Here is a 57,671-nt window from a genome sequence, read left to right on the forward strand (position 1 = left end):
GCCTTATTTATTGGAGGAACAGACAATGTTACTCCAAATCACTATACTGGGCAGGGGTATAGTAATTTAACCGCTGATTGGGGTGCAGTTAATAACCCTCACCTTCAGGATTACGCTTCTGGTTGGGCTTGGCTTTATAGTATTGTAAATGCAGCTAATACTATTATCAATAGAGCTGAATCAGATAACAACATTGACTGGAACGGTGGAGATGCCCTACCCGATGAAAACAAAAATAGGGTAATTGCTGAAGCCAAGCTTTTTCGTGCTTGGGCATATCGTCATTTAGTTTATGGTTGGGGAGATGTTCCTATTTCCCTAATAGAATCTGGCGAAATAATTAAAACCGATTGGGAAAGAGCACCTAGTATTGAAGTGAGAAAACAAATTATTTCTGACTTATTATTTGCTGAAGAATATATCCCCGTACGTCCTAATAAAAGAGGGAAAATAACCAAAGGTGTTGCTCAACATTATTTAGCTGAAATGTACTTGGTTTTAAACATGCCAGATAGCGCATTGATTTGGGCTGATAAAGCCATCAATACGCCAGAATACGCACTTATTTCAGATCGATATGGAGTGAATAAAGACTTACCTGGAGTCACTATTATGGATATGTTTACGGAAGGAAATGAGAATTATGATCAAGGAAATACCGAAGCACTTTGGGTAATTCAATTTGCAAAAGAGACTGTTGGAGGATCTGGTAGCAGATTAATTAGGTGGGCAGGTTCTAGATTTGATGCTTGGGTAATAAATGGTGTAAGACCTTGGACAATGACCTATGAAAGAGGTGGTAGAGGACAAAGTAGGCAATCCCTAACCAAATGGGCTCTCGAATCTTATGAACCACAGGATGAAAGAGCTTCGATACATGCTATCAGGTGGTATTTTATCCTCAATGATGCTGAAGCTAATGCACCCTATGCTGCTGATAATTTACCTCCAGGATATAATTATGGGGATACGATCTATCTCGATTCGTCGGGAGATATAACAAGAGAGAATTACAGCCGGAATAATTGGCCTTTTTCAAGAAAACTTGAAGGAAGTGACCCTGATAATCCTTCAAGTGGCTATCAATTTAATGATCACATATATTTAAGATTGGCTGATACCTATCTTTTGAAAGCAGAGGCCGAATTTAAATTGGGACTAATTACCGAAGCTACAAATACTATTAATACTATTAGAAGTAGATCAAACGCTAGTATTATATCTCCAAGTCAGCTTGATATGGATTTTATCCTTGATGAAAGATCAAGGGAATTAGTCTTAGAGGAAGATAGAAGATGGCATTTACTCAGGACAGGGAAATGGCTTGAACGCATGCGTAAATACAATAAAAATGGAGGCCAGAATGCAGCAGCAAGAGATACCATCTGGCCTATTCCTCAAATTGTAATTGACGCCAACCTCACGAAGCCTATGGCACAGAATCCTGGCTTTTAGTCTTAATGGCATAGTCATTTTTAATTTTGGATCTACTTCCCATAAAGAATATTAGTATGGGGAGTAGACCAATTTTATTTACTTTTTAAGAATTTCCGATTAAATATAGCTTTCACCAAAATATCTAGACCGATGCACAATTATCCTTCTCTTTCTATTTTTTATCTTTTTTCTGTGTTGCTAATAAATGCCTGTAGTAGCTCTACCAATATTGATTTCAAGAAGTCAAGAGAATTAAAAGAGGCACCCGAAGGTGTTTTTAGCATGATTGTCATTCCAGATACCCAACAATATTTTGGAAAAAGCACTAAACTTGAGCCCGATAGTGAAAATGAATTAACTAATCCAGTTTTTAAAACTCAAATAAAATGGATTAATGATAATATCGATAGGCAAAAGGTTGTTTTTGTTAGTCATGTTGGTGACATCGTTGATATAAACAACCATAGCCAATGGTCATTGGCACGTAATTTCATGAATTCGTTACATGGTAAAATTCCATATGGCATTTCAGTTGGCAATCATGACATGACTTCAGATGGAAACTCATCGCTTTTTCAACAGTATTTCCCTGTATCTAGGTTCTCTGAATTTGATTGGTATGGCGGATATTTTAATGAAACCAGTTCAATTACTCACTCTAGTAATAATTCAAATAGCTATCAGTTATTTACTGCTGAAGGAATTGATTTTGTAATCCTGCATTTGGAATGCAATGCCCCAGATAATGTCCTTATGTGGGCAGATAAAATTTTAAGTAAGCATAAAAACCGTTTTGCTATCATCTCTACTCATATGTTTTTGGGGCCCATAGAAAAACCAAGAACACCAGAAGGATTTTTTAATGATCCTAAAGGAATTATGCGATGGATAAAGAACCATGGAGAAAATGGTAATTCTCCTCAACAAATGTGGGATAAATTATTCTCTAAACATAAAAATATACACCTCATCCTCTCTGGAGACCAAAGCCGATCTAATGCACTAAATCACAAGCTAATTGGAGATTCTGGCAATACAGTTTATGCCATTTTAAGTGATTATATGCTTAGCCCTGGCCCGTTGCGGATTATGCGTTTCAAGAAACACAAAAATGAAATTGAAATAATAAGTTATAATGTAAATGACAATAATATTGTAAGTGGAACCAAAACTATTCCTGAGAAAAGCAGTCATAACTTTACAATTGATATTGATTTTTCAGCTTACCTCAAAATTGAAAGTAGGAGATAAAGTAATCAATATTTTATATTTAATTATGAAAAAATAATAGGAGTAATTATTTAATAATCTTCCTCTATAGGCATCTTACAACTCAAAACAAGAGAAAGCTATGTGGTTTAAACTGGAATAGTTAAGCCGTTATCGAAATAAAACTCAAATCATATCTCGATTAAATACACCAAAAAATTAAGCTTAAGGAGCATTAACATTAATAAATTTTTCTGATCAAGAGAAGTTTCTTAATACTAGTATTTTTTATTTCATCCCAAATTTGTTTCACCGATAAACCAAAACGGAGGCAACGAACTGGAAGGTTTTGTGCAATGGGATGGCACTATCGGATCAATGGCCTCCTTATTATATTGAACCTAATGAGCCGAAGGAAGGGCCTGTCCCCTATCTTGAGAACAAACCAAAAGTCATCCCAATTAATATAGGGAGGCGGTTATTTGTGGATGATTTTTTGATTGCGAAGACTAAATTAATTCTTGTTTCTCATTCACCAGTTCTCTGTAAAAACAATTCTGGTATTAACACCTGACAAAGAATGAGAAGCCAAATGAGTAAGACAATTTTATACTGCTCCTTAAGAAAGTATTATCCCCTAATTTGCTCTATCAATCTGCATTGAACTTTAAAACGCAGTATCTTTTGAGCCATTTGTAATGGCTTTACCAACATCTTAATTTGGCAAAATCCACATGAACTGTTCTCCTGCTTATCCTGCATTTTCAAAATGGAAAATGGATATAAATAGCAGTAGGAAAAGTGCAAATACATGGCCTACAGATGCGAAAACCCATTCCCTGCCCAAGAAGAGTTAACATTTTTAGTTTAAAATATAAAATTTAACAAACTGAATGTCAATAACATATAAAAATAAGTGAAAAAATTTAAATTAAAAGGTTACGTTTACGAATTATTCTGCTTTATACTACAAAATCAATATAGTATATTGTTATTAAGTACATCTATATAGTTTTTCATAAGAATTAGGTTTTCATACCTTATAATGAAGATTTAATAAAAGTAAAACCCAAAATGCCAGCAAAGAGAATTTCTCCGGTCTATTTGACCAAGGAAGAGCCAAATTCTTCCCTCACCTATTCATCTTTTTCTTCGGACACTGCTGCCTGGCAGGCGTTCAGGCAGGGAAATGAATCCGCTTTCATCTTTATCTACGAAAAGTATTTTGAGTTACTATATGCCTATGGGTTCAGCATTGTTGCAGATCCAAATTTGGTAAAAGATGTCTTACAGGACTTATTTATCGAGCTTAGGGAAAGAAGAAGACACCTTGGCCAAACGGATGCAGTAAAGTTTTACCTCTTTAAATGTATAAAAAATAGACTTCTTAGAGAATTGGCCAAATGGCCAGGTAAAAGGGAATCGCTCGAAACCTTGCCTTTGGGTTTCCATTTTACCCTTTCTTATGAAGCTCAATTGATAGACCGTCAATTGAGTGAGGAAAAAATTACGAAGTTGAACGTTGCAGTTGCCGGACTGAGTCCCAGGCAAAGGGAAATTATCTACTACAGTTTCTATGAGGGATTCACTTATAGACAGATTCAGGAAATGATGGGGCTCGAAAGTCAGCAGACCACCAGAAACCTGATGTATAAGGCCATTCAATGCCTTAGGAAATGTATTTAGTCAACTTCTGTTCAACCATAATTATCTACAAAAAATACAAAGCACCTATATTCATTTATCTGTGAAAACACTGAACAATATTGAAGACTTTTTAACCCACCCAGAGTTTGTGCGATGGGTAAAGCAGCCTGACAAGGAGCTGGATTCCTATTGGGATCAATGGCGCAAGGCGAACCCGGAACAATTGCCCAACATGAGGTTGGCAAGGGAAATGCTGCTGAGAACCTCATTTAAACCTCCCCTTTCACCGACGGGACTGAAGCAGGAAGTACTTCAGGAAGTGCTTAGGCAACGGAAAAAAAAGGGTAACCGACCAATCGCTGATGAAAAAGAGGAAAAAAAACCCGGGTTCCGGTATTTTTGGAATGGCTTGGGACAAATGAACAGAGTGGCTGCAATACTTCTATTGACTTTGGTTATGGCAGGGTTATTTGAACCCATTATCAACCTCAAAGTAAATTCTTTAGCTAAAGAGGAGCTGGAAGAGGCTTCCACTGTGCTGAAATGCACAGGTCCTGGTGAGAAATTGCAATTGACCTTAGGGGATGGGACTAAGATATGGCTAAACTCTTCCAGCCAGGTGGAATTTCCGCGAAAATTCTCAAATGTTGAACGGTCGATTCATCTGATTGGAGAGGCTTATTTTGAAGTGAAAAGGGATAGTTTACGGCCTTTTAAAGTGAATACAGATGGACTGACAACAACCGTTTTAGGCACAAGTTTTAACATCAACACCAAAGCCCCTGGAAAAATCAAGGTGTCACTTGTGAGTGGAAAAGTTGAAGTATCCTCCTCTAAAACCCAAACTCCCTTATTGCCGGGTGAAATGCTGGATTATGATGGTTCCAATGGAACCCATACTATTCAGGTATTCGACCCTGCTAAAGTGCTGGCTTGGAAAGAGGGAATTTTGCAATTCCATAAAGCCACTTTGCCTCAAGTAAAGGCAAGCCTGGAAGAATGGTATGGGGCTAACATCAAGTTACAAAACGCAAATGGGGTTGCCTGGGAGTTTTCAGGAACATACCCACAACAAACGCTTGAGGAGGTACTGGAAAGTATGTCCTATATAAAGGGCTTTGATTACCGGATTAAGGGCAAGGAAGCAATCATTAAATTCTAATCATATGAAACACCACGACACTTCATAAAAAAGCAGTAGAGGAGCGAGCTCCTCTACTGCAAGAAAAGCAACCTGTCCACGGCAATCATTGGGGAATGCACCGTGGCAGGCTGGGCTTATCAAAATCGATTATTCAATAAACCAAGGTAAAATTATGAAAAATAAATTACTAAAGACAATCATTATGTTGTCCAAATGCTTTCTTTATGGTTTCGTATTGCAGACCCTAATGCTAAATCTGGTCCTTGCCCTGAATGCCAACGGGCAATATAAAACCATAGAAGAAGTTAGGGTCACTTTAACGGCAGATCAATTGACTCTTGACCGTTTTTTCAAAGAGGTGCAGCGGCAGACCCCTTTCAAGTTTTCCTTTGAAAACAGGGATATGGAAAGGAGTTTAGATATTAGCTTTTCACAAAAGGAGGGGAAAGTGATTGACTTTTTAAGGGAAGTATCCTTTCAGACGGAGCTTTCTTTCCGGCAAGTAAACCATGGAATAGATGTATTGAAGAGAGAAGGCAAAGGGGGAGCAGTAATTTCCGCCCCCGATCCCATTACCATCAACGGTACAGTGACTGATAAAAATGGTGAACCTATACCAGGAGTTACCGTGTCTGTGCCAGGAACTTCAATAGGAACTGCTACAGACCTTGAGGGGGAGTATTCATTACCCGTTCCAGAAGGGTCAAAATTAGTATTTTCTTTTATAGGTTTTGAGAACCAAAGCGTTGTGGTCGGGACCCAGAGTGTCATCGATATTATCTTAAAAGAAGATATGGCTTCTTTGGACGAAGTAGTAGTTGTAGGGTATGGTTCAGTCAGAAAAAGTGATTTGACAGGATCGATTGCTTCAATTAGATCTGAAGAAATCAAAGGCCTGCCTGTAAGATCAATTGCTGAATCAATCCAGGGAAGGGTAGCAGGTGTTATGGTTAACAAAAGTAGCGGGAGGCCAGGTTCCGGATCTGAGATAATAATAAGAGGTGTTGGTTCTATAAATGGTTTAAGTCCTCTCTTTGTTGTAGATGGCGTTATTTCCGGAAACTCGCCAACCTTCAATCCTCGTGATGTTGAATCCATTGAAATTATTAAGGATGCAAGCGCAGCAGCAATATATGGTGCACAAGCTGCGGGTGGAGTAGTTCTGGTGACCACAAAAAGAGGGTCATTTGGTCAGAAGAATAAGATTGAATTCACATCAAACACTGGTGTAAGACAAATTTCCAATTCTTACAAAATGTTAGAAACTGATGACTACGTGAGGGCACGAAACGGAATTGGAGATGACTACGATCTATGGGATGATTCAAACCTACCTAATACCAATTGGTTTAACGAATTATTTGAAACAGGAATTGAGCAGTCCTACTTACTTTCATTTAGTGGCGGAAGTGAAAAGATAAAGTATTACCTGTCTAGCGGCTACGAAAAAGAAGAAGGTATACAAAAAGGCAACTATTGGGAGAGGTATTCAATCAGACTAAATGCGGATTATGCAGTTACCAAAAATGTAACTCTTGGACATCAACTGTATTTGGCTAAAATGCAACAGGATCCCTATACCATGGAGTTACCATGGAGAACTTTACCTTATATGGATGTATACAATGAGGATGGCACGTTCGCCGCTGTACCTCCTGTAGTTGAATTCTCAGGAGGAAATCCTATTGCTGAACTGGGATATCGACATTACAAAAGCCGGGATTTGTCCGTTAATAGCATTTTTTATGTGAATTGGGAAATTACTCCTGGCCTAAATTTTAGAACGACAGGTTCGGGTTCGTTTGGTTCAGGATATGACGATAATTTTAGTGAAGCAAACCTTCTGAGAAGAGCCCAAACAAATGAAAACTACAGTAAATCTTTGAATTATTCTGAGTCCTATATATTAAATTCCACCTTGACTTATGACCGTGTGTTTGGTGAAAAACACGACTTTAAAATAATGGGGGGATATGAAGTTAGAAACTCTCATGGTGCCAGCCTAAGTTCACAAGCAACAGGATTTCCAGTAAGGGTAGCAGAGTCATTTGCATTATCAACTAATAATAACAAGACAGCAAGTGGGGGACTCTCCTATGGCAGTTTTTTATCTCAATTTGGAAGGTTAAATTATATGTATGACAGTAAGTATATTTTAACTGCAAATATCAGGAGAGATGGGTCCCCAAAATTTGGACCACAAAACAGATGGGGTGTGTTCCCATCACTTTCAGCAGGATGGAAAATAAATGAAGAGAGGTTCTTCAATACAAGTTTCTTTGACCTATTAAAGCCACGAATCAGCTGGGGTATACTTGGAAATGACAGTGCCCTTGGGAATTTCCTGTATCAACCATCCTATCAGCAGGTTACCATGCATAGTTTTGATGAAGTAAGCAGTATTGGAGGGTTTAATTCCATAAGGGTTGTAAATGAAAATATTAAATGGGAAGAGATACATTCCACTGATATCGGTATTGACATTGCTATCCTCGATGGTAAGGTTACATTCAATGCTGATTACTACTGGAGAAATACTAAGGATATGATCTATAATTTATCCATTCCATTGTCTTCAGGAATTGGAGGAGTTAATAGCAACCCTAGCTTAATGCCAGTTAATATTGGAAGTATATTGAACAAAGGGTGGGAAATAAGTTCTCAATATCGAAATACCTTAGGTGATTTAAAGTTTTCAATAGGAGGAAATCTATCACATAATGAGAATAAAGTTCTAGATCTGGGTTTACCAACTGCCTACATATACAGCGGGGGGGCATGGCCCCTTAGTTCAAATTCAAGGCCTTTTATTACCGAAAATGGTCAACCGGTGGGACAATTATACGGCTTTATTGCAGATGGGATCATCCAGAGCCAGGAAGAGATTGACGGATTAAACCAGACTGCATCCGATTTTGCAGGTCAAACAGCATTCTATAACCATCAATATACAGGACCTGGAGATCTAAGGTTCCGTGATCTTGATGGTGATGGTCGGATTACCGCAGAAGACAGAACAGTGATTGGAAATCCGTGGCCTAAACTCCAATATGGTTTTAACTTATACTTGGAATGGAAAAATTTTGACTTGAATGCTACCATAATAGGTATTGCTGGAAGGGATGTAATGAATGATGTCAAGGCTTTTGAGCAAAATTTCCAGCAGGACTTTCAATCAACTTATGATATTTTTAATGCATCCTATTTCTTGGGAAATGGATTAACTGATCAACCAAGGTTAGGACTTTTCGACCCATCAGGATCAGGCGCCTTCATTGAAGATCCTAGTAAAAATTATCGGTATTACTCCACTTATTTAGTAGAGGATGGATCTTACATGAAGATCAAAAATATATCGATAGGTTATACTTTTCCAGAATCAATTCTAAATAGGGTTGGCATGGATCACCTGAGAATATATTTATCTGGTCAAAACCTATTTACCTTCACCAAATTTTCCGGACTGGACCCTGAATTTTCCAATGATGTAAAGAATCATGGACAGTATAATACATCTACATATCCTCAGACTCAGTTGATTTCATTTGGTTTAGAATTAGGTATATAAGAAAAAATTAGATTTTATAAATATTAAATCAATAAGAAATGAAATATTTTAATAAAAGATATTGGTTGCTGGTATTAGTAATTTCTTGCTCACTATTCGGATGTCAGGATTATCTGGAACTAGAAGACAATACATCAATTTCAGCAGGTTCTTTTCCAACTACGCTAGAGCATGTAGATCTATTAGTATCTTCCACATATGGCGTTCAGCATGATTGGGGATTTTTAGGTCACTATTGGCATGGATACGGTATATATTGTTTCGACCATACGGTAGATTTTCAATGGAAAGGAACCGAGAGCTGGATAGGAATGAGTATTGGAATGGCAGAGTTAGGTGATTCTAAACTGGTCAATGAATGGAGGGACTTATACAGAGGGATTTATTACTCTAACAGTGCTTTGGAAGGGATAAGAAGTTATCGCAGCATTGCTCCAGATTCAGAAATGAAACGATTAGACCAGTATGAAGGAGAAGCCTTATTTATGAGGGGCTTCTATTTGTGGCACCTTCAGGTCTTTTATGGACAACCTAATTTGGATGGAATGGGAGTTCCAGTGATAACAGAAATACCTGGTTCTTTAGAAAAAATGTCAGTTGGAAGGTCTTCGACTATGGAAACATATCAAGCCATGATCGAAGATTTCAAGAATGCCTCCGTTCTTCTAGAAGGTCAATTTGATAATCACAGGGCAACAGAATGGTCTGCAAAAGCTGCTTTGGCCAAGGTTTATTTATTTGCCGAACAGTATGATGATGCAAAGGTAATCCTGGAGGACTGTATCAACAACAGCGGTAAGTCTTTGGTCTCTTTCGATCATTACAAAAATATGTTTAACGGTGATACCCAGTATGAATATAATTCAGAATCGTTTTATGAAGTTGGAAACCGAGCTGAACCGGAAAAGACAAATAATAACGGTTCGAGACAACAAAATACAGGCTCATCAGCGACGATTCTCTATACTCCATTTTATATAGATAATAATAATGAGAGAAGTGCTATGGGATATAGCAATCAGTATACCCATGACATGAATCTTAAGCGATTTGGTTATAATGATCCAGCTCCATTGACGCAAATGGAAGAAGTTAATGGAGAATGGAAACTTCTAGATAGTTACGTCACCCAACAGATGGACCGAAGAGCAAATGCAGGGATGCAGACGGATGGACCTGATCCACGCCTTTACGTTTCCGCTTTGCAACCATTCTTTGATTCGGTTACGGTTGCAGGTGTTGAATACCCCGTAGCTCAAGCAGAGTTCGGGAAATGGTGGCAAATGTCCCCTACTACAGGGATTGACCCAAACACCTTCTACGGGTGGCCATTAAAGAAAAATCAATTTCTTGGAGGTACTATTTGGGAAACCAGGGCGGTTACCGGAGCTAACTTCTACTTTATCCGATTACCAGATATATATTTGATGTATGCTGAGGTGATTAAGGATTCAAACCCAACTCTTGCTCTGGAGTATGTTAATAAAGTTCATAGGAGAGCCTATGGATATGACCCGGACGCTCCTTCTCCTGTTGATTATATGAGTTTAACTGACGACACAAAGGCTCCAACAGGTGATCATTTGTCAAATGATCCACTATTATATGAAAGATGGGCTGAGTTTTTTGGAGAAGCAAAATGGTGGGAAGATATCCGTCGTTTGCGTCTTGGAGATGAGGAATCTGTTTATTATAAGTCAGTTGCCTCTGGACGGCAGATTGTGTGGCGAGATGAACATTATGCTATGCCTATTCCTCCTTTGGAATTTGAATCAAATACCAGTGATGAATTGATACAAAACCCTGGTTACTAAGGGTAGCAAATAGCCTCTATTAACCCTGTGTCTGTGCATTGTTCCTGAAGGCCAATGTACACGCACAGGGTACTTTAAAAAAGTAAAATTTTTTACCCCAATTACAACTAAAGAACAGCAAACTTTATTTGCTGAAAATTACCTTGATAGGTACTCTTGCTTATCCCTATTTTCTATTTCACAAAAAGGATATAATCAGCCTAAGTACCAATGAACATGCATAGGCCATAGCCTGTAGATTTCAAGCTATAAATCCATTTCCAAAAGCACTATTTTTTTTAAAATAAACTGCACATAACATACCTAATTTACATTTATACAAAAAAAGTAATAACATATTTGAATAGATGAAGAAAAATTTATACTTTATTCCGATTTACAACCATAAACCCAAATAGGATATTATCATTAAATGATCTGGCCATTTATTTGAATAAGATTATCCTATCTTTTAATGATGATCAACTTAAAAGTATAACCCTAAATGCCTGAAAAGAGAACCTTATCAATCTACATAGCCAAAGAAACACCAAATTCCCCGATAACCCATCAACTATTTTTTTCGATAACTGTCATATGGAACGTGATTATGCAGGGGGAAAAATCCGCATTCATTTTTATTTTTGAACCTTATGTGGAAATACAAAATGTCTTTGGATTCAGTATTGTTGCAGATCCAATTTTGAAAAAAGACAGCTTTTTTTTATCTATAATTATCTACGCAGAAAACAAATCACCTAATTTATTAAGTACCATACTTATCCCTCCATATTCAACTGTGGAATTAAAACAAGAGATCCTTCAGCAATGCTTAGGTAAAAAAATATGGGACTCGGTATTTTTGGAATGCGCTGGTTCAAATGAAAATAATGTCCTCGGTTTCCCTATTGACTTTGACTACATCAAAGAAGAAGTTTTACAAAAATCACCATAATGGAAGTTCATCGGAAAGAAATTGCAGAAAAGCATTTTTTATGGCCTATTCCAACTGCTGAGATTGATTTGAATGATGCAATTGATGAGAGAGTGAGCAGAACCCTGGATATTGAGTACTATTTCAGGTCGATTATACCTATAAAAAAATAGATTAATTAAATATAAAAAATGAAATATTCAAACGTTTTTTTGTGTCTAATTGCATTGGTTTTCTTTCAATGCAATTCACCACAAACCTATGAAGATCAAAAAAAACCAGAAATTAATAGGTTCGAGATTGAACTGGTAGCCGAAAATCTTAACCAACCAATGTCTATGGATATTTTAGATGATGGCAGGATTCTTATTGTTGAGAAAGATGGGGCTGTAAAAGTGTTTGATCCGAATACATTTCTGGTAAATACAATTGCACAGATACCTGTGAATAAAAGGTTTAATCAACCCTTTACCACTTCAGGTATGAAGTACGATGCCGATGACGGTATGCATGGTGTCGTTATGGACCCTGATTTTGACAACAACAAATTTGTATACATGTACTATTCACCTGAGAGTGAGATAGCTAAAAGTTTAGTGGTACGGTACAAATGGGAAGGTAACTCCCTGGATTTGGAATCAGAAAAAATCCTACTCGAATGGCCTACACAAAGAGAAAGGTGCTGTCATTGGGGAGGAGGAATGGTATTCGACAAAAAGGGTAACCTTTTAATTGCAATTGGTGATAACTCCGGATTTAATATTAATGCTGAAGATGGGGATTCCCGAAGAACCTCGGGAAACACAAACGATCTGAGAGGATCTATACTCCGTATCAAACCCCAACCGGATGGAACTTATTCCATTCCAGAGGGAAATTTATTCCCAAAAGGTATGGAAAAAACAAGACCTGAGATATATATAATGGGCGTCAGAAACCCTTGGAGGCTAAGCTTAGACAGCCAAACTGGTTGGTTATATTGGGGTGAAGTAGGGCCAAGTACAGATGAATTTAACCGTGCGCGAGAGGCTGGTAATTTTGGATGGCCTTACTTTATTGCCAACAATCAAAAAAATACTGCGATAAAAACTGAATATGACACCTTAAAAATAGTAAACAATTCTCAATACAACACAGGTTTGGTCGAATTGCCATCTAACCCAGTCCCATCCATAGCTTGGTATGACAGAAACCCTGCCGAAGCATTTCCTATACCGGGAAGTGGGAGTCTTAGTGCGGTTGGGGGTCCTTTTTATCGAAAAGCAGATTTTAAAGGTGCTGAAAGACCTTACCCAGCTTATTATGACGGAAAATGGTTTGTTACCGACTATGTTAGAGGATGGATAATGGCCATAGAAGTTGATGAAGATGGCAACTATAAATCTATGGAAGAATTTATGTCAGAAGGCACATTTACAGGGGTTAATGATATGGACTTCGCTCCCAATGGGGACATGTATGTATTACAATATGGCCATGATTCCTACGCTTCCTATGCTAAAGATGCAAAACTATATAGAATAAAATACAATAATGGTAATCGAAAACCTAAAGCAATCGCATCATCCGATAAGACCGCAGGATCTGTACCGATGAAAGGCAGGTTATTGACCGAAGGAACAATAGATTATGACAATAATATTAGCGATTACAAATGGGTGCTAACTGCAGAAAATGGAGAATCCATCGTATATAAAGAGCAAAATCCAGTTGTAAATATAGAGGTACCAGGGGTATATCAAGCCATTCTTACAGTCACTGATTCAGATGGCGCAACAGATACCGATACAATAAAACTTGTTGCTGGAAATGATCCGCCCGAGGTATTGTTTGAATTTCCCGAGTCTAATAGTAGTTTTTACTTCCCAGGAGATCAAGTCCAATACTCAGTTAATATAAGTGATGAGGAAGACATGGAAATCGATAATTCGCAAGTAAGTGTATGGGCTGATTACCTACCTGAAGGTTTTGATTTACAAGTCTTTATGGACACCCTTAAAAACTCACCTTTATATTTATCAGCAAACGCTATATTGGGCCAACAGCTTGTCAAGCAAAACAATTGTTTTCAATGTCATAATTTAGACCAAAAGGCAGTTGGTCCCTCATTTAATGAAATTGCAAATCATTATCGAGGAACTGACGGTGTTTATGATCAATTGTCAAAAAAGATAATAGGAGGAACTAAAGGTACATGGGGCCAAACAGAAATGCCAGCCAATCCCTCTGTTTCATTAAATGAAGCCAAAGCAATAGTAGATTTTATTTTAAATTCAACTTTGAAACCAGGGGATAAATCAAGCTTACCCATAAGTGGAAGCTTAAAGGTACCTGAAGACACAAATGCTGGATACCTTGTTTTAAAAGCAAGTTATAAAGATAAAGGATTTGAAAAAATCACTTCAATTGAGACAGTAGAAATAGTTGGGTTAAAAAACCCTAGAGTATATACGGCGGATTTTGACACATTATCAAATATGCGTTTATATACACCTCATTTCAAACAACCTAACAATTTAATTCCTAATGACAAAAAATCCTTTATTGGCTTAAAAAATATTGATTTAAATGGTATTTGTACGCTTGGTTTGGATATAATTGATTTCCCCAAGGTAAAGGACTCATTTTGGAAAATATCTATTCGAATCGACTCTTCAGATGGAGAAATTATTGGAACCTCTATGCTAAGTGAATTGACTGTAGCTGATGATGGTTTTATAACATTACCAATAAAATTAACTTCCGTTAAAAAGAACTTATTTATTGTTTTTGAAAATAGTAAATATGAAAAAGGCGTAGATGAATTTGAAATAAGAAGTATAAAATTTATCAAATAAATTTCATTAATAAAATCATAAAACATGTCATTAGATTTTGTATTAAAAGATTTATCCATTAAATATATAGGTATAATATATATTGGAATGCTATTTTTTATCGTGGACTTGAAAGCCCAAGAAGTAAAAGATACTGAAAAGGTTCACACTGTTACTAAGGTTCTTGATAATCAAAAGTTAGATGGTTATAAGGGAATTTGGTGGTTTCATCCTCCAATGAAAGATCGTCCCCAATCTCCAAGCTATGGTTCTACTGACTACAAATATTCTGGGCCACTTTCATTCGCTTGGCCTCATACGGTAGCACCCATGGCAGTATATGCCCCGGAAGTAAATAAGACTTTCTTTGTTTACGGTGGGGATTCCGGGCCAGAGAACAGGTATTTATTGGCCATGGTCTCCTATTATGATCATGATAAACATCTTGTGCCTAGACCTACTGTGGTAAGGGATCAACGGGGTGTTGATGATCCTCATGATAATCCAAGTATTACGATAGATGATGAAGGATACCTATGGATCTTTGTAGCTGGACGAGGTAGACATAGACCAGGTCAGATCTTCCGAAGCAATGCGCCCTATTCTATTGATTCTTTTGAACTAGTTATTGAAAGAGAACAAACTTATTCACAAATATGGAGAGTTCCTGAAAAAGGTTTCTTTCATCTTTTCACTTTATATACGGGTGGTAGAGAACTATATTTCGAGACAAACAAAACCGGTAAGGATTGGAAACCAGAACCTGCTAAACAACTTCAAAAGCTAGTTGGATTTGGGGGACATTATCAGGTCAGTAGGGTAAAAGGTGACACGATTGGTACGGCCTTTAATTACCACCCAGAAGGAAATGTTGATAGACGTACTAACTTATACTACCTTCAGACCACTGATTTTGGAAAAACATGGACTACTGCAGATGGCACTCCAGTTCAGATCCCTCTTGAAGACCGAAATAACCCTGCCTTAATTAATGATTACGAAGCGCAAGGTAAAAATGTCTATCCTAATCAACTATTGTTCGATAAAGAAGGAAGGCCTGTTATATTATACATAACCTCTTTTGGGGCTGCTCCTGTGCCTGAGAATGCACCACGAGCTTGGAAAATTAGAAGATGGACTGGAGATAAGTGGGTATCCCAATATGTAACAGTTTCAGATCACGCATATGACGAAGGCGCTTTTTATATTCATGATGATAGATGGACATTGATTGCTCCAGCAGTACCAGGTCCACAACCCGGTTATAATGGTGGAGAAATTGGGGTTTTTGAAACAACCGACCCAGGTAATCCGGACAATGATTTTTGGCAATTGAAAAGGCAAGTTACGCGTAACAGTCCTTTTAATCATGGATATGTACGTAGACCACATAATCCAAAAGATCCATTTTTTGCCATGTGGGCAGATTCAGACCCTAAAAAAAGCTCCATTTCACGTATCTTTTTCAGTAATTCCAGAGGTGATAGAGTTTACATGCTACCCTATGAAATGAAGGAAGATTTTGCTGAACCAATTTTGTTGAACCCTCCTACTCCACCTGAAGGAGAAGATACTTTTAAATACTAAGGACTGTTTAAACCTAAAGTAGATTTCTTACCGTAGACTCCTTATTTTACAGAATTGAGGGTCTACGGTTTTTTTTTGCAGTAAGTCAAATGATTAGCTCAACCGCTATACAGTAATTAAACGTTACAATTGCGTTCAATAAAACTTTATGCAGGGAAAATTTAAAATATCTTATGCAGAGAAGCAATATAGGGGAACAGAGTTAAGTTTTCGTTCAACCCGGATTATGTAATAGAATTCGTGATGAGTGTTGCAATCGCAAGAAAATCAGGCTGTTTTGATATTTTAGCATAGCACCGCTATGGTGAAATTGAAAACAGCAACGAAGTGGCTGATTTTGAAGCGATTTCAGCACGTAATAGATTGTCTATTGCATATTTCGGGTTCAAGTAGAAAGCCATATCAATAGGCATTACTGAGAAAACCCAAAGAACTCTAATGTATCACCGGTTTTTTTGAGCTCCGATGTCCCACTCTATTATTATTTTAATACTAGAAGGAAATAGTTCAAAAATTTGATTTAACAATAAGGACTCAATGGAATCTAATAATGAATTAAACTTCTAGCTTATTTATATTAATGTTCTAATAATCTATAAACAGAATAGAGACACCTGTGTATTTTTACTTGATTATTACATAAAACATTTACTTATTACTTTTATAAAACCCCCAATTACAATGACGCTTAATAACTATAAAGAAAATAAGGAACCAGCCAATCGAAGAAAATTCATCAAAAACTCTCTTATCGGTGGCATTACATTTTTAAGTTTACCCATCAATCTCATGGGTTTACGACTGTCAAATGACCCGGTAAAGTATAAACTAAACCTTCAAAGCCCAACAAGATATTTTGACGGTAAAAACTGCTTTGTTCACCCTAGAGCCGGTATAATACCTTTAGCGGGAAAGGGGGGAAACCCTAGGGTGGTTATGACTATGACTAGCCAAGATCTTTCCGGAAGTGATGTATTCAAAGCGGCATACGGCATGCAAACCGATGACTTAGGGAAAACATGGACCAACCCCACGGAGCTAAAGGCGCTTGAGCCACGTTATGAAATTATAGATGGGGTAAGGCGCCCCGTTGCAATAAGTGATTTTTGGCCGGCCTGGCATAAAAAGTCCAAAACATTATTGGGTACCGGACATACAGTAGTTTACACACCGGATTGGAAGGTCTCCAATCCCCGACCACGTGATACCTCCTATTCAATTTATGAGCCTGATTATGGCTGGTCAGACTGGAATAAGCTGGAAATGCCTGCACTTGAAAAGTTCGAAGATTGTGGTGCTGGAAGTGTACAACGTTACGACAAATCGGACGGAACTATCTTGCTACCTGTCTATTATCGTTCCCCTGGTAATGGAACAACCAGTTCAGTTACCGTAATCCGCTGTACTTTCTACAATAAAAAACTGCAATTCCTTGAACAAGGAAATGAATTACATATTGATGTGCCTAGGGGCTATGGAGAACCATCACTTACTCATTTTAAAGGTAATTACTATCTGACCTTACGAAACGATAAGCAAGGATATGTCACCAAAGGTGTGGACGGCCTTAATTTTGAAGAACCCAAACCATGGACCTTTGATGATGGAGAGGCATTGGGGAATTACAATACCCAGCAACATTGGGTGACTCATAGTGATGGGCTTTTTCTAGTTTATACCCGTAGAGGAGCAGATAATGACCATGTTTTCCGCCACCGTGCCCCTTTATTTATGGCTCAGGTGGATCCCAACAGTTTAAGGGTTATTCGTAAAACAGAAAAAATATTGGTACCTGAACGTGGTGCAAGACTGGGTAATTTTGGAATTACTGATATTAGTCCAAATGAAACATGGATCACCGTATCCGAATGGATGCAGCCGAGTGGTGTAGAAAAATATGGGAGTGATGGAAGTATATTTATTGCCCGTATTCATTGGGATCAGCCCAATAAATTGTTTGAAATATTGTAATCGATTGAATAAAGGTTCATGTGGTTAATATTAACTTTTTATTGATTTCCCTGAGAAAGCAAATCCAATTAAACCAAATTCTTTGCTATGGGAATTTAAAATAAAGAATTGCTACTAGCCATTATAAGCCTCTAAGAATAATCCTATGAAAAATTTTATATTGATATTATTGGGTTTACTTTTCCTATCATTTAGTTGCACCACCAATTCCTGGGGCCAAGCAGGGAAGGATGAATATACTTTTTACACCTCTCCTTCTAAGCAATTTTTAGCTGGTAATGATCATGTTAGCGAAGGTTTCCTTGCTCCATTAAATGATGGAAAAATACTTTTGTTATTTAGACTTGACCCCGGCATTGAAGGCGACCATGTGGGTACTAATGCATATATCGCAAAAATCACCTATGATCCGGAGAAAGACAGTTGGAGCAAGGTAGAAACAGTGTATAACAGTCACCAATACGATGATCGCAATATTCACGGTGGAGTTACTAAGGAAGGCAGAATCGTCGCCTTCTTTCGGAGGTTTGATGGAAACCAAACAGAAGGCCGATATTTTATTTACAGTGATGACAATGGTATTTCTTGGACTGAACCTCAGCAATCACAGGCTTGGACTGATCCTGAACTAAGCAATTTAGAAGGCATTTGGAGTACAGGCCAAATGTTTTACAATCCGGACATCAACCAATATGCGATGGTAGGTTGTAGAAGATTTATAACCTTTAGCCAGGACGGTTCATCTTGGGAATCCTACAATCAAATCACAGATAATGAAGACTTTAAATTAACGGAAGTTGCCGGCGCTTGGTGTGGAGATAATAGAATAGTAGCCTTAATCCGAGACGATAAGCGCTCGCACGGCCATCCTTTGGTGCAAGTAGAAAGTTATGACAATGGAAAAACCTGGAGTGAACCTGTTGCAACCAACATACCACCTAATTTACATTGGGGTGCTGCACCCCAATTGATATATGATCAGAACCGGGATATGCTAATAGCCCTTACCAGCGACCGTTATTCTAGGCCTGACGAACAAAACAGTCTGTTTATCTACTCCGCTAGCCCAAATGATATAATGGGTAGCCCTGAAGGATGGAAACTACAGCATGAACTACGGCGCCCTTGGGCCGGATTAAAGCAGGAAGGTCCCTTAAACCAAAATTTTTATGGTTACCCCACAATTGCTCAAATTAGCGAACAAGAATATTTGGTTGTTTTCACAGAAAGAGCGGTTTTGGAAGGAACAGAGCATGCTAATTTATACTACTTTAGGTTTATTATTCAATGAGTCAAAAAATTCCAGAAGTTAATCCACCCATGAAAAGTGAAAAGCAAATTCAATTGTTTGAAGGGAAACCTATCCAAGAAAAGTGGTTGGTTTAGGTGGCTAAGTGTAACCTGCGTAAAAGCTACAGAAATGAAAATAACTTGCCTTTCCTTCAAATACATTTATTTTAATTTATTAATTCAGATCAAATAATTAACCTTAACTAAGTAGACACAAATAGACCCTCTACTTTGCTAGTAAAGGGTCTATTAATAATGCAATACAAGATAATTAAGTTTTCTTGATCTCAGTTTATTTTAACTGGCTTCCGGGAATTGGTTCCGGAAAACCTCTCATAGGACTGTATCGGATATAGGAATCGAAAACTTCCTTATCGGGCCCTACAACCCTTGGGTCTTTTGAGGACCTTAATTCATTCAATAAGGCAGTTTGCATTTCTTCCTTTACAGAGGCATATTGAGCATCATTTACCAGATTGTTTAAACAATAGGGGTCTTTATTGATGTCAAAGAACTGAACTTCAGGAATTTTTTCGAAGGCAGCATCAAAAAACGGTTTTACAGCCGGATCTTGGTAATTTTCAATGATAAATGATTTGGTAGGAGATTCATCAACATCTGTAAATGCCCAATCTGAATGACTGATTCCATCCTCATCAATTCCATACATGGGCAACAAATCATTTTCATCCTCTGGATTAATCCTTTGAGGAGCACCTGCTGGCCAGCGATCTGGTTTCATGTTCCATACCAATAAATAATCTTCACTCCTAATAGAGCGCTGCGGATAACCCCAGTTTTGATACCTGGAAGCTGAATGCCTTTCTCTTCCTGAAAAGGCATACTTTTTAGTAGGGTCAATTGTCCCTTGCTTGTCAGACTCCAATAATGCCCTCATGCTTTTTCCTGTAATAGGCATCATCCCATCTTCACTGGTGTGAGTCAAATCCAGAATTGTAGGAGCAAGATCTACAAAGCCTACAGGATCATCCACTATTCTACCTCCTGGGAAATCTTTGGGGTACCTTACTGCAAATGGAACATGTATGCCATAATCATAACTATTCGCTTTTGCTCTTGGAAAAGGCATTCCATTGTCAGCGGTTACGATTATAATGGTGTTTTCAAGTTCTCCTATCTCCTCCAAATAATTGATCATGGAGTCAAGGTGGCGATCATACCATTCAATCTCCACAGCATAATCCAACATATCTCCCCGAACGATGTCATTGTCAGGAAAAAAGGCAGGAACTTCTACATCAGACAATTTCTTATCCGTTCTTTTCCAGGAATCCTTTTCATACGCACGATGTGGTTCTGTTGCTCCAAACCAAAAGAAAAAAGGCTTCTCTTTTTTCTCGTTTTCCATGAAAAACTTAAAGTTTTCAAAATAATTAATGTTGCTGATTTTATCTCCAGGCCTGATATCAGTCGGACCTTCTTCATACCTGATTTTGCTATACTCAATTCCTGCAGCATCCGTTGCTCTCCAAAGAGAATCATTTTCATCCCTGGCGTATCGAAAAGGAGAAACCCCTTTACCGGTTCTCCCAGTTTTATAGCCATTGGCTTCTAGTAAATCTACAAAAGGCACATGCTTCTTCAACCATGGAGCGGCATGCTGACCTGATGACTCATTTTGCCAGTGATACCTACCTGTAATGATACTACTTCTGGAAGGTGCACATCCCGGAGAACCTGACATGGCATTAGTGAAATACACTCCCTCTTTTGCTATCCTATCAAAGGCTGGTGTATTGACAAATTTACTGCCTTCGAAACTGGTATGGTAAAATGACTGGTCATCACTTATCACAAACAGAATATTAGGCGGTTTGCTACTCGTTTCTTCTGGTTTGGAACCGCAACTAGAAATCAGCAGGATAAATAGAATGCCAAGGATCCAGCTTTGGCTTTTCCTGTTTTTGGATTGGTGATCCCTTGATAGGACCACCAATTTATTTTCTTTTCCATATTTTTTAATTTTAATCTGCCACGTAGCCTGGGTTTTGCACCAATACGGCACCTATATTTCTTTCTATTTCTGTATAGGGTATTGGTAAAAGATTGTGATAAGGCTGGACATCCACGCCATGATTCGTTACATCCGGTCTTCCATCGCAATATTTATTGGTACGCTCATACAACATACCCAATCGATTTAAAGTAAGTCTTCGTTTCTCTTCTACGCCAAGTTCTCGCATCCGCTCATCCAAAATATAATCAATGTCCACCTCGGATGGAGACACCAACTTAGCATTGGCACGTGTCCGCACAACATTGATGTCATTGGCGGCTTCATCTGACTGACCATTACCAAGGTAAGCTTCTGCTCGTAATAAATACGTTTCGGCCAATCGAATATGGTACTGATCGCTATACGTGGTACCCGCTGTTGACGAATTTAAGGTTTTCAGTTCAGTATCTACATATAATTCAGCAGGATGCTGACCAGGAGTAGTCACTTTGGACTGATAGGGGTAAAAGTTCCTTATGGTGTCATCCAGGGTTTGGCGAAATAAATCCAAATGGTCAGACAATCTCTGTCCATACCATTCCGATGCTGGGTTATTAAACAACACATCTCTCACAAAATTGTATTCTGAGTTCCGCATGTCTTCCCAATCGTATTCCCATACGCCAAAATTGAAATGGTTTGATCCTCTAAATCTACCTATGCCTCTACCACCTGTGTAATCTGAAACGCCAACGGGTAAAAATGGAGAAACTCCTGAAGGGTCTCTGACGATGAAGCTCCAGGGCCTTGGCGCATGGTCTCTTTCCAATTGTGGGCCAGCTTTTGACGAAGATGAAATGACACCACCTGGCACATCTACCTCGTATTGCCATACCCAAATCCCCTCAGTATTGCCAACCCCTCTGTTTTGGTTGTATCTTCTAAATAAATCCCAATAAACATCTCCTTCAGCACTGGATAAGGATCCAAACCTTTCAGTCATTAAAGCTGTATTGGGGTCATCAATTACCATTGAAGCCGCTTGAATTGCATCAGACCATCTTTCCAGGGATATGTAAACTTCAGCCAAGATATGGTAAGCTGCCAGGTTATTAATTTCCCCGTCCTGCACTTCTGCAATACCCGAAAGATTAGCAGCAGCAAACTCTAAGTCAGAGGCTGCTTGTTGGTAAACTTCAACTCTGCTAGCCCTTACGTAGTCTGTTTTAGGAGAACTTACTTCCTCCAGCTCCAATGGTACTCCTCCATAAAGGTGGGCCAAATTCCGGTAGGAAAGTCCTCTGAATAGTTTGGCCTTGGCCTCCACAGAAGTTTTCTCTTCAGCTGTCATCATTGATCCTTCAATCCTACTAAGAATAATATTGGCACCTGAAATCACTTTATAATAGCTCTTCCAATGAAATTCAGCCACATCACTGGTAGGCAAAAGGGTAGCCAAATAAGATCCAAATCTTACATTTAGTTGGTTGGCTCCATTGTACCCCAAATCGGTACCATATATATAGTCCAATGGACGGTGCTCCCCGTTGGAAAGAATCTCCCTAGATTGGTCATACAGGGCAAATACTGCCGAATTAAAATCAGAATAGGTAATGTAGGAATTTTCTGGACTTGCAAAGTCCAAGGGGATTTCCTCAAGTATACTGGATTCATCACAAGCTTGAAAACTCAGCAGCAACAAGCTTAAGAATACGAAATTATATTTTATATTTTTCATAATTAAATTAGAATTAAAAACTAACATCCAAGCCTAAGGAATACCCCTTCATCACTGGCAAGCCAGATTGCTCAAGACCACTTCCAGTCTCTGGGTCCCATCCTTCCCAACTTGTCCAGGTAGCTAAATTTTTGCCACTTACAAAAAACTTAACGCCTTGAAGACCTAATTTCTCAACTATTAATGTCTTATTTAAGCGATAAGAAAGCGATACATCCTGAAGACGAACAAAGCTCCTGTCTCCATAATACCTGTACTCTATTCCTGCTTCCTGATCCTGACCTCTGTACCTGGCTGTTGGATTGGACGGAGTCCAATAATCGTAATCCACAAAATAGTTGTTTCTCCTGGCATTGTCTGACTGACCAAAATTTGGGTTATTCAAGCCTAAATAGCCATTTTTACCTCCTTGGATTGAATTAATAAAAACCTAAAGGTGAAGTTTTTATAATTGAATTCATTAAGAATTCCGAAATTATAGGAAGGCTCTTCTCTACCTCTGATCACACGATCAAGGGCATCCACTACTCCATCCCCATTTTGATCAATTATTTCGTGTGTTCCTACAAAGAATCCCTGGGGAGCTTCTTCCCCTAACTGGATTATTCCAGCAGATTCATAATCGTAAATGGAATTTATGGATTCATCAATAAACAACTCACTACCAATTAAATCATCCTCTTGCCCATCACCATCGGCGTCCAGACCTAATAAAGAGACAATTCTATTTCTATTTGAAGCTATATTGAAACTAGCATTCCAATTGAATTCACCTTTCTCCATGATATCCCCCCTCAATACAAACTCGATTCCTCTATTGGCAATCTCGCCTACATTCGTAGAAATGCTTGAGAAACCAGTAATCTCAGGAATATTTATGTTGTAAAGCAAATCATTGGTAGTGTTTTGGTAATAATCTAAAGTACCAGAAAACCGTTCTTGCAATAAGGAAAAGTCAAAACCAAAATTATACCCTGTAGTAGTTTCCCATGCAAGATTTGAATTTGCCAAGGTGTTTACTGTTTGTCCAAAGACCGTACTCCCTCCATTACCAAAAACATAGGCCGGATAAATGGAAACACTGGCCAGTGAAGAATACCTAGTAGTTAGGTTTCCATTGGTACCATAAGAGCCTCTAAATTTAAGGTAATTGAGGATGGATTCTTCCATAAAACTTTCCTCACTTATCACCCATCCTACCCCTAGAGAAGGGAAAATTCCAAATTTATTGTTTTTTGAGAAACCAGAAAAACCATCCCTACGAACAGTTGCTGTCAGCATGTATTTGCTGCTAAAATCATAATTAGCTCTCACCGTTTGGTATACATAACTTTCATCCCATGCGCTGGAATTGATCAACTGAAGCTGTCCTAAACTTAGGTCATTGTATCCTAAGCTAAGGTTGGAATAATTGGTCCCATTGGCCTCTGTACTTTCATATTTCAGCTCCCTACGACCTACCACCATTGTCAGGTCCAGGTTGTGGTTATTATTAAAACTTTTGCGATAGGTTACAATATTGTCAAGGGTCCAATCATATTTGCTATAATTTCTTTTAAAGGCCTCCCCTGCAGCACCTGCTCCATATACATTGCTTCTATAATGCCTTCTCCAGTTATAGTTGTTACCGAAATTAACACGGTATTTTAACCCTTCGATGAAAGGGATTTCTATATCCATATAAACGTTCGCAAACAAAGTATTGCTCTTGTCAAAATCATTGGACAATGGACTTAAAAATGGATTGGCCCGAATGGCTCCATCCGGGTTGAGAATCACATTCCCATTTTCATCATAAGGCGTCACCAAGGGAGGCATGGTAGTCACTTGACTTAGGGCTGGAATTTCGCCTGAATTGTCGGCAAAAGAACCGAATGTTTGAACACCAAATCTAAACCAATCCAATATTTGATGGTCCAAATTGATCCTGGCAGTAACCCTTTCATATTGGTCATTCAATATAAAGCCTTCTTGCTTGGTATACCCAGTAGAAATATAATAAGAAGTAGCTTCCGAAGCTCCTCTAACACTTAAATTATGATTGTTGATTAATCCCGTTTGAGTGGAGGCATCCCACCAATCGAAGTTGGTACCATTTTCAAAACCAGCATATAAAGTAGGTTCGAATAAAGCCGCAACATTGTAATCTGGGTTCGGTTGAGTATAATCAGGTGCCAAATAAGATTGAGGCCAATCCTGATCCGTTACTTTTTGTAAAAAACCATCCCTATCCAATAATTTCGGCCTATTGGTTGGCGTTTGGGTGGTGACAGTACCTGTATAATTAAAAATAGGCTTTTGCTCTACTTTACCACTTTTTGTGGTAATCATGATCACGCCATTTGCTGCTTGGGCACCAAAAATGGCCATACTACTAGCATCCTTCAAGACATCAACGGATTCGATGTCTGCAGGATTCAAATCCCCCATACTGCCAGTGAAGATGATTCCATCTACGACGATCAAAACACTTTGATTGCCACTAAGAGTTGTCCTTCCACGTACTGAAATAGAAGGGTTTTCACCGGCTCTATTTACCTGACCTACATTCAATCCAGGTACAGATCCTTGGAGTGACTGGGCGAGGTTAACATTAGGCGACTCTCGAAAAGCCTCAATGTCTGCCCTTACCACCGAACCGGTAACATCTCTTTTCTTTTGGGTACCATACCCTACTACCACCACTTCCTCAAGTGATGTATCGTCCAGTTCCATTAGAATATTTAATAGTGTCTGATTTCCTACTTGAATTCTTTTGGTGGTATAACCAATAAAGGAAACCACTAGTGTAGTTCCTTCTTCTACATCGAGAGAGAAATTTCCATCAATATCAGAAACTGTTCCTTGGGTACTATTTTCTACAGTGATCGTTGCCCCTGGCATAGGGTCTCCATTCTCATCTGTAATAACCCCTGTTATATTTACGAGTAAGGCCAGTGCATTGGCAGCTTCGGAATTAGCCAATTTTAAGCCAGAGAAGCTATTAGCATTCTCAAAATTATTATGGGCTCCTTTCGAGAAGTCATTCCATGGTGTTGCCAGCAAATTGCCTATACTGAGGCATTGAAGAATGAAAGAAAGCGCAAATAACATGAATGTTTTGTTCATGCTATTAAGTATGTTTTTTTGCATTTGTGTACATTATTTTGGGTAATTGATTTATTAAATCCACTAATTATCGGAATTTTTTTGCTGTTGTTTAGGTAGTTTTAGTCTTCACATAGGCATATAGATAGTATTGGGTGAAAAATTTATTTGTTTTTTTTAAATGGAATTGGGGTTATATTTTACTATTAAACCGAATCAATTTTAAGTTACTCTAGGTTCCTAAAATGGGGATTAGTGATTTCAAAATGTACTTCAGGAATTAAATGAATTTCAATTAAATCTATTGGATCAATTAGTAGTTGATACTATCTAACCTTTAATAAAACTGAAAAAGTGTTGCGAAAAATAATATTCCTGAAACGAGGTATTTTTTGAGAGTGGCAATCGCTTTCCAGGCAAGTGTATAGACTGACCGAAGATTGATACCCATCAATTTTGAAACCTCTTCATAGGATATTTGCTCAAAAAATAGTAGCTGTATTACCTGCTTTTGCCGAATTGGTAACTTGTCCAACCCTTTGGCCAATTTGATTTGCAGGCTCTTTTCCCTTTGGATACCGATCATTTCACTTTCAATAGATTCGACCACAAAAGTATTGGCCAATCCATCGTCCCATGATTCAGTCTTGGTTATGGATTTATGCTTGCTTTCCCTGTATATTTTATGAGATAAAGCCCTGAAAAGGTAGGCTTTTACATTCTCTGCTTTTCCTAAAGATTGGTGGTATTTCCATAAATCTATAAATACCTCTTGAATACAATCTTGAATGAAATCTTCATCCTTTACCAGAGCAAGCCCATAATTAAAAAGTGTTTTAATGAATGCTTTGTAAAGCCCTTCTAATCCCTGACGGTTACCTTGCATTAACAGTTCCCAATAAAAATTGGGTTCCATGGCTGGACTGTTTTTGCTAAGAGGGTTCATTCTGAGTATTTGAAATTAAATTTCTCTATATTAAACATAAATATTATTTCCTACAAGTAGTATTTTATTAATGGGATGCTATGCAAGTTATTTGGTTAAACCCTTGACAAATAGGAGCTTTTACACAAATGACAACTAAATAATTCTATTACCAAAAACTTGATAAAACAATGAAGTTTTCAACTCTATGGAGCCTATACAAAATGAAATATTGATAGATTTTTAAGGGTTATGCTGCAATCCTTCTTTCTTTCATTTTATAAATTGTGGTCTTGCTTCGTTTACCAATTTGAATGTAAGCCAGTTTTAGCACAGTAATACATTAAGTTTTTCGAAATGCATAGGTGATAGCATTTTCATACGAAACCATAAGGGATTTTATAATCATCACAAAGGATGAAAATCTGAGGTTTTTGAAAGAAGGAATGCTTTTTTGGGAATATTAATTCGCTTCCTTGCGACAATGCCAACTAAAAAAGGACTAAGTTGACGAGGTAAAATCTTTCTGTCTACTACCTTTAAACTGAACGCATCTGAGCAAAAAAAAACTCAACCAGACAGCGAACTGTCTGATTGAGTTTAGGTATTATTTAATTTTTAAGACCTGCAGCATCAAATAAAATCTCCACAGGATGGTTGGCTTTTTTTCCTGTTCCATCTGCTATCTGATGGCGACAACTTGTTCCAGGGGCTGCAATCAAATCTTCCTGACCTGCTGCTCTAACCGCTGGGAAAAGAACCATTTCGCCAATTTGCATACTTAATTCATAATGCTCTTTTTCGTAACCAAAAGATCCTGCCATTCCACAACATCCTGAAGGAATGACACTCACCTGGTAGTTTTCCGGTAATTCCAGAATTTTCTTGGAATAATTGACGGAAGACAAAGCCTTTTGATGACAATGTCCATGGAGCTTTATCTGGCGTGTTTCTTTGGTAAAGCTTTCTGATTTTATATTGCCAGCAATGGCTTCCTTGGCCAAAAACTCATCTACCAACTCACAGTGAAATTTTATAGCTTTTGCCTTTTCTTTCAAATTAGCACTTACCAGTCTAGGGTATTCATCTCTAAAACTAAGAATGGCTGAAGGTTCAATGCCTAATAGAGGACTTTCAGCGCTTAAAAGTGAAGAGAATATTTCCACATTTTTATCCGCCATTTTTTGGGCATGGTCAAGCAAGCCCTTGGACATTGCTCCCCTCCCACTTTCTACATGGTCCACCATCTTCACTTCATAACCCAGATGTCTGAGTAACTTTATCGCTTTAATCCCAGTTGCAGTATCATTGTGGTTGGTAAATTCATCACAGAAGAAATAAACGGATTTTATTATCGGTTTACCAGTAAGGGCCGCATAATTTTTCTTGTACCATTTACGCAAAGATTGAGGACTCAAGGCGGGCAAATTCCTTTCCGGAGCTACTCCAAGCACTTTTTTCATAAGGCCACCTGTAAAGCCATTCGATAAAAGGAAATTCGTAATGCCTGGAACCATACTTCCTAGTTCATTCAAAGAATTAATATAGGTAAACGCTTTGGAACGTAAAGGAACTGGATTGGATTTAAAATATTGGTACTGAAACTCAGCCTTGATCGTGGCCATGTCTACATTTGAAGGACATTCTGAAGTACAACCCTTGCAAGAAATACACAGGTCCATGACTTCTTTTATTTCAGGATGGTCGAATGGATTACTTTTGTCACTTTTGGTTAAAAACTCTCGCAAAGTGTTGGCCCTTCCTCTGGTCGTATCTTTCTCATAACGGGTTGCCTGAAAACTTGGGCACATGGTGCCACCACCAGAATTAGGTAATTTCCTGCAATCCCCAGAGCCATTGCATTTTTCTGCCATTTGGAGTATGCCTCCTACCTGGCTGAAATCAAATTTAGTATCATGTTCTCTCTTTGGAAGATCAGCCTCATACCTGAGAGAGGAGTTCATGGGGGGTGCGTCCACTATTTTCCCCGGGTTAAAAATCCCCTTGGGATCCCACTTGGCTTTTATTCTTTTAAAAAGGGCGTAGTTTACCTCCCCCACCATTAAAGGGATAAATGCTGCCCTAACCCTTCCATCACCATGTTCACCACTCAAGGATCCATTGTATTTTTTAACGAGTTTGGCACTTGCTTCACTAATTTTGTAAAACTCTTCTACATCTTTGGATTTCTTCAAGTCAAGAATTGGACGCAAGTGTATTTCCCCGGCTCCTGCATGTGCATAATATACCGGTTGCTGACCAAAATCTTTTATCATTTTTGCAAATTCATCGATATAATCTGCCAGATCATCGATATCCACCGCGGTATCTTCAATACAAGCAACCGCCTTTTTATCTCCGGGAATATTGGCCAGAAGGCCTAAACCTGCGCTTCTAAGTTCCCATGCACTACTCGTTCTTTCAGGCCCTATTACTGGATAAGCAAAACCCAAACCAGCATTTTTCAAGGCCACCACAAATTGTTGCCCCTTGGCCCTGGCCTCCTCAATGGTCTTTCCCCTAAATTCAACCATCAATATAGCCTTAGGGTCACCTTCCACAAAGTCCCTATTTCGGCTTTGCTCCACATTCTCTTTGGTACAATCCAGAATGATTTTGTCCATCAATTCTACGGCTGTAGGCTTTTCTTTCATGGCTACCTGCGCCGCTTTCATACTCTCATGGATGGTCTCAAAATGAGCAGCTACCACGATGTCAAAAGGATCAGGAAGTGGGTCAAGGTGTATTTTTATCTCTGTAGTAATCGCTAGGGTCCCTTCAGAACCACATAGTAATTTACAAAAATCAAATTGGGCCTCTTTTTCAGAAAAAAGCTGGGTCTCCAACAAGTAATCCAGCGCATAACCGGTATTTCTTCGGTGAATACTTTCCTTAGGGAAATGTTCTCTGATATTGTTTTGGATTTCAGGTTGACTTAACTCTTCGCGTACATGTCGGTAAAGCTCCCCTTCCAAGTTATCTTGTTTGCATTTAAGGTCAAAATCATCGGGTGTCATGGATTTGAAAACAGTTTCTGACCCATCACTTAACAAAACCTTGAGTTCAAGTACATGTTCTCTGGTACTGCCATAAACGATGGAAGTGGTTCCACAACTGTTATTTCCCACCATTCCGCCAATCATTGCGCGGGTGGCCGTACTCGTAATCGGACTGAAAAAATACCCGTATTCTTTAAGGTAATTGTTCAATTCATTCCGTACAACTCCCGGTTGAACCCTCACCCAACCTTCTTCTTTATTAAATTCAATAATTTTATTGAGGTATTTGGAAACATCTACAACTATGCCATCTCCTACACATTGACCAGCAAGAGATGTGCCTGCAGTTCTCGGAATCAAAGAAAGACCATTTGAATTGGCGAAATGAATCAGTTTTTTGATATCGGAATGACTTTTAGGTAAGGCCACTGCTGTAGGTAGGGACCGGTACACTGAAGCATCAGTGGCATACAAAGTTTTCATCAAACTATCGTAATGCAGCTCACCATCCAATTCAAGCGATAATTTACTTAAAAGAGGACTGTCTTTGGTTGTTTTACTCATGGCCCAAAAATAAAACAGTTAAAGCTAGAAAAGAACTAGGAGCAAGAATTTTATTCAAGTAAAATGACCTTTCTTATCAATTTGATTTCTAATTTGTGAATTGAAAGGTATTTTTCAATAAAAACCAACAGGATGTTAATCAAAGCACCACTTGATTTGACCCAAATCGCCTATCTGAAAAAGAATGGAATGCTTCATGCTAAGGAAGATGTATTAGATTCTTACAAAGCTGGAGAAGGAAACATGAACGTTACCCTAGCCATAAAAACAAATAAACGCACTTTTGTATTAAAGCAATCCCGCCCTTTTGTAGCCAAATACCCGCATATACCTGCTCCATTGGACCGTATTGAAATTGAATACAAATATTACAATGCCATAAACAAAGACAATTTGTTGGCCAATTTTTCCCCAGATGTATTGAGTTTCGATAAGGATTCCAACCTATTGGCCTTAGAGTACCTGGACTTAGGAGGCGATTTTTTATGGTTGTATGATGAAAATGCTACGCTTAAAGAAGGAGTTGCCGACCTTATGTTAACCTATTTAAAAAAACTGCATCAATTGGCTGTCCCTGATTTCCCCAGCAACCAGGAAATGAGAGAATTGAATCACCGTCACATTTTTGTTTTTCCCTATCTTTCAGAAAACGGCTTTGACCTAGATGATGTTCAGGTGGGCTTGCAGAAATTATCTGCTATCGTAAAAAACAATCCCACCTTGATAAAAAAATACATCTTTTAGGAGAAAGATATTTGCAACTAGGAAAGGTGCTTATCCATGGTGATTTCTATCCTGGTAGCTGGTTTGAAACTGGAAGGGGATTAAAAATTATTGACACCGAATTTGCATTCCTTGGGGATCCTGAATTCGATTTAGCCATCATGTTGGCACATTTAAAAATGGCAAGAACTTCGGAAAGTGAACTTCAACGAATCATAAATAGCTACCCACTCGACAATGCGCTTTTAGCACAGTTTACAGGCACTGAAATATTACGCCGACTCTTTGGTTTGGCACAACTCCCCTTATTTTTGTCATTGGTAGAGAAAAAAGAACTGGCAACTTATGCCATAAACTTGATTATCGATGAAAAAATTTAGCCTTTGGATTGCGGTTTTTATAAGCTTTTTATTTTGGTCTTGTAAAGACGGAAAACAAACCTCAATTGAAAGTCAAAAGACCGACTTAATCGTCGCTGAATTAACCAAAACTGAGCTTTCTGACAAAATTAAAGGCTTGATGGTAGGGAGTGCCATTGGTGATGCCATGGGGGCCCCTACAGAAATGTGGGCAAGAGAAGACATACAAAAAACTTATGGCTGGGTCACGGGGCTGGATTCCATGGTAAGGGAGATTTCTCCAGAAGGAATTTGGAAAGCCAACCTCCCCGCTGGTGGTACTACAGATGACACCCGATGGAAATCCCTGATTGTGGACTACATGGCTGATCAGAAGAACCTGACCCTTGATGCAGGATCATTTTCTAAGCATATCATTAAAGACTATGAGGAATATTTTGATGCCCTCAAACCACTAAAGCCGGAACAAACCCTGGCCCTGGAATCCGTTAATCTCAAGGTTTTGTGGCTACAAGAATGGTACAAGGTATCGCTCTCTTATCAAGCAAATAACCTGAGTGATTATCAAAAAGCATTGGGGAAATTTTACGGGGGAGAAATGGTTTGTGCAGGCTTGCTCTATGCGCCGGCAGTAGGCTTAATGTTTCCTGGACAACCTGAGGAAGCTTACAACCAAGCCTTTGAATTGAGCATTTTTGATTTGGGTTTGGCCAAAGACATCAGTTCCCTTTCAGCAGCCATGACCGCAGCAGCGATGACTGCCAAAGGGGATCAAAATCAGGTATTGAACGTGTTGAGGAAAGTAGACCCTGAAGGCTATTTTTCCAGCCGGCTCGTAGGTCGAAGCAGTTATAGGGTGTTAGAACTTGCCAGAGCCATTGTATTAGAAGCCAAGGATAGTTTGGCAGTTGAAAAGGCAATTACAGATGGCTCAGTAATTCCGGATGCCAGTATTCTTCGGGCTTATGAATTGCTAGATCAAAACCAACAGGACATGCCATTTCATGCTGCCGAAATCCACCTACAGGTTTTAACAGCCATGCTATTCAGCGACTTTAAATTTACAGAAACCCTGGTTTTCCTTACAAACTATGGAAGGGACAATGATACCACAGCAGCCATTGCTGGGGCAATTTTGGGAGCTTTTCATGGTTATGACAAGCTCCCTAAAGACATGCGCGAGAAAGTCATTGCGGTGAACAAGGAACATTTAGATATCGACCTTGAAAAAATGTCAGATAAACATTTTCAAACCATACAGTCCCTTTACTTATGGCCTGATTGAATTAGTTTTAGTATTACAGTCAATTAATAACCCAAAATATCAATTATGGAAAGTAATGTACTTACTGCTGTATTTTTACCATTAGCACTTGCCTTTATCATGCTAGGTATGGGACTTACCCTTAGCCTAAAGGACTTTAAAAACATTTTCGTTTCTCCCAAAGCCATTAGTCTGGGGCTTTTTTGCCAGCTTATCATGTTGCCAATTCTGGGATTCCTATTAATCCTGGCCTTTGGTCTTACAGGATCGATGGCTGTAGGGGTAATGATCATCGCTAGTTGTCCCGGTGGACCTACTTCTAATATGATCACCCACCTTTGCAAAGGAGACACAGCCCTTTCAATTAGTCTTACGGCCCTGAGTTCAGTCATCACCATCGTCACCATCCCTTTGTTTATCAATTATTCAATCATCTATTTTGGTGAAGAAGGAAGTGTTGCTTTGCCGGTTTTACAAACCATTGTACAAATAACAGGTGTAACCTTAATTCCTGTAGCGATAGGCATGTTCCTAAAACATCAATTCCCAGCTTTATCGCTGAAAGCGGATAAAACAGTAAGAATAGCATCTATCGTATTCTTTGTACTTATCGTTGGAGGAGCTTTGTTCAAAGAGAAAGACAATATAGTAGGCTTTTTTGCAGAGGCGGGACCAGTTACACTGATCTTAAACATACTGACCTTTGGTTCTGCTTTTTTGCTAGCTAAACTCTTCGCTTTGCCTTACAGACAGCAAGTTTCAATTAGCATAGAGTCAGGCATTCAAAATGGAACTTTGGGCATTATGATTGCGGCCACGCTTTTGCAAAATTCTGCCATGGTAATCCCAGTAGTAATTTACAGCCTGATCATGTTTATAGCTTCAATTCTGGTAGTTGTATTTCTCGGAAATAAAGAAAAGCCTGCATTGGTGGGGAATTAAAATAGACACCCATAGCTACTAGGGTTTACATTGCAGGAGGAATTCCTGCTTTGTCAGGCCATTAATCTTTCAATAAAATCACTCACCACAGCAGCCGTAGGTAAGGTAAAGGCCAAAGGAAGTACAATTGTGAGCACTTTTATCCACCACTTCTTTTTTGAAAGCAAGACAAAAATTATCCCGATTGGATATAGAATTAGGGTTAAGAATAAAAAAAAGATCGTCCATGAAAGTAAGCTGGCCAAAATTATGGCAACAAGTCCTCCAATATAAAAACCATTGTATTTTTTAGCTTCTTGCATAATGGGAATTTTAGTGTCCTGATAATAATTGCGGGCTAATCAAACTTAAATTTGCAAGGGGTAATCCACTGCCTGATTGAATCAGCGAATTCCTAGATAGGTAGGGAATAAGCGCCTTCCAATAGATTTTAATTCTATCAATCTTTCTAAGATAACAAGTAAATACTTGTTAATAATATTTTAAAAGAATTTTATTTTGACACCACTATAATTAACCACCCTTCTCTGAATTATTGAAAACATAACCATTTTAGTTGAGGTCAACTACTTTACAGGTAAAAAATGTTGAATATTAAAAAACATCGTTTCCACAGGGTAAGAAATAATATAATATTGAAATCAAGCTTTTTGAAGATTGAGTTTAGCAACAAAAGAAGCCTACCGCCTTTTATGCTGTAGGCTTCTTCCCTACAATTGGCCAAACCTTCTTTTTTGAATCCGATCATAATTCACCTTATAATTAGGGTTTTCTGTTTTTAATAGCCTGTCCCAAAACCTAAAATACAAACCATAATTCCCCTTAGGTATGGCATGATGAAGATTATGGTAAGTTGAGCTAATAAGGACTTCAAATAAAACAGAATTCCTGAACCATTTTGGTGCAATTTCATAGCCTAAATGGCCATAAACATTGATGCTAAAAGACAATAATCCAAAAAGAATCAATAACAAAGGATGCATAGGAATCAAACACAAAATTAAAGGAACGGCCATGGCCTCAGAAATTGCTTCAAAAAAATGAAAAGAAAATGACGTCCATGGAGAGGGGTTTGTAGACTTATGGTGCGTTAAATGTATCCTTTTGTACAATTTAGGATGATGTACAATCCTGTGCATCCAATAAAAATAGCTGTCATGCAGTATTAAAGCTACAAATAAACTTAAAGGTACCCACAGCAAATGGTATGCTTGAAAATCATTGTAAATAGCAGTATAACCTCTGAGTGTCGTAAATAAAAACAAAGCTATCACCAGTCCAATTACAAAACTGGATTGCACTGAATGCAAAATTTCCCGTATGAAGTCTTTATTCTTGGAGAGACCCAACTGAATTTTGTTCTTGAAAAACCTATTGGGATAAAATTTATAGAAAATCACAAAAGCTGTACCTGCAACCATAAAGTAGCGAATAATATTGCTCACTATAGGAGTAAAATAGTGAATGCTTAATCCTTCCATGGTTTTATTCGTTTATATTGATTTCATAATCATTCTCATTTACTGTTAATGTAACACTGCCATTTCCATTGAAAACAATTGTACCATTAAAAGAAAAGGGAATATTTTGACTTAATCCTGACAATATAAATGTTCCCGATCCCGAAGAAATGATATAGTTCGATTTATCGATAACCACATCAACTAAATCAACATTAAACGTACTTGTTAAACTTCTTGTTTTTAGGTTTGTGGTGATGCTTTGGGTTCCTTCCCTATTAAAAATTCCGCTAAATAAGAGCGTAGAAGCTGATGGCTGCAAACCGGAAATATCTATATCGATTATGGAAATATCATTGGAATTAATTCTTGACGTTGAATAACTGCCTACTGAATTGGCCTCAAAGGCTACCATTTGTGGCACATTAAAACTATTGCAAGCCATCATATAGGACCAATCTATATCATAATCCGCAAGTATGGGTGTTTCGTTGTAATTGTAATTATAGGAGTTTTCATACAAGTTTCCACAAAGTTCATTTAAGGTGATATTTGTAGTCAATTCTTTAGAAAAGGTGTTTGTCATTTCATTCAAACCGCCTGTGCTTTTTTGCAGGGAGCTTTCTATTACTACTATAACTTCCTCTTCAGAAACTTCATTTTTAATTTCCATATCCTCTTCCTTTGTGCAAGAAATCAAGGAGAAAATGGCAATGGCTGTAAAAATTGATTTTGAAAGTGTCATGATATTATTTTTTAAGTTTAATATTGACACAAATCTATAACTGCCCTTAGGGTAAAGGCGTTAACAAAAGATAATTAATAAAATGATACGATTAATTTTTAGTAGCGATTCGTTTTCTAATCCTACTAAGTGAAACGGGAGTAATGCCAAGGACATTGGCAATGTATTTGTCTTGAACCCTATTGGTAATGCCTGGGAAATCTTTTACAAATCTTAAATACCTTTCTTCTGGAGATAGCAAGACGAAAGACTCAACTCTCTCCATGGACTCTTTTAATAAACGCTGAAGCACATACTTTCTATTGGCCTCTAATTTCGGGTGCCTTGAAACCAAATCCTGCAATACATCATAATTAATAAAAAACACCTCTGTTTTTTCCAATGCTTCATAAAAAAATCTGGAGGTTTGGCTAAACAAAATTAAGTCAACATTGGCAACAACCTGATGTTCTGGAATTAATTTTAAAGTAACTTCTTCTCCCTTGTCATTGATGTGAAAACAACGAACCAAACCGCTTTTGATATAGAATACATCATTTCTGGTTGAGCCTTCATTTATGAGAAGTTCTTTCTTGTCAAATGAACCATTTTTTGCAGCCTTTAATAAAACCTGAAGGTCATTTAAACTAAGTTCTTTACCAAACTTATAAATTTGTTTTAATCTGTTTAAATCAACCATTTAAATAAAAGCTTATGGTACTTGAAATTCCTGGACTGAAGCAAAAAAGGATATATATACAATAAGATTATTTCCACCATCCAGACCTTATAAACCTTATTATTCGATAAAGCTGTCTAATAAAATCCTCTTTTTGGGAGGTATGGCTTTACTCTTCGCTGCAATTTTCAACAATTCCGGATTCTTTTCTTTTGCAAATACCAGTTGAAATAATGCTGCTACCGTTAAACTGTGTTCAGGCCGTTCTACCAGAGTAAATTCGTCACCAATAGCAACATGTCCTTCTTCCAGAATGCTTACATAAGTACCTCCAAAACCATGTTCAATAAATTGTTTCAGCACTTTTTGGGTCCCAAATTTATGTCCAAATTTGTAGCAGGGTTCTCTGTACTGGGAAACCTGAACGGTGGCTTCCCCAACCTTATAAATGGCACCCAGGTAAACTTCCCTCTCATCAAAACCCGCTACAGTTAAGTTTTCCCCAAACATGCCCCAGGACCAATCAAGATTCGAATACAAATTCTTCCAGTACGGATATTGCTCAGCAGAAAACAAATAGCAAGCTTTATAATACCCTCCATGATTCAATCGATTGGAAATCTCATCACCTAAAACATCATTTTTCGTTAAATAAAGCGGTTCATTCGTAGGTTTTTTATAAATACCAGTTGTCTCTTCCTTGCCTTTCCAGAGGAAGGTAGTTGGTGTTCCAATATTCGTTGAGATTATTTTCATAAGTCAGTAATTTCAAGGGTTCACTATTTATGGAGGAAGGATAAAACGGCTTGTACCTTTCACTTTTCATTCATTTTATTTGTTCAATTAATTCGAGTCGCTTAACGATACTGTTTGCTTCTAAAATTGAACCTGGTGACAATACTGCATTGGCACCAATTTTGGAATTGTCGCCAACCAATGACCCAAATTTTTCCGTTTTGGTGTCTATCAGCTGTCCCTTATGCTTTATGAAAATCGTTTTATTTTGCCTTTCATTAAAGTGGTTGGCACAAATAGAACCTGCTTCAAAATTAATGTTTTTGCCTATAATACTGTTCCCAATATAGTTAAAATGAGCCACCGCTGAATGGTCCAAAATTATAGCTTGTTTGATTTCTGAACCCGGACCTATTTTAACAGATTTACCTAAATAAATTGGCCCTCTAAAGTAGGCGTTTGCTCCTATGAAGCAATTTTCTGAAATGATTGCACTCCCCTTAATTATTGCACCTTGTTCTATGGTTGCCGATTTATGTATCGCTACATTATTTTCAATACTGTATTCAGTTGATAAATTGAATATTTGTTCATTAATTATGCTTTCCAAGTCATTGATGACCTCCCAGGGTTGTTTGGATATACATTGAGGAAACAGCAAATTAAATCCATCAATGTACGCTTCAATATTTATCATATTTCATAAAATTCGATTGGCAAATTGTCTGGATCAGCGATGAAGGTGAACTTCTTATTGGTAAATTCATCTATTCGTACCTCTTCGGCTATTACCTCCTTCAATTTCAAATATTCAATTGCCTCGTTTATATCCTTTACTCCAAAAGCAATATGCCTCAAGCCATTCGCTTCGGGCCTTGAGGGTCTTGATGGGGGATTTGGAAATGAAAAAAGTTCGATTAAATATTGCCCATTTAAGGAAAGGTCAAGTTTATAGGATTGCCTTTCTTCTCTATAAATTTCTTTGTCGATCGTAAATCCCAAAACATCTGTGTAAAACTTTTTAGACTTAGTGTAGTCGGAACAAATTATTGCGATATGGTGCAGCTTTTCAATTTTCACTTTATAGGTAGTTGGTTTCTAAGGGTAATGAACAATGTTGGTAATTAGCTACTTTTAAGTAGGGTTCAACCATGAATGCCTTACTAATTTAATGGATTTAAAAGTATTGTTGCCTAAATGAAAGTATATTTCATCAGGACTTTTCCAAAAATATCCAATTAGCGTAATATTCGCCTGAAATCTGTTCGAATTTCACCCTTTAGAGGGCATTTTAATGCGCTCCCAATACTTATGCCACTATATTGAAGGTTAAATACAAACCTGTAACTTTGCGAAAGGTAAAACACCATTGTCAATAGGCAAACACTTGCTCTTAACTACAAAAATTCCCACATTCGAATTGAGCACCTGACTAGTCGACTTTGGCAGGCTCATGCAAGGTTATGGAAGGTTTTTCTACTCCAGCTTAAAGTTCTTAAAATATAATTAATCATCCCCTTAGCTATTAAGTGATTAATAAGCATAGGATTAACCTTACCTTTACAATCAATTATAATTAACTTGACGGATAGTAAGAGCATACTTGATGAAGGGTTTTCTATATTTTTCGTACTATTATAGTACGGTTCAGGCCACAAGTCAATAAATATAAATTTGAAACATGTCTTTTGTAAAACTCAAGCTCCATCCATCGATACTTTCCAATATTACTTCTCTTGGATACGAGAGCCCTACGCCTATTCAAGCTCAAGCCATTCCTGTGTTGATCAAAGGACGGGATCTTCTAGGAATCGCTAAAACAGGCTCAGGCAAGACAGTAAGTTATGTAGCGCCCATATTGAATAAAATGGCCTATGGACATGCGCCTAAAAAAAGTAGGCAGCCTAAAGTCCTTGTTCTGGTCCCTTCTCGAGAATTGGCGATTCAGGTTGTCGAAGTGTTTAAAGAATTGTCTCATAAGTTACCCCATCCGATCAAATCGATGGCCATCTATGGCGGTGTATCCATCAATCCACAAATGAAAGCTATTTTCGGCGTGGATATATTAATTGCTACCCCTGGTCGATTGCTAGACTTGCAAAGGTCCAGTGCTATAGACCTATCAAAAGTGGAAACATTGGTGCTGGATGAAGCGGATAAGATGTTAAATCTGGGGTTCGAAAAAGAAATGCAAGAGATCTTTGAGCTTTTGCCTGGTAAAAGGCAAAACATGTTGTTTTCGGCAACATTAAGTGATCAGTTAGCCGGCATCAACCGTGTATTGCTTTCAAATCCAGAGGTAGTGGAAATAAAAGACAATGCTGAGGATGTGGAATTGATAAACTTATCCGGCTACTTTGTGAGTGATGACCGCAAAGGACCTTTGCTCAGACACTTGCTCAAGGAAAATGAAATGAGCCAGGTTTTGGTATTTACCTCTTCTGGCGTTAAAGCAGATGCGGTAGCTAGAAAGCTTTATCATAATGGATTTGAAGCAGATTCAATTCACGGGAAGAAAAGTCAGTATGCAAGATTGAAGGCCTTGGAGGATTTCAAATCCGGGAAACTTCAGGTATTGGTGGCTACAGATTTGATCTCTAGAGGAATTGATTTCCTTGAGCTTCCATATGTAATAAATTATGAATTGCCTAGATCTCCTAAGGACTTTGTGCACCGAGTAGGCCGTACCGGAAGGGCCAAAACTGAGGGCTTGGCCATTACTTTTGTGACAAGGGAAGAAACCCATCACTTCAAAGTCATTCTCAAGAAAATGAAGCGCTATATCGACATGGTAGACAGTGAAACCTTAGATTTTTAATCCCTAAGTTACTATTATAAGCCAATAAAATGATCCAGTTATTTAAGCGATTAGGATCAAAATAAGTTTTAATAAAGAAGACCTTATCAATGTAACTACATAAAGCAATTGATAGGATCGTATGATTCTATCAATCTAAGGTGATTATAGTTTACTGCAAAATAGTTTCAACGTAAATCTTCTTTATTAATTCTGCTTGACTAATTCCAGATAGTATTTCCGCAGCTTAGGGTCAAGCTTCTCAATGGCAAGTCTTAAGGTAACTCTCGGCATAGTTGCCGCATAGACATTCAAAAAGGCTTTTAATCTTTCCTCGTCTCTTTTACCCGCTTCTCGAATCCAACTACCTACTGCCGTTTGAACGAAATGTTCTGAATCGTTTACAAGTATTTCAGCAATCTTGAATGTATCCTCTGTTTCACCCTTTCGAATAAAATAGTAAGTGCTTACAATTGCCGTACGCCGTTCCATAGGGTTTGTGGATCTGGCCAAATCATACAGTGGCTTTTTGTCCTTACCAAACAAGTAACCCCCAATAACATAAGGGGCTGCTCTATCTACCATTCCCCAATCGTTAATCCATTGGTGATTATCAATATATGCTGTATAAATAGCATGCCTTTCTTCTGGCAAAGTGTTTTTATTCCGTGCTTTCCAATCTAAAATTGAAACAGCTCCTAGTCGATGGTCAAAATTTTCATCTCTAAGTAATTTCACAACCTCCTCAACTGGCATGAATTGAAATTCTTTTGCTAAAGAAAACAGCTCCTTTTTAGGTATATTTCCTGGGTATTCCTGACCAATAATTTTTAATGTGTCAACAAATTCTTTTGCCCTCATTGTTCATTTGAATTGGTATTCTACTTTATTTTCTGATAGAAATATACCTATTTAAAGCGAAAACGGTTCGGATTAAAACCCGAACCGTTTTTGCTTGAGTGCATAACTTTTCAACCTATCCTAACTAATTAGGCGAATGTAGACCAAGTTTATTTCCTTCTGTATCTAAAAACAAGGCGAAAAACCCACTTTCATCTGCATGAGCTGTTTTCGGTACAAGGATTTCCCCTCCATTTTGCTCGATTTTATCAAGAATGATTTGAAGATTATCTCCTCCATTAAGGTAAAGGGTAACGCCGTCAGCTGAAGGTTTGTACCCCTCCCCTTTCATTATAACTCCTGTAACCATTTGGTCTTCATAAGGAAATACTCCCATTTCCATCCCTGGCATTTCCATTTTCTCAATCGGAATGCTTAAAATTGCTTGATAAAAATCTACTGCTCGTGAAATATCCGTTGCTGGAATTTCAAAAATTGAAACATGGCTTTTCATATCGTTTGTCTTTTGATTTACGTGAGCGTCAACCGCTATGTTTTCGGTTTTGGATTCGTTTTGGCTGTTGCATGCCATCATACTAAAGGTTAGTAACGTGGCTGTATAAAGTATGGCTTTATTCATATTGTCCTGGTTATATTAACAATACAAATTTAGATTACTAGTATAGACCAAAATTGTAAAAAATGCGTCACCTAGCCTATTTATAGAAAAGGGTAGAAAGTGCCATACTTTCATTGCCTAAAAACTTTTTCGGGTTGATTCCGGTAAACTCCTTAAAATCTTTTATGAAATGGGCTTGATCAAAATACTCACTTTCATAAGCGATATTGGTGAGGTTTTCTGTCTCTTTGTTGAGCAACATTTTTAGCGCGGTTTGTAACCGGATTACTTTACCTAACTGCTTTGGGCTAACACCTATTTGTTTCAAAAAATTTCTTTCAAGTTGTCTTCTTTTGGATAAATCCCCTTTAAGAATTGTACCTATCGAAGCACTTCCATTGGTTAACAAAAGGGTATCAATTGTCGATTTCACGATAGTATCAATAGTTGTTTTTTCATTCATCTTATCTAAAAGAAATCTTTCAATTATCCCTATTCGTTCCCTACTGTCGCCTGCCTCAATTATCTTTTTTTCTAAAGCATTGCCGTCTTTTGTACCAAACAACAATTCAATTGGCGTTTCCTTATTCACCAGGTTTTTAATCGGAATGGTTACGAAATTCGCAAAACCATAAGGGTAAAACCGAATGGCAAAAGTATTGACATACCCAGTTGGTTGGATGTAAAAAGGTTCTATTGTTTGTCCAAGCACCATTGCACGTGGTTGTATAATGAATTCTCCTTCGGCAGTATAGCGTTTTATGCCATCTCCCAGAATAAAAGCCATTTCAATACAGCCATCAGGTATAATCCTTTGTTTTTGAGCGTCCTTTTCAGGTGGGACTTCTAGGGTCCAATAGCAATTTACAAGTGCTTGTAAATCTGGATGGGGTTGAAATGTTTGATAGTTCATGGCATTTTTATGGAGAGTCTTTATCGTGAAGCACAAAGTTTTAAAGCTACCCGAAAATCTTGATTTACACTATTAAGGTTCATTTGAATTACTACTCCTCCGTTCACAACTTTCTAAATCCAAGAACACATGCTTTCCCTTTTGGGTGGGTGCTGTTGTGCATTGGCTTTTCATTAATCGTCATCAAGTCAATTTTCACTCCATTTTAATACTTGTTTTAGTCCTGGTTCTATAAATGGTTTGACTCTTTTATTTTACCTGAACGTGTAGGTGATCATCATGCCTAACTGCCTGGCAACCTTGAAACCTGATTCTTGAATCTTTTAAGTTCATACGCTGCACCAAATGCTTTTCTACAAACATCTTTTCTATACCTTCAAAACTTAAAAGCGTTTGAATTAGGATTCTGGTGTTTTCACTAGAAAAGCCAATGTCTGAGTTTATGGTCCCCAATGTTAGGTACTTTGGGAAATCATATTGAAAGTATCCCATCTTTTTACACTCGTTTGTTTGATTAAATTCCAAAGAGGTGGGTTCAACAAATACTCCGTACCCAGATCTGCTAGGTTTCAAGTTGGTTAAACTTCCATCAGAGGATTGATACACCAAGCTTATATCGATTTTTTTGCCGTCGTTGTGACTTAAGTGCGGTAAAAGTGGAAATTTATCAATAAATGGAAAGTTTGCGTCTAAATATCTAAGTTCAAATTCAGAAGGCAATTTATTTGCTGTTTGTTGAAGTAGCTCATTGAGTTGAGGATTGACGTAATTTCTGTTTAAAAGTATTGTAATCAAGTTGGTTGGTCGGATATTATTAGTATTCTTGACACGTTCCCTACCAAAAATTGGCGCTATATGAGGGACAGCAATAAATGTTAAAATGAGATATGCTGTAATTGTGAGAACGAATATATTGTAACTGAATTTGAGATAGCGACAAGCAATAATTCCCATTATTAGGGCGATTCCACCAATTTGTGTAAGAATGGTTAATGCTGCAAATGCAATAAGGTACAGAAAAAACTTAAGTGTTTTATTCATTATAGATCTTGAAGCGTAATGGTTAGGGTATGGTTAAGCTAGCTACTACCCCACTATGCTATGTCTTTTAGTTGCCTTTTGTTATTCATCTTCACTCGATATTCTTTTGATGTGCATAACATGCCCACCTCCTTTACCCATTCGGACAACAAGTTTTGTTTTAGCATTAACAGACTGTCTACGGATAGTATAAGATTCTTTTTTGGTTAGAAAATCAGAATCTTCGGCATCCTCATAAAGAATTGCTTCGTATTTTTCATCCTCCGATAAAAAACTTAAATCCAATGTTATAGCGCGTGCTTCTCTATTGGTCAATGAGCCTACAAACCAATCGTCCCCTGCCTTTCTGGCAATGCTGACATAATTATCCAGCACTGCATCCAGTACTTTGTAACCATCAAATTGGGCTGGCATATTCCGAATACAGTCAAACAAATCTTCTTTATTCAAATAGGCTTCAGGGCTATCAGGCAATACCATCCAACCAGAATAAATGGTTATAAGCTTAGCCACTTCCGCTACGACAGTGCCTGGTAACTCCTCAAAAACTTTAGGTCTTCCCATATGTGCACTATTTAGGTCAAACCATCCATTGGTCATATCCAAAGGACCAGCGATCTGATTTATTAAAACCTGATTGACAGCTGTTTCAGGAAAATGAGAATATTTGGCATCTCCCTGTGCATGACCAAATTCTTTGGTAATTAGATTGGGCCATGTTCTTCTATCTCCACTTGGGGGAATAGGATTGTCATGAAAGTCTACCATTAATTTATACTTGGCACACAGGGCTACAATGACCCTGGTATTCTTCACCTTTTCTTCTGGCCCACCTTTCATAAAGCCATATTTCACCCCCATCGCTCCCCATTCTGAAAATTGCTTCAAAACCCTTTCCAAACCAAACTTTTTAGCGCCTACATCATTTAAATAAAGGATAATCCCAATGTTTTTCTCGGCCGCATATTGCATACATTCTTCAATGTCTACCCCTTCTCTCGTTGTGGTAGGATCAGAACTTTCATTAAATTCATCGCCATACCAATCTGCGTCAATTAATAAGTACTGAATATTATTTTCAGCAGCGAAATCAATCATTCTTTTATGTGATTCGGTGTTAAGTTGATATTCAAAACCATCTTCCGTTGTGTATCCTAAAACACGCCAATCCCACAAAGATTTGCCCCCCTTGATCCATGAGGGGTCTATAATTTTATTAGGTTCATTTAAATTCACTAGCAAATCAGATTCAACTAAATCACCAACCTTTTCTCCCAACATAAAAGCCCTCCATGAGGTCTTAAAAGATTTGTTGCGTTTTGAATAGGCGATATTGAAACCGAGTGATTTATCCTTGGACGAAGCTGCTATAGAAAAAGGAGCAAATTCAGTGATTTCAGCTTCATGTATGGCCATAAAACGATCGTCATGAAACTGCATTACCATAGGAATTTGAACTTCTTTAATACTTTTTTCCGCCCTAAGAACAGGTCCTACATTGTGTTTTTCGCCATTGTATGCCCAATAGGTATAGTCTTCCCTGAAATTTAAGCTGGTTAATTCCTTATCAATTTTTATACTGTCTTGAATGGTTTCGGATGGGAAGACATACCGATAGGCAAAGCCTTTGTCATAAACCCTGAATACAATTTCATAAAATAGAGATGATTGCTTGTTGTTAGCAACTTTCCATTTGTACTCATTATAATGATTATTGACAGTCGTTTGTTTTCCTATAATTGTTTCCCAGGTCTCATCAATTTCGCTTTTTTTAAAATCTCTAAATGATACATTCTCTGCAAAGCTTAAACCGTTTATTTTTAAACCTATTTTGGAGGATGTAAGGATGGTATCAGAACCATTAATTAAAGTAAAAGCGCTGGAATTATTAAGATTTGAAACATTTATCTTCAACTCACCACTTGGTGAAAAAAGCTGAAAATCAATTTGATCTGAACAAGATACTAAACCCAATAAAAACAATATTACGGAAATCTTAATTTTCATATGTGCTGTTTTTTTCTTTAATCAAGGATCGGGTGTCGCAGGCATTTCATTTTGCTACAATACCTCAATCTAATATGCTTTTTATGCTAAAAAAAGGGTTTACTCCAACATCCTGGAAAATACCTATGGTGTTGCTGGATTCACACTTTCCCAGACAAAGCATTTAAAGAGAGTTGCTCCAATTTAGGACATTCTAATTACCTTACTAATCACCACTGCTCACTTTTATTCCTTTCGTAGTATTTTTATTATCCGACTGTACATGATTTCTGCTAAATTCCAGTTATACCCATCAAAATTAGTCGTATTGTTAAACTGAATAACTACCGTATCAATGTCTTTGTGGTATTTCGCAATACTCTGATAGCCAACAATCAAACCAGTATGCTCGTACACGTAAATCGAGGAATAGATTTCCTGTTCTCCTTCATTGAACAATGAACCGTCGTTTAATGCTCTTAAGAATGTGCCCACGTCGGCTGCAGTAGCTAAAATTCCTTGTTCCTCCGTCTTAAAATCTTGCTCCTCTCCCACGTAATAACCACTCATTACATTGTCTATATTCACTTCATTAAGGGAAGCATAGGTATTGTTTAGCTGAAGTGGTATCAAAATTTCCTCCTTGATGTATTGGTTATGATTATAGCCTACGACTTTATCAATGATTCGGGTAAGCAACAGGTAATTGGTGTTCGAATATTCATAGTCTTCATCAGGTTCAAAACTTGTGGGCATTTCAATTGCTAATTCAAGTGCTTCCTCATTGAAATTTGGTCTGTTTTCCCAATAAGCAGGATTGTCGATAAAGTTGGGAATACCAGATCGATGTTGCACCATTAATCTCAAAGTAATTCTTTCTGCATATTCAATTTTCCCCACGAGTTCAGGGAAGTAATCAGCAAGCGTATTGTCCAAAGACAAACGTTTGTCATTGGCTAATTTAGCAATCGCCACTGCGACATATAACTTACCGATACTGGCAATCTTGAATAAGGCATCTGGACGGGCAGGTATCTTCTTTTTCCGGTCATGCCAGCCTGCAGAATAAAATGCTGGTGGCTGGCCTGCTTCATCCACATAGACTACCATTCCATCAAAACCATAATCTATTGCTTCATTTACTTGTTCCTGCACTGTATCCGGTAATGGCAATATCCAAGCCTTTACCAAAATCCAAGGCACGAAGGCCAAAGAGCCTATGCTGGCAAGGATAAATAATATTCTGAGTATTCGTTTTGTCTGTTTCATGTTTACACATTTTCAGGTTGATTCGCTATAAATAAAATGCCCTTAGAAGGCTTTTTTATTGAAGCTAATGTAAGCCAGAGGTTTGGGTAAACTGTCCGTAATTATAAATCCGAACTTAATGCCTCAGCCTCTAATTCTGATTTTTAAGAAACTGCTTTGGGGTCAAACCTGTTTCTTTTTTAAAATAGGTGTTGAAAACAGTTTTAGAATTAAACCCACTGTCATAGGCCAAGCCTATTAGAGACAGGTGTGAATTTTTAGGATCGTTCGCAATCTCCTTAAAAGCTTCCACTCTATAATGGTTAACAAACTCATTAAAATTTTTACCGATGCTCTCATTGAGTAACCAGGAGAGTTGGTTCGGATGCATTTCTAAATGATTTGCTAAGGATCGAAGCGATAAATCACTGTCCAGGTAGGGTTTTTCCGCATCGAACAGCGCTAATAACCGGTTTTTGTAAGTTCCTGTGGCTTCTTCATCTAACAAAGCCTTTTTGGCACCCTTAGACTGAACGTCATTGCTTTTTGGATAAATGACGTCATGATATTTGGAATATCTTAAATCCTTTTTTAAATCATTAACCAGAGGATCAGTATAGCGAAGGAGCAACAGGGAAGCCTTTTTTTGGAGGGCCTTCTCAACCCATTGAAATGCCTTATCGACTTCTCCTAACACAGCGTACATCAAAAATAAATAGGAATCAGATGTAAATCCATTGGGTGCTTGGGATTGTTCCTCTAATAGATGTTGATAGCGGATAGTATTGGCTTTGTCTCTTTTCATCGCATAAGCCAAAGTAATGGCTCCAGTTTTTTCTCCTTCAATAATGACGTCTTCAGGCACATCATTAAAGTAAGCAATTACCTCCTCGTATTTCCCTAATTTCAATAGGCACAATGTTTTAATACTGTGCGCAGGGATATTTTTATTATTACTAGATAAGCAGCGATTGAGCATTACCAGGGCTTCTGGATAATCCTCAATCATATAATGGAAATAAGCCCGGAAAAAATGAGTTTCTTCTGAAAGTGGATTGATGCTAAGTGCAATATCAAGGTGATCTTTTGCTTTTTCCTTCTTGCCCGCAATGATGTATAAAAAGGAAATGAATTGTTGGGCATCGGCATTGTTTGGATTAATCTCAATTGCCCTTCTCATTTGGGTGAGGGATTTATCGTAATCACTTTCTATAAAAAAAGCTTTATTTGACAATTGATAATATACACCCGAGGATTGATTGTTTAATGCGATCGCTTGATCCGTAAATTGAATTGATTCTCTCCACGCTTCTTCAAAGGGCATAAACCCAGTTGTACCTAAAAAACTGTAACAATCTGCTTTTCCGACCAGTGCTTCTGAATAGTTGGCGTCAATTTTTAGCGCCTTATCATAATAGAAAATGGCAGATTCAACATCTTTCGGATTCCATTTGTTCTTGTAAAATTTTGCCTTTAGGCAGTATTCATAGGCACTGATACTGTCTGTCGGTTTGCTTACGAGATGTTCACTTATTTCAAAGTGCCCAAAATGCTCTCTTAACTTATCTGCTATCAAAAGACTAATTTCGTCTTGAACCTCAAAAATATTTTCCAGCGTCCTGTCCCATGTTTCCGACCAAAAATGAAAATCCTCTTCTGTTTGGATCAACTGAGCAGTAATCCTCATTGTATCTCCTGCCAAACGAACACTCCCTTCAAGAATGGCGGAGACATCCAACTCTTTCGCTATTTGTTTGATGGGAACCTTTTGATCCTTGAAAAAAAGGAGGAAGTTCTGGAAGTAACTTTCAAGTTCTTAATTTTTGCTAAGGCATTGATGATCTCTTCTGTAATGCCATCACTAAAATATTCATTTTCAGCGCTCGTACTCATATTGGTAAAGGGAAGCACAGCAATGGTCTTATAGGCAACTTTTTGCTTGCCTTTTAATTCCTGGACTTGAGGTACCTTAATTCCTTCATTGCAAACAGCAAAAACCTCGACGGGTTTTGCGATGTTCTTTAGCTCAAAATGACCAAGTGACTTTGTAGCAATAGTGGGGTGGTTTTTTAGCTCATCATTTAATTTCTCCGACAATAGAATGCCCCCCGCCACGCTCATGCTTTCTATCCGTGAAGCAAAATTCACTCCGTCCCCATAGACTTCCGTTTCACTGTATACAATATCGCCCATGTGCAAACCTATGCGCACAGGTACTGGATCGCCCTCTTGCAATAATTTTTGAATTTCTATGGCACAATTTGCCGCTTCAATGGCACTTTTAAAAACACTAAGGGTACCATCTCCATAGTATTGTATGATTTCACCGTTGTGGATTTTATGAAGGCTTTCGAACACCTCACGGTGCCGGGTTCGGACCCTCATTGCCACATCCTCATCTTTTTGCATCAGCGCCGTATAACCAACAATATCCGTAAACATGACCGCTGCTAATTGGCGTATTATATTACCTTTCATTGATTATTTCTTCTGAAGATTTAAAAATCCAATGGCTCAGGAAAGAAGCTATTAAACGCTTTCTACTATTATAACCTTTAAAAATAGCAATAAAAAGCAAATTGTCAGTGTTTTTCGATCAATAGGGCATTCATTCCAGGCGTTTTCAGCCGTTAAACTTCTTGATTTAGGTAGTTCGCTTACATTCCTTGTTTGTTAGTCAATTTCCTTTCATCAGTTGTCTAATGGCTACCAAATGGCCAAACAATACGGTTGGGACAATAACTGTTGGCAACAAATTGAATGGGAAATACAAAATGGCAATATTAGGCTGGTCAAATGCCAGTTGCTGAAAGGGAGAAGGAAAAGCTAATACTGCGGTTATTACAACGTTGGTTAAAAGTAAAAGGCAAATGATGTTCCACCACAGCAATGGCTTCTTGTTTTCATTTCCATTCCGAAAAGCTATATAGGCCACAATAGGAGCCGTTAAGCCTGAAAACAAATCGAAGTTTGTTCCTTCAAATGTCATGTAAACGGACACGACACCATGGTAATAAAGTAGGGCAAGTAAGACCTCAACAGGTATGCGTATACTGTGAAAATAAGTTAGTTTTTCGAGGTTGATCTGATCAATAAATGCTCTTCCCTTGTTTGTTGAAAAAATGAATCCCATAAGTAGCATAGTCGGGAAAACACCGAAAAGCAGAATCCTTGGCGGTAGGGCTTCGGTGTATTGATAAACTCCGATTAGCCCAAGAAAAATTTGCAAAAATGTCCAGCCGATAGCAATGAGTAAAAAGGTTTTGGATTGGGTCGCATAGTAAAACCAAGCTATTGTTGCTATTACTGTCAGCCCGAGCAGCAGGCTTATGTATAAAGGTAGGTCTTCCATTACTATTTCATTATGGCCTAAATACCGCAGAGTAATGGCAATTCAATAATATCCAATTTTATAAGTAAAAGCAATCGGACTACCCTTAAATTCTATACGTGCAATATTGCTCCTACTTACTATATAATCAGCACTAATTATAAACTTTAACGACTACTGACTTCTTACTTTGGTCGCCTATACGGTTGATTGCAATAAAGCAAATGTTAATTAGTCATTAGTTCCCCAATTTTATCATTAAGGGCTTCAAACATTAGCAGGTGACCTTCAGCATTTGGATGAAGAAAGTCTGGCATCAACTCTTTTCTTACCTTTCCTTCATCATTATAATAAGTAGCACTAATGTCCACATAATGGACAAGAGGATTCTCTGAAGGGAATTTAGCAATAATATTGTTAGTGGCTTTATTTAAGTTGTCTCTATGGTTTGGTTTATAACCATAGGGAAGAATTCCCATTAAAAGGATTTCCGTTTCCGGAAGTTTCTCATTGAGGATTGAACAGATTTTATTTATCCCTTCTGACAACTCTTCTGCAGTACTCACATTAAGATAATGATTGCCATCAGTATTATTAGTCCCAATCAAGACAAGTGCTACTTTGGGATTGATGTTTTCAAGAGAACCATTTTCAAGTCTCCAAATCACATTCTCCGTTCTGTCTCCAGAAAATCCCATATTAATTGTATTGTAGGCATCAAGGTGCTTTTCCCAAACTCCTTTCCGATCCTCATTATCCAATGTATGGAAAATTGAATTACCAACAAGTATCAATTCAGCATCAGTGTTTAGCTGATCTAGTATGGTTTGGTGACGTTTGTCCCACCATTCTCCTTCTTGTTTTACGGCAAGTAAAGCTGGATTTTCTTTTACTTCAGAGACCTGTTCCTTTTCAGAATCACGGTGTTCTTCCTTAGCTCCGCATCCGAATAAAATAATGACAGGTAAAAGGTAAAATAATAATTTGTTCATGTTTTTTAGTGGTTAAAAAGGTGCGTTTATTTTAAACTTTCACTTTTTGGGTGATTTTAAGTAGACAAAAACCTGAAGGCACTATTATACTTTAAAAAGCAGTGATAATAAACCCATTACAGTTATTCCTATACAGTTAGACACAGGACAGGAACATAAATCTTTACCCAATAAGCTTTTCGGATGGCCCTATTTATTTCTTACTCACAGGAATCTACCTAGCTGCGTATAAGACCTTAATTCTTACCGTCTTTTACTATTACATCATGTGCTCCACCTTCTATGATACTGGTAGATGACACCAAGGTCAATTTAGCATCTGATTGCAATTCTTTAATTGAAGACAAACCACAACTACACATCGTTGATTTAGTTTTTCCAATTGTTTGGTCGAGATTGTCTTTGAGTTTACCTGCATAAGGGACATAACTGTCTACGCCTTCTTCAAATTTCAGATTGTCCTTTCCGCCCATATCATACCGTTGCCAATTCCTTGCTCTATTAGAACCTTCACCCCAGTACTCTTTGACATAATTTCCACCCACAAGTAATTTTCTAGTCGGACTTTCATCGAACCTGGCAAAATACCTACCCATCATTAAAAAATCAGCTCCCATCGCAAGTGCCAATGTGATGTGATAATCCTGAACAATTCCTCCGTCTGAACAAATTGGAATGTATTCACCTGTTTCTAAAAAGTATTCATCTCTTGCTTGGGCAACGTCTATAAGCGCCGTCGCTTGTCCTCTACCAATACCTTTTTGTTCCCTGGTAATACAAATAGAACCTCCACCAACACCAACTTTTACAAAATCGGCACCAGCTTTAGCCAAATAAAGGAAACCATCTTTGTCGACGACATTTCCAGCTCCTATCAACACATTGTTGTCGTACTTTTTCTTTACAAAAGCAATGGTTTCTTTCTGCCATTCCGAAAAACCATCTGAAGAATCGATGCACAATACATCAACACCAGCTTCTACCAAAGCAGGCACCCTTTCCTCATAGTCTCTTGTGTTAATCCCTGCACCTACAACTAATCTTTTCTTATCATCTGAAAGCTCATTTGGGTGGTCTTTATGACTGTCATAATCTTTGCGAAACACAAAATACTTTAATTTGCCATTCTTATCGATAATTGGCAAATTGTTTAATTTATGTTCCCAAATGGTATCATTGGCATCATTTAAAGTAATTCCATCTTTAGCAGTGATCAAACTTGACAAGGGGGTCATGAAATCTTTCACCTTCTTACCTAAATTGTCCTTACTAACCCGGTAATCACGACTCGTTATTAGTCCTAAAAGTTTACCACATGAGGATCCATCATCTGTTACGCCAACGGTTGAGAAACTCGTCTTCTTTTTTAAAGCCAATACATCTTTTAAGGTATGTTCTGGTGTTAAATTGGCCCTGCTTTCTACAAATCCAGCTTTGTATTTCTTTACTATCATTACCATTTTAACTTGTTCCTCAATTGACTGAGAACCAAAAATAAATGACAAGCCTCCTTCTTTTGCCAAAGCAATTGCGAGTCCATTATCAGAGACGGATTGCATAATGGCAGAGACAAATGGAATATTTAGAGAAATTTTAGGGAGCTCCCCTTTTTTATATTTAACTAAAGGTGTTTTTAGATTTACGGTATCTGGTGTGTTGGATTTTTTTGTCAATCCTGGTAATATCAAGTACTCGCTAAAAGTTCTTGAAATTTCATTTATTATATTTGCCATATTTTTTCAAATAAAATTTTGCAAAATTAGAGAATAATTCTGTTAGAAGGGATAAAATTATAATTTATTCTTCATTCGAAGCCAGTACTTGCCTTGCACCCATCATTAATGAAATGAAAAGGCAGTCGACTGTGTTGCGGACTATCCTGACAAATCACAAGCAATTGAGACAGGTTAAAACTCCTGAATCCAAAGTTTTCTTGGCCATTATTTTTATACAATATTACCAAATATGTAGCTATAATCATGCAAATCATTGCAAATTAACCCTTATTTCATGCTCTTTCTGATTCCGGACAATGCTTAATTTAAGATGTCCATGCCATAAATTTTCCTGATATTTTATGAGCAGTTCTGAAATGTTTTTATTTTTCGCCTTCAACCCCAACAACTACATCGCCATCCGTTATTCCTGACATGGCTAATTTACTTTTATCTTTTACGTTTAATACAATCACTCCATCCATGCTGTGTAAACCTGATGCGGATTGTTCTGCAAGCGTTTCAACATTTTTAAGCGTGCCCCCAAGCCAATTTTTCATGTTTTTGCTCTCTTTTTGAGAATAAGAGGCATTTAATTCCGGGATATTAGGTTGCTTTGCAATGGCTTTTAATTCAGCTTTTTGAACGCCAAAATTGTCCATTGGGAAATTTTTAAATCCCAATTGCAGAGCAGGTGAATTTTCTGCAACGGTAAAATCTCCTGTCTCAGGAGAAATAAACAGTGGGTTTCCAAAAAGACTGTTCGCATCTGTATTGTTTTCCTGGGCTAAAGCCAATGAAGCAGCATCAGGGAATAGGTTATAATCTACTTCCTTACCCCAACCCGTAAGCCGTATTGGGAAATGTTTGGTCATGGTAATATTCTTTCTAAAAACATCTTTACTATTGGCAAACCAAACATGGGGATGAAAGCCATTGTTTACCATAATATTATTTTCAACTACCCTGTCAAAACCTTCCCGAAGTTTGATCCCTCCGTTCAAGCATAAATTGTTATAAATATGGTAATTGGAAGATCCGTCATCAAGGTCAATATCCCAACCATGGTCACATCGAAAACGGTTGTTTCGGATAATGGTTGTGTGAATGGCATCCCAATAAGGCATTTCAGGATTTGCCTGAACCAGGCTGTCTATAACTTTCCTATTAGGATGCCAAAAGCGATCCCTACCCCAGGAGTTGAAAGCTCCATGGTCTCCAGTTTCCAAAACGGTATTAAATACATCGTTATTTTCAATAAGATGTCCTCCCCAAGTACCTTCACTTACATTGATTCCTGCCCGTGGGACATCATAAATACTATTGTTTTTGACATGAATGTTCATGGCCATAGAGATCTGAACGCCTGCCACTTGTTTTTCAATGCGACCTATTTTATAAATCAGGTTGTTCTCTACTTTACCACCTGCCGGATACAATTCATTGGCTGGGCCCTGGATAGTATCCATTTCTGCTATAGGTACAAATTCGCTGTATTGGTAAGATGGTGAACGCACAGCTGTTGAATCTCCTACAAAACTAATGGCTGTAGCACCAACATCATGAATATGGTTGCCAATGATCTCTGTATTCCTGTTGTATCCATTGACGAAAATTACATTCCCTCCTAAATTGGTGAATTCACAATCTTTAATAGAGATGGACTCTGTTCCACTAAGTAAAATTGATCCTCCTCTGTATATTGTCCAATCGCTACGGAGCAACTTATTATAATCCTCCATAAATGTCCGCATGGCATGCTCAAAACGTATTCCTTCAATTTTGACATTTTTAACAGGATTTTCCGGATTTCCATTCACCTCTATAAGGTGCTTTAAGGTAGACACTTCAGTAGTTGAATTGATTAAATCAGCCTCCGCATTTGGCCACAGATAAAGCTTATTTTCCTGTTTATCAAAATACCATTCTCCTTCGCTGTCCAACTCTTCAAAAATATTTTCAACCATTCTTAGTTCAGGGTGCATGGGTGAAGGTCGATTATTTTGATGACCACCAGTTAAGGTAAGTGCTCCTGTGGAATCAACCCCAGTTATCATATAATGAAAACCTCCCCATCGACCACGGTGCATGGCGTGTACAAAACCTCCTTTTGGGTTCTTCCATTTTGCTACACGCTCTTTAGCAATGGCATCCTCGGCATGCCCCTGCCAGGCCCCACCATTTTCATCGAAATTTGGATACCTGGCCAGAATCTGCTTTTCTCCATTGATAAACAGCTGGTTAAAAACCACCTCTTCTTCAACTTCAGTAACCCAAATGTTCTCGTCAAATGCTTTCCAATTCGTATTAAGAATCATTGAACCTTTGACACTTACCTTGTCTGTACCTTCTCCAATAATAGCGATATCGCTTAGTTCTGAGGTTATTACCAAAGGAGTTGACAAATGATATTCCCCTTCCTTCAAATGGATGGTAATCGTTTCATTGCTACTTTTTCTGATCTTAGCTGCCTCTTTCAGCGCTTTTTCAATGGTTTGAAACGGCATTTCTATAGTGCCTTCATTCTCATTATCACCACTGGAACTCACATAAACAGCTAGTTCTTTTGTGCCACAACTTATGAGAACAAATGTTGCTAACACTACTAATAGTATTGATCTTTTCTTGTCCATTTAATACCGGATCTTTTTAGGTCTTTGACAATGCATAGGTATCGCAGGTTTCTCAAGGCCTTAAAGGCAACTCTCCTTGAGGATTTTGAACTTATATCTTGAGTTATGTACTTTTAGAATGCTTAAAAATTGTGCTGTCGGACTAAATTAGTTTTCCTTTTTCGACCCACTTACTATCCTTGAAATAATGCCTTTCTGGTCAGTAAATTCTGCTATTAATACTCCTGCCAAGTGGATACCAATAAAGGCTATCAGGTAGTAAATACTTAGAACGTGAATTTCTTCCATTGGCTTTTTAAATTCTTTTGGTCCTAATTCTATAATAAGTCCGGTAACAAGCGAAACAATGACACAAAAATAAAATATAATATATATCCATTTCTGAAATTTCATTTTTGTAGACAGGCTTTTACCAAAAGGATTTTGGAACTTCATTTGTCCAAATACAGGAAGAAGGAAACGAATGCTAAATAAACCTACCAAAACATACCCTAAATAAATATGCCAATTCCACATTGGTTGTCTTATCTTTTTTGCTAAATCAATGAGTTGTTCCTGCGATAAAACCACGTCGGTGCCACTCAGGTAATCCTGTATGATCGCTGCTACATTAAATTTATTCATCCAGGTTAACCGCAAAAAAATTGTAATTAATAATAGAAGAAATGAAACAGCTATCGTCCAATGTATTATTCGATATACCTTAGAATATTTTGTGGTTTCCATAATGTTAATTTTTATAAAATGATTTTTCTTAAATGAAGCAATCGAGTTGAGACTGATGCCATGCCCCTATTAATATTTTTTAAAGTAGCACGAATTAGCAGACCATAGCGACCCTTCACCCAACAGGATGACCAAAGTTTCGCAACACACTAACCTCAAGTGTAGCATGCATTTTTGCATTTTTTGTTGGTCAAAGCATTTTTAATTCCTTAACAGGATTTAAAATCACCATTTAACAATGCCACTTTTATTCATCCAACCAAAGAGTGGCTGCATCCATTCCTCAGCAGGTGAACTTAATACAAAACCATGATTTCCTTTTGGGTAAAGGTGCATTTCTGCAGGAACATTATTTCGAATTAATCCTTGGTAAAAACGGATACTGTTCTCAACTGTGACCACATTGTCATCTCCTGCATGGGTTAACCAGGTCGGTGGAGTGTTTTGGTCAATTTGCAATTCATTTGAAAACAACAAAATCTGTTCTTCGGAAGGATCCTTTCCAAGCAAATTTTGACGGGATCCTAAATGAGCTAATTCGTCTTTCATACTGATTACCGGATAAATCAGCATCATAAAATCGGGTTTTAAACTTATCTTTTCATCATTTGGAATATAGGATTTATTAAAATGCGTTCCGGCTGTTGCCGCTAAATGTCCACCTGCTGAAAAACCTATAATCCCAATTTTCTGAGCATCCAAGCCCCACTCTGAAGCATGTTGTCGAACTGTTTTAATTGCCTGCTGGGCATCTTGTAATGGTCCTATTGATTTATCAATCATGATTGAATCGCTAGGCAATCGGTATTTCAGGATGAATGCTGCGATCCCTTTGCGCACAAATGCTTCAGCAATTTGAGTCCCTTCACGCAGATAACTCTCCCCTGAATAACCTCCACCTGGGCAAATAATTACTCCGGCTCCAGTGGCCATTTCTTTATCAGGATGATAGATTGTCAATGTTGGTTTTGAAACATTTTTAAGCCATGAAACTTGCCCATTTTTCTCAATGACTTCTTCTATCATCGAATTAGGCTTGCTGTTAGGAATGGCATTAGGGTAGAGGTCAACTACTTGTTGTGCTTCTAAATGAATAGAAACAATCAGAAATAGTATTAAAGCAATGGGTTTCATGGATTTGGAATTAATTCTTGAATTTTTATATCGATTAGGAAAAAGGTTTTTAAAGCTTCATTGTTATTAAAGTAAATATTCAAATTTCTAAAAGAAATAAGTCATGTTCTTTTATTCACTTTCAATTCTTGCGCACATCCAGGT

General features: G+C 37.8%; 45 protein-coding genes (2 of these 45 cut by a window edge). 17 read left to right on the forward strand and 28 right to left on the reverse strand.

The window, feature by feature from the left end; translation table 11 throughout:
* The 12 genes from ADICYQ_RS16565 to ADICYQ_RS16620 form a co-directional block, all read left to right on the forward strand.
* Positions 1–1,455, forward strand: partial view of a RagB/SusD family nutrient uptake outer membrane protein gene (locus ADICYQ_RS16565; protein WP_020889783.1) — the 3' portion only. It extends 213 nt beyond the left edge of the window; only the last 1,455 of its 1,668 coding nucleotides appear in the window; the start codon falls outside the window, past its left edge; the stop codon is at positions 1,453–1,455.
* Positions 1,456–1,587: 132 nt separating this feature from the next.
* Positions 1,588–2,688, forward strand: a complete 1,101-nt coding sequence (locus ADICYQ_RS16570) for a metallophosphoesterase (protein WP_020889784.1) — start codon at positions 1,588–1,590, stop codon at positions 2,686–2,688.
* A gap of 1,032 nt (positions 2,689–3,720) precedes the next feature.
* Positions 3,721–4,332 carry an RNA polymerase sigma factor gene (locus tag ADICYQ_RS16580; protein ID WP_020889786.1) on the forward strand — a complete coding sequence of 204 codons (612 nt, stop codon included), beginning with the start codon at positions 3,721–3,723 and terminating at the stop codon, positions 4,330–4,332.
* Between the two features lie 61 nt (positions 4,333–4,393).
* Positions 4,394–5,455 (forward strand): FecR family protein, encoded by a 1,062-nt coding sequence (locus tag ADICYQ_RS16585; protein WP_020889787.1) that lies wholly within the window; start codon positions 4,394–4,396, stop codon positions 5,453–5,455.
* A 154-nt stretch (positions 5,456–5,609) separates the two neighbouring features.
* A complete protein-coding gene (locus ADICYQ_RS16590; RefSeq protein ID WP_020889788.1) occupies positions 5,610–9,005 on the forward strand; it encodes a SusC/RagA family TonB-linked outer membrane protein in 3,396 nt (1,131 codons plus the stop codon).
* 38 nt (positions 9,006–9,043) lie between these two features.
* Entirely contained in the window at positions 9,044–10,819 is a 1,776-nt protein-coding gene (locus tag ADICYQ_RS16595; protein WP_020889789.1) for a RagB/SusD family nutrient uptake outer membrane protein, read from the forward strand.
* Between the two features lie 484 nt (positions 10,820–11,303).
* Positions 11,304–11,753, forward strand: a complete 450-nt coding sequence (locus tag ADICYQ_RS26195) for a hypothetical protein (protein ID WP_051160258.1) — start codon at positions 11,304–11,306, stop codon at positions 11,751–11,753.
* Positions 11,753–11,905, forward strand: a complete 153-nt coding sequence (locus ADICYQ_RS27450) for a hypothetical protein (RefSeq protein ID WP_020889791.1) — start codon at positions 11,753–11,755, stop codon at positions 11,903–11,905. Before ADICYQ_RS26195 ends, ADICYQ_RS27450 begins: the two co-directional genes overlap by 1 nt.
* Positions 11,906–11,923: 18 nt before the next feature.
* Positions 11,924–14,569, forward strand: coding sequence for a PQQ-dependent sugar dehydrogenase (locus tag ADICYQ_RS16605; RefSeq protein ID WP_020889792.1), 2,646 nt, complete (start codon positions 11,924–11,926; stop codon positions 14,567–14,569).
* 24 nt (positions 14,570–14,593) lie between these two features.
* Entirely contained in the window at positions 14,594–16,135 is a 1,542-nt protein-coding gene (locus ADICYQ_RS16610) for a BNR-4 repeat-containing protein (protein ID WP_020889793.1), read from the forward strand.
* Between the two features lie 681 nt (positions 16,136–16,816).
* Positions 16,817–18,106, forward strand: a complete 1,290-nt coding sequence (locus ADICYQ_RS16615; protein WP_020889795.1) for a hypothetical protein — start codon at positions 16,817–16,819, stop codon at positions 18,104–18,106.
* Between the two features lie 145 nt (positions 18,107–18,251).
* On the forward strand, positions 18,252–19,397 hold the full coding sequence (locus ADICYQ_RS16620) for a sialidase family protein (protein ID WP_020889796.1): 1,146 nt from the start codon (positions 18,252–18,254) through the stop codon (positions 19,395–19,397).
* A gap of 291 nt (positions 19,398–19,688) precedes the next feature.
* Here the strand turns inward: ADICYQ_RS16620 and ADICYQ_RS16625 are convergent, their stop codons facing one another.
* The 6 genes from ADICYQ_RS16625 to ADICYQ_RS16645 all read right to left on the reverse strand — a co-directional run bounded on the left by ADICYQ_RS16625 (position 19,689) and on the right by ADICYQ_RS16645 (position 30,666).
* Positions 19,689–21,350, reverse strand: coding sequence for a sulfatase family protein (locus ADICYQ_RS16625; protein ID WP_051160261.1), 1,662 nt, complete (start codon positions 21,348–21,350; stop codon positions 19,689–19,691).
* A gap of 31 nt (positions 21,351–21,381) precedes the next feature.
* A complete protein-coding gene (locus ADICYQ_RS16630) occupies positions 21,382–23,091 on the reverse strand; it encodes a RagB/SusD family nutrient uptake outer membrane protein (protein WP_040416805.1) in 1,710 nt (569 codons plus the stop codon).
* A 13-nt stretch (positions 23,092–23,104) separates the two neighbouring features.
* Entirely contained in the window at positions 23,105–23,476 is a 372-nt protein-coding gene (locus ADICYQ_RS26200; protein ID WP_020889800.1) for a TonB-dependent receptor, read from the reverse strand.
* A gap of 2 nt (positions 23,477–23,478) precedes the next feature.
* On the reverse strand, positions 23,479–26,223 hold the full coding sequence (locus tag ADICYQ_RS16635; RefSeq protein ID WP_020889801.1) for a SusC/RagA family TonB-linked outer membrane protein: 2,745 nt from the start codon (positions 26,221–26,223) through the stop codon (positions 23,479–23,481).
* Positions 26,224–26,515: 292 nt separating this feature from the next.
* A complete protein-coding gene (locus ADICYQ_RS16640) occupies positions 26,516–27,124 on the reverse strand; it encodes an RNA polymerase sigma factor (protein ID WP_020889802.1) in 609 nt (202 codons plus the stop codon).
* Between the two features lie 590 nt (positions 27,125–27,714).
* Positions 27,715–30,666, reverse strand: coding sequence for an FAD-binding and (Fe-S)-binding domain-containing protein (locus ADICYQ_RS16645; RefSeq protein WP_020889804.1), 2,952 nt, complete (start codon positions 30,664–30,666; stop codon positions 27,715–27,717).
* 132 nt (positions 30,667–30,798) lie between these two features.
* Here ADICYQ_RS16645 and ADICYQ_RS28865 point away from each other — a divergent pair, with 132 nt between their 5' ends.
* The 4 genes from ADICYQ_RS28865 to ADICYQ_RS16660 are packed head-to-tail and all read left to right on the forward strand — an operon-like array spanning position 30,799 to position 33,954.
* Positions 30,799–31,410 (forward strand): 5-methylthioribose kinase, encoded by a 612-nt coding sequence (locus ADICYQ_RS28865; protein ID WP_020889805.1) that lies wholly within the window; start codon positions 30,799–30,801, stop codon positions 31,408–31,410.
* Positions 31,411–31,421: 11 nt separating this feature from the next.
* A complete protein-coding gene (locus ADICYQ_RS28870) occupies positions 31,422–31,769 on the forward strand; it encodes a phosphotransferase family protein (protein ID WP_051160259.1) in 348 nt (115 codons plus the stop codon).
* Positions 31,756–33,033: an ADP-ribosylglycohydrolase family protein gene (locus ADICYQ_RS16655; protein WP_020889807.1), complete on the forward strand. Its 1,278-nt coding sequence runs from the start codon at positions 31,756–31,758 to the stop codon at positions 33,031–33,033. The genes ADICYQ_RS28870 and ADICYQ_RS16655 overlap by 14 nt, the downstream gene beginning before the upstream one ends.
* Positions 33,034–33,078: 45 nt before the next feature.
* On the forward strand, positions 33,079–33,954 hold the full coding sequence (locus ADICYQ_RS16660) for a bile acid:sodium symporter family protein (RefSeq protein ID WP_020889808.1): 876 nt from the start codon (positions 33,079–33,081) through the stop codon (positions 33,952–33,954).
* A 53-nt stretch (positions 33,955–34,007) separates the two neighbouring features.
* On the opposite strand, the gene ADICYQ_RS16665 is transcribed toward ADICYQ_RS16660, so the two are convergent.
* From ADICYQ_RS16665 to gloA2, 7 genes are all read right to left on the reverse strand, one after another.
* Complete coding sequence (locus ADICYQ_RS16665; protein WP_020889809.1) at positions 34,008–34,256, reverse strand: hypothetical protein; 249 nt, start codon at positions 34,254–34,256, stop codon at positions 34,008–34,010.
* A gap of 408 nt (positions 34,257–34,664) precedes the next feature.
* Positions 34,665–35,435 carry a sterol desaturase family protein gene (locus tag ADICYQ_RS16670; protein WP_020889810.1) on the reverse strand — a complete coding sequence of 257 codons (771 nt, stop codon included), beginning with the start codon at positions 35,433–35,435 and terminating at the stop codon, positions 34,665–34,667.
* 4 nt (positions 35,436–35,439) lie between these two features.
* Positions 35,440–36,159: a hypothetical protein gene (locus ADICYQ_RS16675; RefSeq protein ID WP_020889811.1), complete on the reverse strand. Its 720-nt coding sequence runs from the start codon at positions 36,157–36,159 to the stop codon at positions 35,440–35,442.
* 91 nt (positions 36,160–36,250) lie between these two features.
* Positions 36,251–36,838 (reverse strand): Crp/Fnr family transcriptional regulator, encoded by a 588-nt coding sequence (locus tag ADICYQ_RS16680; protein WP_020889812.1) that lies wholly within the window; start codon positions 36,836–36,838, stop codon positions 36,251–36,253.
* Between the two features lie 99 nt (positions 36,839–36,937).
* Positions 36,938–37,573, reverse strand: coding sequence for an MOSC domain-containing protein (locus ADICYQ_RS16685; protein WP_020889813.1), 636 nt, complete (start codon positions 37,571–37,573; stop codon positions 36,938–36,940).
* A gap of 70 nt (positions 37,574–37,643) precedes the next feature.
* Positions 37,644–38,249: a DapH/DapD/GlmU-related protein gene (locus ADICYQ_RS16690; RefSeq protein ID WP_020889814.1), complete on the reverse strand. Its 606-nt coding sequence runs from the start codon at positions 38,247–38,249 to the stop codon at positions 37,644–37,646.
* A complete protein-coding gene (gene gloA2, locus ADICYQ_RS16695) occupies positions 38,246–38,632 on the reverse strand; it encodes an SMU1112c/YaeR family gloxylase I-like metalloprotein (RefSeq protein WP_040416752.1) in 387 nt (128 codons plus the stop codon). The genes ADICYQ_RS16690 and gloA2 overlap by 4 nt, the downstream gene beginning before the upstream one ends.
* Positions 38,633–39,233: 601 nt before the next feature.
* Between gloA2 and ADICYQ_RS16700 the strand changes: the two genes are divergently transcribed.
* Positions 39,234–40,370, forward strand: coding sequence for a DEAD/DEAH box helicase (locus ADICYQ_RS16700; RefSeq protein ID WP_020889816.1), 1,137 nt, complete (start codon positions 39,234–39,236; stop codon positions 40,368–40,370).
* Between the two features lie 186 nt (positions 40,371–40,556).
* On the opposite strand, the gene ADICYQ_RS16705 is transcribed toward ADICYQ_RS16700, so the two are convergent.
* The 15 genes from ADICYQ_RS16705 to ADICYQ_RS16770 all read right to left on the reverse strand — a co-directional run.
* Positions 40,557–41,210, reverse strand: a complete 654-nt coding sequence (locus ADICYQ_RS16705; protein WP_020889817.1) for a DNA alkylation repair protein — start codon at positions 41,208–41,210, stop codon at positions 40,557–40,559.
* A gap of 124 nt (positions 41,211–41,334) precedes the next feature.
* Positions 41,335–41,829: a VOC family protein gene (locus ADICYQ_RS16710; protein WP_040416754.1), complete on the reverse strand. Its 495-nt coding sequence runs from the start codon at positions 41,827–41,829 to the stop codon at positions 41,335–41,337.
* A gap of 76 nt (positions 41,830–41,905) precedes the next feature.
* The gene (locus ADICYQ_RS16715; protein WP_020889819.1) at positions 41,906–42,721 is read right to left on the reverse strand and encodes an AraC family transcriptional regulator; all 816 of its coding nucleotides are present in this window, start codon (positions 42,719–42,721) and stop codon (positions 41,906–41,908) included.
* Positions 42,722–42,970: 249 nt separating this feature from the next.
* Positions 42,971–43,762, reverse strand: coding sequence for a hypothetical protein (locus tag ADICYQ_RS16720; protein WP_020889820.1), 792 nt, complete (start codon positions 43,760–43,762; stop codon positions 42,971–42,973).
* Positions 43,763–43,843: 81 nt separating this feature from the next.
* Positions 43,844–45,769, reverse strand: a complete 1,926-nt coding sequence (locus ADICYQ_RS16725) for a glycoside hydrolase family 97 protein (RefSeq protein ID WP_020889821.1) — start codon at positions 45,767–45,769, stop codon at positions 43,844–43,846.
* A gap of 225 nt (positions 45,770–45,994) precedes the next feature.
* A complete protein-coding gene (locus ADICYQ_RS16730) occupies positions 45,995–47,017 on the reverse strand; it encodes a serine hydrolase domain-containing protein (RefSeq protein ID WP_040416757.1) in 1,023 nt (340 codons plus the stop codon).
* A 130-nt stretch (positions 47,018–47,147) separates the two neighbouring features.
* A complete protein-coding gene (locus ADICYQ_RS16735; RefSeq protein ID WP_235114745.1) occupies positions 47,148–48,734 on the reverse strand; it encodes a helix-turn-helix domain-containing protein in 1,587 nt (528 codons plus the stop codon).
* Positions 48,735–48,742: 8 nt separating this feature from the next.
* Positions 48,743–49,474, reverse strand: coding sequence for an adenylate/guanylate cyclase domain-containing protein (locus ADICYQ_RS28875; RefSeq protein ID WP_235114747.1), 732 nt, complete (start codon positions 49,472–49,474; stop codon positions 48,743–48,745).
* Positions 49,475–49,673: 199 nt separating this feature from the next.
* Complete coding sequence (locus ADICYQ_RS16740) at positions 49,674–50,348, reverse strand: DUF8737 domain-containing protein (protein WP_020889826.1); 675 nt, start codon at positions 50,346–50,348, stop codon at positions 49,674–49,676.
* Between the two features lie 206 nt (positions 50,349–50,554).
* Entirely contained in the window at positions 50,555–51,319 is a 765-nt protein-coding gene (locus tag ADICYQ_RS16745; RefSeq protein ID WP_020889827.1) for a GDSL-type esterase/lipase family protein, read from the reverse strand.
* Between the two features lie 236 nt (positions 51,320–51,555).
* Positions 51,556–53,052, reverse strand: a complete 1,497-nt coding sequence (locus ADICYQ_RS16750; protein WP_020889828.1) for an IMP dehydrogenase — start codon at positions 53,050–53,052, stop codon at positions 51,556–51,558.
* A gap of 365 nt (positions 53,053–53,417) precedes the next feature.
* Complete coding sequence (locus tag ADICYQ_RS16755) at positions 53,418–55,667, reverse strand: right-handed parallel beta-helix repeat-containing protein (RefSeq protein ID WP_235114749.1); 2,250 nt, start codon at positions 55,665–55,667, stop codon at positions 53,418–53,420.
* Positions 55,668–55,814: 147 nt separating this feature from the next.
* Positions 55,815–56,393 carry a cytochrome b/b6 domain-containing protein gene (locus ADICYQ_RS16760; RefSeq protein ID WP_020889830.1) on the reverse strand — a complete coding sequence of 193 codons (579 nt, stop codon included), beginning with the start codon at positions 56,391–56,393 and terminating at the stop codon, positions 55,815–55,817.
* 225 nt (positions 56,394–56,618) lie between these two features.
* Complete coding sequence (locus ADICYQ_RS16765; protein WP_020889831.1) at positions 56,619–57,527, reverse strand: alpha/beta hydrolase; 909 nt, start codon at positions 57,525–57,527, stop codon at positions 56,619–56,621.
* Between the two features lie 111 nt (positions 57,528–57,638).
* Positions 57,639–57,671 carry the 3' portion of a 3-hydroxyacyl-ACP dehydratase FabZ family protein gene (locus ADICYQ_RS16770; protein WP_020889832.1) on the reverse strand. 393 nt of this gene lie beyond the right edge of the window, so the window shows 33 of its 426 coding nt (coding positions 394–426); its start codon lies beyond the right edge, outside the window; its stop codon occupies positions 57,639–57,641.

It is taken from the genome of Cyclobacterium qasimii M12-11B (genome assembly GCF_000427295.1).
Classification (GTDB): domain Bacteria; phylum Bacteroidota; class Bacteroidia; order Cytophagales; family Cyclobacteriaceae; genus Cyclobacterium; species Cyclobacterium qasimii.

What these genes read in the sequence shown, in the direction of transcription:
- ADICYQ_RS16680 (WP_020889812.1), bottom strand. Translation starts at nt 36,838, where the DNA reads ATGGTTGATTTAAACAGATTAAAACAAATTTATAAGTTTGGTAAAGAA.
- ADICYQ_RS16760 (WP_020889830.1), bottom strand. Translation starts at nt 56,393, where the DNA reads ATGGAAACCACAAAATATTCTAAGGTATATCGAATAATACATTGGACG.
- ADICYQ_RS16635 (WP_020889801.1), bottom strand. Translation starts at nt 26,223, where the DNA reads ATGCAAAAAAACATACTTAATAGCATGAACAAAACATTCATGTTATTT.
- ADICYQ_RS16705 (WP_020889817.1), bottom strand. Translation starts at nt 41,210, where the DNA reads ATGAGGGCAAAAGAATTTGTTGACACATTAAAAATTATTGGTCAGGAA.
- ADICYQ_RS16630 (WP_040416805.1), bottom strand. Translation starts at nt 23,091, where the DNA reads ATGAAAAATATAAAATATAATTTCGTATTCTTAAGCTTGTTGCTGCTG.
- ADICYQ_RS16690 (WP_020889814.1), bottom strand. Translation starts at nt 38,249, where the DNA reads ATGATAAATATTGAAGCGTACATTGATGGATTTAATTTGCTGTTTCCT.
- ADICYQ_RS16675 (WP_020889811.1), bottom strand. Translation starts at nt 36,159, where the DNA reads ATGACACTTTCAAAATCAATTTTTACAGCCATTGCCATTTTCTCCTTG.
- ADICYQ_RS16670 (WP_020889810.1), bottom strand. Translation starts at nt 35,435, where the DNA reads ATGGAAGGATTAAGCATTCACTATTTTACTCCTATAGTGAGCAATATT.
- ADICYQ_RS26195 (WP_051160258.1), top strand. Translation starts at nt 11,304, where the DNA reads ATGCCTGAAAAGAGAACCTTATCAATCTACATAGCCAAAGAAACACCA.
- ADICYQ_RS16730 (WP_040416757.1), bottom strand. Translation starts at nt 47,017, where the DNA reads ATGAAACAGACAAAACGAATACTCAGAATATTATTTATCCTTGCCAGC.
- ADICYQ_RS16590 (WP_020889788.1), top strand. Translation starts at nt 5,610, where the DNA reads ATGAAAAATAAATTACTAAAGACAATCATTATGTTGTCCAAATGCTTT.
- ADICYQ_RS16615 (WP_020889795.1), top strand. Translation starts at nt 16,817, where the DNA reads ATGACGCTTAATAACTATAAAGAAAATAAGGAACCAGCCAATCGAAGA.
- ADICYQ_RS16725 (WP_020889821.1), bottom strand. Translation starts at nt 45,769, where the DNA reads ATGAAAATTAAGATTTCCGTAATATTGTTTTTATTGGGTTTAGTATCT.
- ADICYQ_RS16640 (WP_020889802.1), bottom strand. Translation starts at nt 27,124, where the DNA reads ATGAACCCTCTTAGCAAAAACAGTCCAGCCATGGAACCCAATTTTTAT.
- ADICYQ_RS16750 (WP_020889828.1), bottom strand. Translation starts at nt 53,052, where the DNA reads ATGGCAAATATAATAAATGAAATTTCAAGAACTTTTAGCGAGTACTTG.
- ADICYQ_RS16610 (WP_020889793.1), top strand. Translation starts at nt 14,594, where the DNA reads ATGTCATTAGATTTTGTATTAAAAGATTTATCCATTAAATATATAGGT.
- ADICYQ_RS16685 (WP_020889813.1), bottom strand. Translation starts at nt 37,573, where the DNA reads ATGAAAATAATCTCAACGAATATTGGAACACCAACTACCTTCCTCTGG.
- ADICYQ_RS16710 (WP_040416754.1), bottom strand. Translation starts at nt 41,829, where the DNA reads ATGAATAAAGCCATACTTTATACAGCCACGTTACTAACCTTTAGTATG.
- ADICYQ_RS16570 (WP_020889784.1), top strand. Translation starts at nt 1,588, where the DNA reads ATGCACAATTATCCTTCTCTTTCTATTTTTTATCTTTTTTCTGTGTTG.
- ADICYQ_RS28875 (WP_235114747.1), bottom strand. Translation starts at nt 49,474, where the DNA reads ATGAAAGGTAATATAATACGCCAATTAGCAGCGGTCATGTTTACGGAT.
- ADICYQ_RS16665 (WP_020889809.1), bottom strand. Translation starts at nt 34,256, where the DNA reads ATGCAAGAAGCTAAAAAATACAATGGTTTTTATATTGGAGGACTTGTT.
- ADICYQ_RS16700 (WP_020889816.1), top strand. Translation starts at nt 39,234, where the DNA reads ATGTCTTTTGTAAAACTCAAGCTCCATCCATCGATACTTTCCAATATT.
- ADICYQ_RS16765 (WP_020889831.1), bottom strand. Translation starts at nt 57,527, where the DNA reads ATGAAACCCATTGCTTTAATACTATTTCTGATTGTTTCTATTCATTTA.
- ADICYQ_RS16715 (WP_020889819.1), bottom strand. Translation starts at nt 42,721, where the DNA reads ATGAACTATCAAACATTTCAACCCCATCCAGATTTACAAGCACTTGTA.
- ADICYQ_RS28865 (WP_020889805.1), top strand. Translation starts at nt 30,799, where the DNA reads ATGTTAATCAAAGCACCACTTGATTTGACCCAAATCGCCTATCTGAAA.
- ADICYQ_RS16595 (WP_020889789.1), top strand. Translation starts at nt 9,044, where the DNA reads ATGAAATATTTTAATAAAAGATATTGGTTGCTGGTATTAGTAATTTCT.
- ADICYQ_RS16755 (WP_235114749.1), bottom strand. Translation starts at nt 55,667, where the DNA reads ATGGACAAGAAAAGATCAATACTATTAGTAGTGTTAGCAACATTTGTT.
- ADICYQ_RS16745 (WP_020889827.1), bottom strand. Translation starts at nt 51,319, where the DNA reads ATGAACAAATTATTATTTTACCTTTTACCTGTCATTATTTTATTCGGA.
- ADICYQ_RS16605 (WP_020889792.1), top strand. Translation starts at nt 11,924, where the DNA reads ATGAAATATTCAAACGTTTTTTTGTGTCTAATTGCATTGGTTTTCTTT.
- ADICYQ_RS16720 (WP_020889820.1), bottom strand. Translation starts at nt 43,762, where the DNA reads ATGAATAAAACACTTAAGTTTTTTCTGTACCTTATTGCATTTGCAGCA.
- ADICYQ_RS16620 (WP_020889796.1), top strand. Translation starts at nt 18,252, where the DNA reads ATGAAAAATTTTATATTGATATTATTGGGTTTACTTTTCCTATCATTT.
- ADICYQ_RS16740 (WP_020889826.1), bottom strand. Translation starts at nt 50,348, where the DNA reads ATGGAAGACCTACCTTTATACATAAGCCTGCTGCTCGGGCTGACAGTA.
- ADICYQ_RS16580 (WP_020889786.1), top strand. Translation starts at nt 3,721, where the DNA reads ATGCCAGCAAAGAGAATTTCTCCGGTCTATTTGACCAAGGAAGAGCCA.
- ADICYQ_RS16660 (WP_020889808.1), top strand. Translation starts at nt 33,079, where the DNA reads ATGGAAAGTAATGTACTTACTGCTGTATTTTTACCATTAGCACTTGCC.
- ADICYQ_RS16655 (WP_020889807.1), top strand. Translation starts at nt 31,756, where the DNA reads ATGAAAAAATTTAGCCTTTGGATTGCGGTTTTTATAAGCTTTTTATTT.
- ADICYQ_RS16645 (WP_020889804.1), bottom strand. Translation starts at nt 30,666, where the DNA reads ATGAGTAAAACAACCAAAGACAGTCCTCTTTTAAGTAAATTATCGCTT.
- ADICYQ_RS27450 (WP_020889791.1), top strand. Translation starts at nt 11,753, where the DNA reads ATGGAAGTTCATCGGAAAGAAATTGCAGAAAAGCATTTTTTATGGCCT.